The 57,671-nt window shown below is 69.5% G+C and carries 49 protein-coding genes (2 of these 49 running past the window's edge); 30 read left to right on the top strand and 19 right to left on the bottom strand.

What is annotated here, in order from left to right:
• The 14 genes from motA to AC57B8_RS34170 form a co-directional block, all read left to right on the top strand.
• Positions 1-10, top strand: the end of a protein-coding gene (gene motA / locus AC57B8_RS34235; RefSeq protein ID WP_070061563.1) for a flagellar motor stator protein MotA. It extends 851 nt beyond the left edge of the window; 10 of the gene's 861 nt are visible here — the last part of the coding sequence; the start codon falls outside the window, past its left edge; it ends in the stop codon at positions 8-10.
• 13 nt (positions 11-23) lie between these two features.
• Positions 24-932, top strand: a complete 909-nt coding sequence (motB, locus tag AC57B8_RS34230) for a flagellar motor protein MotB (RefSeq protein WP_062469377.1) — start codon at positions 24-26, stop codon at positions 930-932.
• 52 nt (positions 933-984) lie between these two features.
• A complete protein-coding gene (gene cheA / locus AC57B8_RS34225; protein WP_496482092.1) occupies positions 985-2,997 on the top strand; it encodes a chemotaxis protein CheA in 2,013 nt (670 codons plus the stop codon).
• 22 nt (positions 2,998-3,019) lie between these two features.
• Positions 3,020-4,306 (top strand): EAL and HDOD domain-containing protein, encoded by a 1,287-nt coding sequence (locus AC57B8_RS34220; protein ID WP_496482091.1) that lies wholly within the window; start codon positions 3,020-3,022, stop codon positions 4,304-4,306.
• A gap of 58 nt (positions 4,307-4,364) precedes the next feature.
• Positions 4,365-5,225 (top strand): CheR family methyltransferase, encoded by an 861-nt coding sequence (locus AC57B8_RS34215; protein ID WP_260685006.1) that lies wholly within the window; start codon positions 4,365-4,367, stop codon positions 5,223-5,225.
• The gene (cheD, locus tag AC57B8_RS34210) at positions 5,222-5,815 is read left to right on the top strand and encodes a chemoreceptor glutamine deamidase CheD (RefSeq protein WP_095946640.1); all 594 of its coding nucleotides are present in this window, start codon (positions 5,222-5,224) and stop codon (positions 5,813-5,815) included. The genes AC57B8_RS34215 and cheD overlap by 4 nt, the downstream gene beginning before the upstream one ends.
• Before the next feature lie 2 nt (positions 5,816-5,817).
• On the top strand, positions 5,818-6,909 hold the full coding sequence (locus tag AC57B8_RS34205) for a protein-glutamate methylesterase/protein-glutamine glutaminase (RefSeq protein WP_354343279.1): 1,092 nt from the start codon (positions 5,818-5,820) through the stop codon (positions 6,907-6,909).
• A 37-nt stretch (positions 6,910-6,946) separates the two neighbouring features.
• Positions 6,947-7,339 (top strand): chemotaxis response regulator CheY, encoded by a 393-nt coding sequence (cheY, locus tag AC57B8_RS34200; protein ID WP_056582361.1) that lies wholly within the window; start codon positions 6,947-6,949, stop codon positions 7,337-7,339.
• Entirely contained in the window at positions 7,336-7,980 is a 645-nt protein-coding gene (gene cheZ, locus AC57B8_RS34195) for a protein phosphatase CheZ (protein WP_095744087.1), read from the top strand. The genes cheY and cheZ overlap by 4 nt, the downstream gene beginning before the upstream one ends.
• Before the next feature lie 134 nt (positions 7,981-8,114).
• Complete coding sequence (gene flhB / locus AC57B8_RS34190; protein WP_159278069.1) at positions 8,115-9,257, top strand: flagellar biosynthesis protein FlhB; 1,143 nt, start codon at positions 8,115-8,117, stop codon at positions 9,255-9,257.
• Positions 9,254-11,362 carry a flagellar biosynthesis protein FlhA gene (flhA, locus tag AC57B8_RS34185; RefSeq protein WP_496482090.1) on the top strand — a complete coding sequence of 703 codons (2,109 nt, stop codon included), beginning with the start codon at positions 9,254-9,256 and terminating at the stop codon, positions 11,360-11,362. The genes flhB and flhA overlap by 4 nt, the downstream gene beginning before the upstream one ends.
• Entirely contained in the window at positions 11,359-13,683 is a 2,325-nt protein-coding gene (gene flhF / locus AC57B8_RS34180; protein WP_496482089.1) for a flagellar biosynthesis GTPase FlhF, read from the top strand. The genes flhA and flhF overlap by 4 nt, the downstream gene beginning before the upstream one ends.
• A 5-nt stretch (positions 13,684-13,688) precedes the next feature.
• Positions 13,689-14,492: a MinD/ParA family ATP-binding protein gene (locus AC57B8_RS34175; RefSeq protein WP_496482088.1), complete on the top strand. Its 804-nt coding sequence runs from the start codon at positions 13,689-13,691 to the stop codon at positions 14,490-14,492.
• Positions 14,493-14,517: 25 nt separating this feature from the next.
• Entirely contained in the window at positions 14,518-15,252 is a 735-nt protein-coding gene (locus AC57B8_RS34170) for an RNA polymerase sigma factor FliA (RefSeq protein ID WP_070061574.1), read from the top strand.
• A 6-nt stretch (positions 15,253-15,258) separates the two neighbouring features.
• On the opposite strand, the gene AC57B8_RS34165 is transcribed toward AC57B8_RS34170, so the two are convergent.
• The 5 genes from AC57B8_RS34165 to AC57B8_RS34145 are packed head-to-tail and all read right to left on the bottom strand — an operon-like array spanning position 15,259 to position 21,564.
• Entirely contained in the window at positions 15,259-16,122 is an 864-nt protein-coding gene (locus AC57B8_RS34165; protein WP_496482087.1) for an isocitrate lyase/PEP mutase family protein, read from the bottom strand.
• Between the two features lie 29 nt (positions 16,123-16,151).
• Complete coding sequence (gene prpF / locus AC57B8_RS34160) at positions 16,152-17,342, bottom strand: 2-methylaconitate cis-trans isomerase PrpF (protein ID WP_496482086.1); 1,191 nt, start codon at positions 17,340-17,342, stop codon at positions 16,152-16,154.
• 2 nt (positions 17,343-17,344) lie between these two features.
• Positions 17,345-19,939 (bottom strand): Fe/S-dependent 2-methylisocitrate dehydratase AcnD, encoded by a 2,595-nt coding sequence (gene acnD / locus AC57B8_RS34155; protein ID WP_496482085.1) that lies wholly within the window; start codon positions 19,937-19,939, stop codon positions 17,345-17,347.
• Positions 19,940-19,999: 60 nt separating this feature from the next.
• Positions 20,000-21,157: a bifunctional 2-methylcitrate synthase/citrate synthase gene (gene prpC / locus AC57B8_RS34150; RefSeq protein ID WP_496482084.1), complete on the bottom strand. Its 1,158-nt coding sequence runs from the start codon at positions 21,155-21,157 to the stop codon at positions 20,000-20,002.
• Complete coding sequence (locus tag AC57B8_RS34145; RefSeq protein WP_095744096.1) at positions 21,154-21,564, bottom strand: acyl-CoA thioesterase; 411 nt, start codon at positions 21,562-21,564, stop codon at positions 21,154-21,156. Before AC57B8_RS34145 ends, prpC begins: the two co-directional genes overlap by 4 nt.
• A gap of 120 nt (positions 21,565-21,684) precedes the next feature.
• Between AC57B8_RS34145 and AC57B8_RS34140 the strand changes: the two genes are divergently transcribed.
• Entirely contained in the window at positions 21,685-23,112 is a 1,428-nt protein-coding gene (locus tag AC57B8_RS34140; protein WP_495267312.1) for a short-chain fatty acyl-CoA regulator family protein, read from the top strand.
• A 12-nt stretch (positions 23,113-23,124) separates the two neighbouring features.
• Here AC57B8_RS34140 and AC57B8_RS34135 read toward each other — a convergent pair whose 3' ends face one another.
• From AC57B8_RS34135 to AC57B8_RS34120, 4 genes are all read right to left on the bottom strand, one after another.
• A complete protein-coding gene (locus AC57B8_RS34135) occupies positions 23,125-24,582 on the bottom strand; it encodes an efflux transporter outer membrane subunit (RefSeq protein WP_496482083.1) in 1,458 nt (485 codons plus the stop codon).
• Positions 24,582-27,746, bottom strand: coding sequence for an efflux RND transporter permease subunit (locus AC57B8_RS34130; protein WP_496482082.1), 3,165 nt, complete (start codon positions 27,744-27,746; stop codon positions 24,582-24,584). Before AC57B8_RS34130 ends, AC57B8_RS34135 begins: the two co-directional genes overlap by 1 nt.
• A 9-nt stretch (positions 27,747-27,755) precedes the next feature.
• Positions 27,756-28,982 (bottom strand): efflux RND transporter periplasmic adaptor subunit, encoded by a 1,227-nt coding sequence (locus AC57B8_RS34125; protein ID WP_496482081.1) that lies wholly within the window; start codon positions 28,980-28,982, stop codon positions 27,756-27,758.
• Positions 28,983-29,179: 197 nt separating this feature from the next.
• Positions 29,180-30,130, bottom strand: a complete 951-nt coding sequence (locus AC57B8_RS34120) for a LysR substrate-binding domain-containing protein (protein ID WP_496482080.1) — start codon at positions 30,128-30,130, stop codon at positions 29,180-29,182.
• A 182-nt stretch (positions 30,131-30,312) separates the two neighbouring features.
• Here AC57B8_RS34120 and AC57B8_RS34115 point away from each other — a divergent pair, with 182 nt between their 5' ends.
• Positions 30,313-31,683 (top strand): amidohydrolase, encoded by a 1,371-nt coding sequence (locus tag AC57B8_RS34115; RefSeq protein ID WP_496482079.1) that lies wholly within the window; start codon positions 30,313-30,315, stop codon positions 31,681-31,683.
• 28 nt (positions 31,684-31,711) lie between these two features.
• On the opposite strand, the gene AC57B8_RS34110 is transcribed toward AC57B8_RS34115, so the two are convergent.
• Entirely contained in the window at positions 31,712-32,113 is a 402-nt protein-coding gene (locus AC57B8_RS34110; RefSeq protein ID WP_496482078.1) for a phage holin family protein, read from the bottom strand.
• 198 nt (positions 32,114-32,311) lie between these two features.
• Here AC57B8_RS34110 and shkS point away from each other — a divergent pair, with 198 nt between their 5' ends.
• Positions 32,312-33,727, top strand: coding sequence for a surface-behavior sensor histidine kinase ShkS (shkS, locus tag AC57B8_RS34105; RefSeq protein ID WP_070061585.1), 1,416 nt, complete (start codon positions 32,312-32,314; stop codon positions 33,725-33,727).
• A 148-nt stretch (positions 33,728-33,875) separates the two neighbouring features.
• Here the strand turns inward: shkS and AC57B8_RS34100 are convergent, their stop codons facing one another.
• The 8 genes from AC57B8_RS34100 to AC57B8_RS34065 form a co-directional block, all read right to left on the bottom strand.
• The gene (locus AC57B8_RS34100; RefSeq protein ID WP_056578680.1) at positions 33,876-34,478 is read right to left on the bottom strand and encodes a LuxR C-terminal-related transcriptional regulator; all 603 of its coding nucleotides are present in this window, start codon (positions 34,476-34,478) and stop codon (positions 33,876-33,878) included.
• Between the two features lie 76 nt (positions 34,479-34,554).
• On the bottom strand, positions 34,555-35,886 hold the full coding sequence (locus tag AC57B8_RS34095; protein WP_062482122.1) for a tryptophan--tRNA ligase: 1,332 nt from the start codon (positions 35,884-35,886) through the stop codon (positions 34,555-34,557).
• A gap of 17 nt (positions 35,887-35,903) precedes the next feature.
• Positions 35,904-36,575: a site-2 protease family protein gene (locus AC57B8_RS34090; protein WP_062482125.1), complete on the bottom strand. Its 672-nt coding sequence runs from the start codon at positions 36,573-36,575 to the stop codon at positions 35,904-35,906.
• A 43-nt stretch (positions 36,576-36,618) separates the two neighbouring features.
• Positions 36,619-37,254: an L-threonylcarbamoyladenylate synthase gene (locus AC57B8_RS34085; protein ID WP_095744107.1), complete on the bottom strand. Its 636-nt coding sequence runs from the start codon at positions 37,252-37,254 to the stop codon at positions 36,619-36,621.
• Positions 37,255-37,270: 16 nt separating this feature from the next.
• Complete coding sequence (locus tag AC57B8_RS34080) at positions 37,271-38,248, bottom strand: DMT family transporter (protein WP_307694629.1); 978 nt, start codon at positions 38,246-38,248, stop codon at positions 37,271-37,273.
• Complete coding sequence (locus AC57B8_RS34075; protein WP_496482077.1) at positions 38,245-39,102, bottom strand: 3',5'-nucleoside bisphosphate phosphatase; 858 nt, start codon at positions 39,100-39,102, stop codon at positions 38,245-38,247. The genes AC57B8_RS34080 and AC57B8_RS34075 overlap by 4 nt, the downstream gene beginning before the upstream one ends.
• Positions 39,103-39,222: 120 nt before the next feature.
• Entirely contained in the window at positions 39,223-40,797 is a 1,575-nt protein-coding gene (locus AC57B8_RS34070) for a GMC family oxidoreductase (RefSeq protein ID WP_496482076.1), read from the bottom strand.
• A 7-nt stretch (positions 40,798-40,804) separates the two neighbouring features.
• Positions 40,805-41,791, bottom strand: a complete 987-nt coding sequence (locus tag AC57B8_RS34065; protein WP_496482075.1) for a Bug family tripartite tricarboxylate transporter substrate binding protein — start codon at positions 41,789-41,791, stop codon at positions 40,805-40,807.
• A gap of 107 nt (positions 41,792-41,898) precedes the next feature.
• Between AC57B8_RS34065 and AC57B8_RS34060 the strand changes: the two genes are divergently transcribed.
• Positions 41,899-42,840 carry a LysR family transcriptional regulator gene (locus AC57B8_RS34060; RefSeq protein ID WP_159278049.1) on the top strand — a complete coding sequence of 314 codons (942 nt, stop codon included), beginning with the start codon at positions 41,899-41,901 and terminating at the stop codon, positions 42,838-42,840.
• Between the two features lie 21 nt (positions 42,841-42,861).
• On the opposite strand, the gene AC57B8_RS34055 is transcribed toward AC57B8_RS34060, so the two are convergent.
• Complete coding sequence (locus AC57B8_RS34055; RefSeq protein ID WP_070061594.1) at positions 42,862-43,896, bottom strand: transporter; 1,035 nt, start codon at positions 43,894-43,896, stop codon at positions 42,862-42,864.
• A gap of 194 nt (positions 43,897-44,090) precedes the next feature.
• Here AC57B8_RS34055 and ppk2 point away from each other — a divergent pair, with 194 nt between their 5' ends.
• From ppk2 to AC57B8_RS33995, 12 genes are all read left to right on the top strand, one after another.
• Positions 44,091-45,017, top strand: a complete 927-nt coding sequence (ppk2, locus tag AC57B8_RS34050) for a polyphosphate kinase 2 (protein WP_496482262.1) — start codon at positions 44,091-44,093, stop codon at positions 45,015-45,017.
• A gap of 49 nt (positions 45,018-45,066) precedes the next feature.
• Positions 45,067-46,101, top strand: coding sequence for an extracellular catalytic domain type 1 short-chain-length polyhydroxyalkanoate depolymerase (locus AC57B8_RS34045; protein ID WP_496482074.1), 1,035 nt, complete (start codon positions 45,067-45,069; stop codon positions 46,099-46,101).
• Positions 46,102-46,173: 72 nt separating this feature from the next.
• A complete protein-coding gene (locus AC57B8_RS34040; RefSeq protein ID WP_496482073.1) occupies positions 46,174-47,610 on the top strand; it encodes an MFS transporter in 1,437 nt (478 codons plus the stop codon).
• Between the two features lie 45 nt (positions 47,611-47,655).
• Positions 47,656-47,979 (top strand): nucleotide pyrophosphohydrolase, encoded by a 324-nt coding sequence (locus AC57B8_RS34035; protein ID WP_496482072.1) that lies wholly within the window; start codon positions 47,656-47,658, stop codon positions 47,977-47,979.
• Positions 47,980-48,096: 117 nt separating this feature from the next.
• A complete protein-coding gene (gene urtA / locus AC57B8_RS34030; RefSeq protein WP_013543023.1) occupies positions 48,097-49,365 on the top strand; it encodes an urea ABC transporter substrate-binding protein in 1,269 nt (422 codons plus the stop codon).
• Positions 49,366-49,528: 163 nt separating this feature from the next.
• A complete protein-coding gene (gene urtB / locus AC57B8_RS34025) occupies positions 49,529-51,076 on the top strand; it encodes an urea ABC transporter permease subunit UrtB (RefSeq protein WP_496482261.1) in 1,548 nt (515 codons plus the stop codon).
• Positions 51,073-52,296: an urea ABC transporter permease subunit UrtC gene (gene urtC / locus AC57B8_RS34020; protein ID WP_496482071.1), complete on the top strand. Its 1,224-nt coding sequence runs from the start codon at positions 51,073-51,075 to the stop codon at positions 52,294-52,296. The genes urtB and urtC overlap by 4 nt, the downstream gene beginning before the upstream one ends.
• Positions 52,293-53,171: an urea ABC transporter ATP-binding protein UrtD gene (urtD, locus tag AC57B8_RS34015; RefSeq protein ID WP_062472201.1), complete on the top strand. Its 879-nt coding sequence runs from the start codon at positions 52,293-52,295 to the stop codon at positions 53,169-53,171. Before urtC ends, urtD begins: the two co-directional genes overlap by 4 nt.
• A 261-nt stretch (positions 53,172-53,432) precedes the next feature.
• Complete coding sequence (urtE, locus tag AC57B8_RS34010; RefSeq protein WP_496482070.1) at positions 53,433-54,125, top strand: urea ABC transporter ATP-binding subunit UrtE; 693 nt, start codon at positions 53,433-53,435, stop codon at positions 54,123-54,125.
• Between the two features lie 110 nt (positions 54,126-54,235).
• The gene (locus AC57B8_RS34005; protein WP_095744119.1) at positions 54,236-55,492 is read left to right on the top strand and encodes an MFS transporter; all 1,257 of its coding nucleotides are present in this window, start codon (positions 54,236-54,238) and stop codon (positions 55,490-55,492) included.
• Between the two features lie 88 nt (positions 55,493-55,580).
• Positions 55,581-56,243, top strand: a complete 663-nt coding sequence (locus tag AC57B8_RS34000; RefSeq protein WP_496482069.1) for a hypothetical protein — start codon at positions 55,581-55,583, stop codon at positions 56,241-56,243.
• A protein-coding gene (locus AC57B8_RS33995) for an alkaline phosphatase D family protein (RefSeq protein WP_496482068.1) crosses the window boundary here: on the top strand, positions 56,240-57,671 show its 5' portion. It continues 119 nt past the right edge of the window; 1,432 of the gene's 1,551 nt are visible here — the first part of the coding sequence; its start codon is at positions 56,240-56,242; its stop codon lies off the right edge, out of view. The genes AC57B8_RS34000 and AC57B8_RS33995 overlap by 4 nt, the downstream gene beginning before the upstream one ends.

Raw genomic sequence — 57,671 nt, 5'->3', positions numbered from 1 at the left:
GGCACGCTGACCCTCCCACGGCCATGAGCGACGCGAAGCCCCGCATCATCATCAAGCGCGCCCACGGCGGCGGGCACGGCGGCGGCCATGCGGGCGGCGGCTGGAAGATCGCCTACGCCGACTTCATGACGGCCATGATGGCCTTCTTCCTCGTGATGTGGCTGCTGTCGATCTCCAGCCCCAAGCAGCGCGAAGGCATTGCCGAGCACTTCCGCATGCCGCTGCGCGTGGCGCTGGCCGGCGGCGACAAGAGCAGCATGAGCACCAGCATGATTCCCGGCGGCGGCGCCGACGTGATGCACGCCGAGGGCGAGGTGCGGCACACCGAGGCCGACAGCGAGGACGCGGCCGACGCCAGCCGCCTGGCCGAGATGAAAAAGAAGCTCGACGAGCTGATCGAGAAGAGCCCGGTGTTCCAGCAGTTCCGCTCGCAGATCCTCATCGACATCACGACCGAAGGCCTGCGCCTGCAGATCGTGGACAGCGAGAACCGCCCCATGTTCGAGCTGGCCAGCGCCCGCGTGGTGCCGCACATGCGCGCCATTCTTCGCGAGCTGGCGCCGGTGCTCAACGGCCTGCCCAACAAGCTCACGCTGTCGGGCCACACCGACGCCATCGTCTACACCAACGACCGTTCGTACGGCAACTGGGAGCTCTCGGCCGACCGCGCCAACGCCTCGCGCCGCGAGCTGGTCACGGGCGGCATGACCGAGGACAAGGTGCTGCGCGTGATCGGCCTGGCCGACAGCATGCACCTGGACCGCGCCGACCCGCGCAACCCCATCAACCGCCGCATCAGCATCATCCTGCTGAACCACCGCACGCAGGAGCGCATCGAGCGCGAGAACAGCAACGACGCCGGCGCCACGCGCATCGGCCTGCCGCCACCGGCCGCGCAGGCGCGCACCGCGGCAGGACACACGGCGGGATAACAAGAACAAGGAAGCGGCTTCGCGCAAGAGTGCGGGCCCCGGAGCACCACAGATGGACCTCAGTCAATTCACCCAGGCCTTCTTCGTCGAAGCCATCGAGCTGCTGGCGGAGATGGAGCAGCTGTTGCTCGACCTCGACGTCGAGGCGCCCGACGGCGAGCAGCTCAACGCCATCTTCCGCGCGGCGCACTCCATCAAGGGCGGCGCGGCCACGTTCGGTTTCACCGCCTTGACCCACACCACGCACGTGCTCGAAACGCTGCTGGACAGGGCCCGCCACGGGCAGCTGCACCTGAGCGCTCCGATGATCGATGCCTTTCTGGAAACGAAGGACGCCTTGCAAGAACAACTCACCGCCTACCAGGCCGGCAAGGAGCCGGACGCCGAGAGGGTCGCCCACATCTGCGGCGTGCTGCAGCAGCTGGCGATGGAGAACAACGCCGCCGCCGCGCCCGTGCCGCCACCCGCGCCCGCACCGGCGCCTGTCGTTCAAGCCGCTGCGCCGGCCGAGGAAGGCGGCAGCAGCGACGGCGTGCTGGTCGTGCGCTTCGCGCGCCTGTCCGACAGCGAATGCGATCTGCTCGCCGGCGAGCTGGCCAACCTCGGCACCGTGCTGACGCGCACGCGCAGCAACGACCAGCTGACCGTGCGGCTGGCCACCACCTGCGACCCCGACGACATCGTGGCCGTGTGCTGCTTCGTCATCGACGAATCGCAGATCGACATCACGCGCGAGGTGGCCGACGTTGCCGAACCTGTGGTCGCAGTTGAAGCACCGGTCGTGCAGCCACCCGCCGCGCCTGCACCGGTCGCCGCCGCGCCCGTGCCCGCCAGCGCCAAGGAATCCAGCTCCATCCGCGTCGACGTCGAGAAGGTCGACCAGCTCATCAACCTCGTGGGCGAGCTCGTCATCACGCAGTCGATGCTCACGCAGGCCGCGACCGTGCTCGACCCCGTGGCCTACGAGCGCTTTTTGAGCGGTCTGGGCCACCTGGAGCGCAATGCGCGCGACCTGCAGGAATCGGTGATGTCCATCCGCATGATGCCGATGGACTACGTCTTCAGCCGCTTCCCGCGCGTGATCCGCGACGTGAGCGCCAAGCTCGGCAAGCAGGTGCGCCTGGACACCTACGGCAAGGAGACCGAGCTCGACAAGGGGCTCATCGAACGCATCGTCGATCCGCTCACGCACCTCGTGCGCAACAGCCTGGACCACGGCATCGAGGCCCCCGAGGTGCGCCTGGCCAAGGGCAAGGACGCCACCGGCCAGCTGCTGCTGTCGGCGCAGCACCACGGCGGCAACATCGTGATCGAGGTGAGCGACGACGGCGCGGGCCTGAACCGCGAGCGCATCCTCGACAAGGCGCGCCAGCAGGGCCTGCCGGTGAACGACGCCATGCCCGACGAAGAGGTGTGGCAGCTGATCTTCGCGCCCGGCTTCTCCACCGCCGAGCAGGTCACCGACATCTCGGGGCGCGGCGTGGGCATGGACGTGGTCAAGCGCAACATCCAGGAGATGGGCGGCCATGTGGAGATCCATTCGCGCGGCGGGCAGGGCACGTCCACGCGCATCGTGCTGCCGCTCACGCTGGCCATCCTCAACGGCATGTCGGTGCGGGTGGGCAGCGAGGCGTACATCCTGCCGCTGAGCTACGTCATCGAGTCGCTGCAGCCGCTGCCCGAGCACCTGCACTCCATCACCGCCGACGGCCACGTGATCCGCGTGCGCGGCGAGTACCTGCCGCTCATCGAGCTGCACCGCGTGTTCGACGTGGCCGGCGCGCAGACGCAGCCCACGCAGGGCATCCTGGTGATCGTGCAGGCCGACGACAGCCGCTTCGCGCTGCTGGTCGACGAACTGCTCGGCCAGCACCAGGTGGTGGTGAAGAACCTGGAGACCAACTACCGCAAGGTGCCGGGCATCTCGGCCGCCACCATCGTGGGCGACGGCAGCGTGGCCTTCATCGTCGACGTGGGCGCGATGCCGCGCATCCAGCGCGCGCAGGCCGCCAGCGCGGCGGCCCTGGCGGGCGCCGCGCGCCGCACCGACGCGCTGGCTTCCTGATCCCGACGCGAGGGACGGCCGCATGAGGTTCGATTTCTTCCGGCGCCCCGGCGTCGACGGCAACGGCGCGCAAGCCGACACGACGCCCGCCATCACGCCCGCCGTGGGTGCCGATGGTCACGTGGCCTACGCCATGCTGCTCGACGGCAAGCGCCGCGTGGTCGGCTACCGCATGGCCTGGCGCGCGGCCGGGCAGGGCACCGACGCGGGTGCCGCGGCCGGCGTCAAGGCGCTCATGGACACGCTGGGCCTGCACCTGAACCCGGGCGGCCACGGCTGGTTGCTGGGCGGGCAGATGGTGTTCGTCGACGTCACGGTCGATGCGCTGTTCCAGAGCGAGCTGCAGTCGCTGCCGCCGCGCAACGTCGTGCTGTGCATGAAGGCCGACGAGCTGATGGACGCCGACATGCGTTCCATCCTGCTGTTCCTGCGCGAGCAGGGCTTCGGCTTCATGCTGTGCGGCGGCGTCGCGCTGCCGGACGACGACGAGCTGCGCGCCATCGTCACGCACCGCGAGGTGCTGCCCTCCCACCTGGCGGACGTGTTGCCCACTGGCCCCGCGCCCATCGCCGCGCGCGTGGCGAACTGGGCCGAGTTCGAGGCCTGCGCCGCGCGCGGCGTGCAAGTGTTCGTCGACGGCGCCGTGCGCCTGCCGCCGGCGCGCGACAGCGCCGACGCGCTGCAGCCCGAGTCGCAGCTCATCGTGCACCTGATGCAGATGATCCTGCGCAACGAGGACGTGCGCGCCATCGAGGGCGCACTCAAGCACGATGCCGCGCTCACCTACCGGCTGCTGCGCTACATCAACTCGCCCTCGGTGGGGCTGGCGGTGGAGATCCACTCGCTGCGCCATGCGGTCGCCATGCTCGGCTACTCGCCGCTGTACCGCTGGCTGTCGCTGCTGCTGGCCACCAGCAACAAGGTCAGCTCGCCCTTCATGATGAAGAAGGCCATCCTGCGCGGGCGCTTCGTCGAGCTGATGGGGCAGGGCATGCTGCCGCCCAGCGAGGCCGACAACCTGTTCGTCGCGGGCATGTTCTCGCTGCTCGACCAGCTGCTGGGCGTGCCGATGGAAGGCGTGCTGCGCAAGGTGCAGCTCACCGAGGCCGTGCAGCAGGCGATTCTGTCGCGCAGCGGCGTCTACGGCCCCTTCGTGGCGCTGGCCGAAAGCTGCGAGACCGACGACGGCCGCGCCGCGCGCCTGTCGGAGGCGCTCTTCTTGAGCGCCGCGCAGGTCAATGCCGCGCAGCTGTCGGCGCTGGTGTGGGCGCTCGACGCCGGCCCGGCTGTGACCGCACCACCCGCCTGACCCCCGGAAATGCAAGGCTTTTGCGCGTCTGATCGGCCGATTGGAAACGGCGGTTTCCGTGACCATTGAAAGTCACGCTTCCAGGCTGGCTGTGACGACCGAGTTCCACTTTACCGACCACGACTTCTCCAGAATCCGGACCCTCATCCATCGCCGCGCCGGCATCGCCCTGGGCGAGCAGAAGCGGCAGATGGTGTACAGCCGGCTGTCGCGGCGCCTGCGCGAGCTGCAGCTGCCGGCGTTCGCGCCGTACCTGGACCAGCTCGAGGCGCGCCACGACGGCGACGAGTGGCAGCTGTTCATCAACGCGCTCACCACCAACCTGACCTCGTTCTTTCGCGAGGCGCACCACTTTCCCACGCTGGCCGACCATGTGCGCAAGCGGCCGGGCCCGGTCACCGTCTGGTGCGCCGCCGCCTCGACGGGCGAGGAGCCGTACTCGATCGCCATCACGCTGATGGAAGCGCTGGGCGAGCGCGCCGGCTCGGCCCGCGTCATCGCCAGCGACATCGACACGGCGGTGCTGGCCAAGGCCGCCACCGGCGTCTTCACCACCGAGCAGGTGCGGCGCCTGTCGCCCGAGCGGCTGCGGCGCTTCTTCAACAAGGGCACCGGCACCAACGCCGGCAAGGTGCGCGTGCGCCCCGAGGTGGCCACGCTGGTGAAGTTTTCGCGCGTCAACCTGCTGGACAGCGCCTGGTCGGTGAAGGAGCCGGTGGACGCGATCTTCTGCCGCAACGTGATGATCTATTTCGACAAGCCGACGCAGAAGAAGGTGCTCGACCGCTTCGCGCCGCTGCTCAAGCCGGGCGGCCTGCTGTTCGCCGGGCATTCCGAGAACGCCTCGCTCGTCAACCCGGCCTTCCGCCCGCTGGGGCAGACGGTGTACGAGCTGTCGCGCACGCCGGGCCTCGCATGAGCCTGGCGAGCCATCACTACTTCGACCGCGATGTCGGGCGCATGGCCGTCAAGCTGCTGCCTTCCGAGTACTACGTGACCACCGACCACACCGTGCTGAGCACCGTGCTCGGCTCCTGCGTGGCCGCCTGCCTGCACGACGCGCAGGCGGGCGTGGCCGGCATGAACCACTTCATGCTGCCCGACGACGGCGAGCCCGGCGGCGGCTCGATGCGCTACGGCGCCTACGCCATGGACGTGCTGGTGCGCGAGCTGGTGCGCGCGGGCGCGCGGCGCGAGCGGCTGCAGGCCAAGGTGTTCGGCGGCGGCGCGGTGCTGGCCGGCATGACCACGCTCAACATCGGCGACCGCAACGCCGACTTCGTGCTGCGCTACCTGGAGGCGGAACGCATCGAAGTGGCGGCGCAGGACCTGCGCGGACCGCACGCGCGCCGCGTGTGCTTCCTGCCCGAGAGCGGCAAGGCCGTGGTGCGCCGCCTGCGCGCACAGACCGAGGTGCTGCGGGTGCGCCGCGACGAAGGCGAGCTGCTGCGCCGGCTGTCGGTGCCCGCCGCGCCGCACGAGATCGACAGAACCAAAGGAAGCCGGTGAGCCTGCCAAGCAAGAAAAAGATCAAGGTGCTCTGCGTCGACGATTCGGCGCTGATCCGCAGCGTGATGACCGAGATCATCAACAGCCAGAGCGACATGACCGTGGTCGGCACCGCGGCCGACCCGCTGGTGGCGCGCGACCTCATCAAGGTGACGAACCCCGACGTGCTCACGCTCGACGTGGAAATGCCGCGCATGGACGGCCTGGAGTTTCTCGAGAAGCTCATGCGCCTGCGGCCGATGCCGGTGGTCATGGTGTCCTCGCTCACCGAGCGCGGCTCGGAGATCGCGCTGCGCGCGCTGGAGCTGGGCGCCATCGACTTCGTGACCAAGCCGCGCCTGGGCGTGCGCGACGGCCTGCTCAACTACACCGAACTCATCGCCGGCAAGATCCGCACGGCCGCCAGTGCGCGGCTGCTGCCCGCGCGCCCAGCGGCCACGGCGGCGCGCCCCGCGCACGAGGCGGCACCCGAGGCGCTGCTGCGCAGCCCGCTGCTGAGCACCGAGAAGCTGCTCATCATCGGCGCCTCCACCGGCGGCACCGAGGCCATCCGAGAGGTGCTGCAGCCGCTGCCGCCCGACGCGCCCGCGGTGCTCATCGCGCAGCACATGCCGGCCGGCTTCACGCGCTCCTTCGCGCAGCGTCTGGACGGCCTGTGCCGCATCCGCGTGAAGGAGGCGGAGCAGGGCGAGCGCGTGCTGCCGGGCCATGCCTACATCGCGCCGGGCGGCTTTCACCTGTCGCTGGCGCGCAGCGGCGCCAACTACGTGGCGCACCTGGACCAGGAGCCGCCCGTGAACCGCCACCGGCCGTCGATCGACGTGCTGTTCGATTCGGCCGCCAAGCACGCGGGCAAGAACGCCATCGGGATCATCCTCACCGGCATGGGCAAGGACGGCGCCGAGGGCCTGCTGCGCATGCGGCGCGCGGGCGCGCACACGCTGGCGCAGGACGAGGCCAGCTGCGTGGTCTTCGGCATGCCGCGCGAGGCGGTGGCGCTGGGCGCGGTGGACGAGGTGTCGCCGCTGAACGAGATCAGTCGCCGCGTGATGGCGCACCTTCGCACGTTCGGTGAACGTGCGAACCGGGTATGACGAGTTTGAACAACGACCTGTGGAGCTGGAAAAAATCGTGATCGACAAGAGCATCAAGATCCTGGTGGTGGATGACTTCCCGACCATGCGGCGCATCGTGCGCAACCTGTTGAAGGAGCTGGAGTTCCTCAACGTCGACGAGGCCGAGGACGGCGTGGCCGGCCTGGAGAAGCTGCGCGGCGGCAGCTTCGGCTTCGTGGTGTCCGACTGGAACATGCCGAACATGGACGGCCTGACCATGCTGCAGACCATCCGCGCCGACCCCGAGCTGAAGACGCTGCCGGTGCTGATGGTCACGGCCGAGGCCAAGAAGGAAAACATCGTCGCGGCCGCGCAGGCCGGCGCCAACGGCTACGTGGTGAAGCCCTTCACCGCGGCGACGCTGGAAGAGAAGATCACCAAGATCTTCGAGAAGCTGGCCAAGGCATGAGCCAGGACACCCCCGGCGCTGCAGACGCCACCAACAACACCACCGAGGAACTGCTGGGCCGCATCGGCCACCTGACGCGCCAATTGCGCGAAGGCCTGCGCGAGCTGGGCCTGGACAAGCAGGTGGCCAAGGCCGCGCAGGCCATTCCCGATGCGCGCGACCGCCTCAACTACGTGGCGGCCACCACCGAGCGCGCGGCGCACCGCGCACTCAACGCCATCGACGTGGCGCAGCCGCTGCAGGAGGCCCTGGCCACCGACGCCAAGGCCCTGACGCAGCGCTGGGACCAGTGGTTCGAGAACCCGATCGAGCTCGACCAGGCGCGCGAGCTCGTGCTGGACACGCGCGGCTACCTGAACGACGTGCCCCAGCGCGCCAGCGCCATCAACACGCAGCTCATGGAGATCCTGATGGCGCAGGACTTCCAGGACCTCACCGGCCAGGTCATCAAGAAGATGATGGAAGTCGTGAACGACGTCGAGACGCAGCTGCTGCAGGTGCTGATCGACAACTCGCCGCCCGAGAAGCGCCACGAGGCCGTGCAGAGCCTGCAGAACGGGCCGCAGGTGAAGCCCGGCAACCCCGATGCCGTGACCGACCAGGCGCAGGTCGACGACCTGCTCGAAAGCCTCGGTTTCTGAGCCGCTTGCAGCCTGCTTGATTGGCCGAATTGCAGGGCGATACCGGCCCTGATCGGCAGATTGTTCCGCACCACCGGAACCAATAATTTGGTTCTGGGCAAGGCGTACTTCGCCAGTGCTGGTTCGGAGCATGAATGGCTGAGGAAAGCGATCTCGAGAAAACGGAACCCGCCTCCGAGCGGCGCCTGGAGAAGGCGCGCGAGGAAGGCAACGTGGCCCGTTCGCGCGAGCTCACCACCTTCGTCATGCTCGCCACCGCGAGCGCCGGCCTGTGGCTGGCGGGCGAGTCGCTCGGCGCGAGCCTGAGCGGCGCGCTGCGCCGCGGCCTGCAGTTCGAACGCGCCAGCGCCTTCGATCCCGCGCACATGCTCTCGCAGAGCGGGCTCATGGTGCTGCATGCACTCATGGCCATCGGCCCGCTGTTCGCCATGATGGTCGTGGCCGCCGTGGCCGCGCCGCTGATGCTCGGCGGCTGGATGTTCTCCGGCAAGGCCGTTGCACCGAACTTCGGAAAACTCAATCCCCTGGCCGGCATCGGCCGCATGGTCTCGGCGCAGGCGCTGGCCGAACTCGTGAAGGCGCTGGCCAAGTCGGCGCTGATCGGCGGCGTGGCGTGGTGGGTCATCGTGGACGACATCGAGGCCGTGATGGCGCTCATGTCGCAGCCCGCGCACGAGGCGCTGCCGCATGCGCTGGTGCTGGTGGCCAAGCACTGCGCGCTCATCGCCGCCACGCTCTTTCTCGTCGCGCTCGTCGACGTGCCGTTTCAACTCTGGAACTACTACCGCAAGCTGCGCATGTCGCGCGAGGACGTGCGCCAGGAGCACAAGGAAAGCGAAGGCGATCCGCACATCAAGGCGCAGATCCGCCGGCAACAGCAGCAGATGGCGCGCCGCCGCATGATGGCCGAGGTGCCCAAGGCCGACATCGTGCTCACCAACCCGACGCACTTCGCCGTCGCGCTGCAGTACCTGGACAGCGACATGCGCGCGCCCCGCGTGGTCGCCAAGGGCACCGAGCTGGTGGCCGCGCGCATCCGCGAGATGGCCAGGGAGCACAAGGTCGCGATCCTGGAAGCGCCGCCGCTCACGCGCGCGCTCTACCGCCACACGAAGCTGGGCGAGGAAATTCCGGCCGGGCTGTACACGGCCGTGGCCGAGGTGCTGGCCTGGGTGTACCAGCTCAAGCGCTGGAACAGCGAGGGCGGCGAGGCGCCGCGCACGCCGACCGACCTGCCGGTGCCGGCCGACCTGCAGTACTCGCCGGCGGTGGCATGAACGGATTGAACGACCTGATGCGCCTGCCGGCGCGGATCTTCTCCGGCTCGCAGTTCAAGGGCCTGGCGGGCCCGATCCTCATCATCCTCATCCTGAGCATGATGGTGCTGCCGCTGCCGCCCTTCCTGCTCGACCTGCTGTTCACCTTCAACATCGCGCTGTCGGTGATGGTGCTGCTGGTGAGCATGTACACCATGAAGGCGCTGGACTTCGCGGCCTTTCCGGCGGTGCTGCTGTTCTCGACGCTGCTGCGCCTGTCGCTCAACGTGGCCTCCACGCGCGTGGTGCTCATGCACGGCCACACCGGGCCCGACGCGGCCGGCAAGGTGATCGAGGCCTTCGGCCACTTCCTGGTGGGCGGCAACTTCGCGGTGGGCGTGATGGTGTTCATCATCCTCGTGCTCATCAACTTCATGGTGATCACCAAGGGCGCGGGCCGCATCGCCGAGGTGGGGGCGCGCTTCATGCTCGACGCGATGCCGGGCAAGCAGATGGCGATCGACGCCGACCTCAACGCCGGCCTGATCGGCGAGGAGATCGCCCGCAAGCGCCGCGCCGAGGTGGCGCAGGAGGCCGACTTCTACGGCTCGATGGACGGCGCCAGCAAGTTCGTGCGCGGCGACGCGATCGCGGGCCTGCTGATCATGGTGATCAACATCATCGGCGGGCTGGTGGTCGGCATGCTGCAGCACGGGCTCGACTTCTCCACGGCCGGCAAGACCTACACGCTGCTGGCCATCGGTGACGGCCTGGTGGCGCAGATTCCGGCGCTGGTGATCTCCACCGCAGCCGGCGTGATCGTCTCGCGCGTGACCACCGACGAGGACGTGGGCAGCCAGCTCACGGGCCAGCTCTTTTCCAACCCGCAGGTGCTGTTCCTCACGGCCGGCATCGTCGGCCTGCTGGGCATGATCCCCGGCATGCCGAACCTGGCCTTCCTGCTGATCGCGGGCGGCCTGGTGTGGCTCGGCAAGCGGCTGCTGCAGCGCAAGCCGCAGGCGGCCGCGCAGCAGGCCGCCGCTGCCGCCGCCGCGCAGGGGGCAGGCGTGCCCGCCTCGGCCGAGCAGGCCGAAGCCACCTGGGACGACGTGGCCATGGTCGACCCGCTGGGCATGCAGGTCGGCTACCGGCTGATCCCGCTGGTGGACCAGTCGCAGCAGGGCGAGCTGCTGGGCCGCATCAAGAGCATTCGCAAGAAGATCGCGCAGGAGCTGGGCTTCCTGGTGCCGGTGGTCCACATCCGCGACAACCTGGAGATCAAGCCCAACGCCTACGTCATCAGCCTGAAGGACGTGGAGATCGGCCGCGGCGAGGCCTTCCCCAACCAGTGGATGGCGATCAACCCCGGCCAGGTGACGGGCACGCTGACCGGCACGCCCACGCGCGACCCGGCCTTCGGCCTGGAGGCCACCTGGATCGACGCCAGCCTGCGCCAGCAGGCGCAGGTGTACGGCTACACCGTGGTCGATGCCTGCACCGTGATGGCCACGCACCTGAACCACCTGATCCACACCCACGCGGCCGAACTGCTGGGCCGCCAGGAAGTGCAGCAGCTGCTCGACCAGATCGCCAAGACCGCGCCCAAGCTCACCGAAGACCTGGTGCCCAAGGTGCTGTCGCTGAGCACGCTGCACAAGGTGCTGCAGAACCTGCTCGACGAAGAGGTGCCGATCCGCGACATGCGCACCATCCTCGACGTGATGGCCGAGCACGCGCCCACGGTGAAAGACCCGACCGAGCTCACCACGCTCACGCGCCTGGCGCTGGGCCGCGCCATCACGCAGCAGCTGTTCCCGGGCGACGAGGAGATGCAGGTGATCGGCCTGGACGGCTCGCTCGACAGCGTGCTGCAGCAGGCCCTGAACAACAGCAGCGGCATCGAGCCGGGCATTGCCGACAACCTGCTCAAGCAGGCCCAGGCCGCCATCGTGCGCCAGGAGCAGATGGGGCTGGCGCCGGTGCTGGTCGTGCAGCACGCGCTGCGCGTGCTGCTGTCGCGCTTCCTGCGGCGCAGCCTGCCGCAGCTCAAGGTGCTCTCGCACGCCGAGATCCCTGACGCCCGGACCATCAAGATCACCGCCGCCATTGGAGGACGAGCCGTTTGAATCCACAGACCGACGTGCGCACCACCGCACGCAAATTCGTCGCCGCCACCGGCCGCGAGGCCCTGCGCCTGGTGCGCGAATCGCTCGGCGCCGAGGCCATCGTGCTCACGCACCGCGCCACCGCGCAGGGCGTCGAGATCGTCGCCATGGCCGAGGGCGATGTGCAGCAGACGGTGCAAACCGCGGTGCCTGCAGTCGCGCCTGCCACGGCCGCACCCGCCGACCCCACCGTGCTCAGCGAACTCCATTCGATGCGCGGCATGATCGAGGAACAGCTCGCCAGCGTGGTCTGGAACGACAGCCAGCGCCGCGACCCGGTGCGCAGTCGCCTGCTGCGCACGCTGCTCGGCGCCGGCTTCAGCGCGCGCCTGTCGAAGGCCATGCTCGAGAAGCTGCCCACGGGCCAGAGCTACGCCGACGGCATGGCCTTCGTGCGCTCCGAGCTCGTGCGCGCGGTGCCGGTGCATGAAGACGAGGACGCGCTGTTCGCGCAGGGCGGCGTCTATGCCTTGATGGGCCCGACCGGCGTCGGCAAGACCACCACCACCGCCAAGCTGGCCGCACGCTGCGTGATGCGCTTCGGCGCCGACAAGCTCGCGCTCGTCACCACCGACAGCTACCGCATCGGCGCCTACGAGCAGCTGCGCATCTACGGCCAGATCCTCAACGTGCCGGTGCATGCCGTGAAGGACGCGGCCGACCTGCAGCTGGTGCTGCACGACCTGCGCGACCGCCACATGGTGCTCATAGACACCGTCGGCATGAGCCAGCGCGACCGCGCCGTGCCCGAGCAGATCGCCATGCTCGGCAGCAGCCAGCGGCCGGTGAAGCGGCTGCTGCTGCTCAACGCCACCAGCCACGGCGACACGCTCAACGAGGTGGTGCACGCCTACCGCCAGGGCCATGCGCTGGCCGGCTGCATCTTCACCAAGGTCGACGAGGCCACGCACCCGGGCGCGCTGATCGACACCGTGATCCGCCACCGTCTGCCGGTGCACTACATCTCGGGCGGGCAGAAGGTGCCCGAGAACCTGCTGCGCGCCGACCGCGTGCAGCTGGTGGACAGCGTGTTCCAGCCGCGCCAGCACAGCCCGTTGTTCGTGCCGGCGGAAGCCGACCTGCCCGACGAGGTCGCGCCTTCGCCGCAGGCACAGGGCGAGACCGATCGCCTGCGCCTGCGCTACCAGAGCCTGATCCGTGCGATGGCGCACGACGCGCAGGAACTGGCGACCACGGCTGGCGCGCTGGCCGGTGCGCACATCGGCTTCGATGGTGCGCGCACGCTGTGGCGCCGGGCCGGTGACGAGGCCGTCGATGCCAAGGCCGTGCTGCACGACCTGTCGGTGTTCGCGCGCGGCGAGGTGGCTGCGGGATGCGACACCCATGTGCTCGCGCTGGCCGGGCAGGTGGGCCTGCGCGCGACCGACAGCGGTGATGCCTACGTGTGCCACGGCAGCCTGCTGCTGTCGGACCGCAGCGGGTTGCCGCTGGCGGCACCGAACCAGTGGCTTTCGACCGCTGCGGCGCGCCAGGCGGCCGCACCGGGCCAGCGTCAGTCGCAGTGGCTGCAGCAACAGGATTTCGGCAAGCGGCTCGTGCATGTGCTGGGCAAGCCGCCCGCGGTCGAACAGATGCTGGCGTGGCAGGCCGAAGGCTCGCAGTGGCTGGCGCGCGCGCCGGGCGGCACGGCCGTGACGGATGTGCACACCGGCGCCGCGACCACGCTCGCGCGCCTGGCCTTCGCGTTCGACGACACGACCGAGCGGCCCGTGAGCTATCGCGGCAAGGCCGCGCTGCAATGCGAGGCGCAGGTCGAGGTGTTGCCGCGCACCGCCATCGACCGCGACACCCTGCCCATGCTGCGCTGCGTGGCCGTGCGCGTGGTCGATGCGCGCAGCCGCAAGCTGCTGTCGCAGACCTGCGTGCTTACCAACCTGGGCGGCGAGGTCGACGCACCGCAGCTCGCGCAATGGCAGGGCTGGGCCGCCGACGCCGAGCCGTGCTTCCGCCTGCTGCGCGACGGCGTGCAACTGGTGGGCGGCATGGGCGAGCCCGGCGATCCGCACATGATGAAGCGCCTGCTCGTCGCCGGCCAGGTCACGACCACCGTGTGGCGCCTGCTGCAGGCCGAGGGCGAATGGGCCGATCGCACGCGCCTGCTGCTGGGCCAGCTCACGGGCCGCGCCCCGCGCGCCGGCCGCGCGATGACCGGCGGTGCGCTGTACGCGGGGGTGGGCAAGCTGTTCCTGCTGCTCGATGCGTTGGGCACCGAGTCGGCCGGGCCCGCGCAAGCGCCGCGCGCGCTGGAACGCCAGGGCTGAACGTCATGAGTGCACGCGTCACGGACCAGGCCGACGGGCTGCGGCGACTGCTGGGGCAGGCGCCGGTGCGCGTCGTCGCCGTGGCGGGCATGGGCCCTGGCGCAGGCGCGACCACGGCCGCGATGAGCCTGGGCGCGGCGCTGGCGCAGCAGGGCAAGGATGTGCTGCTGCTCGATGAACATCACCCGAAGGGGCGCTCGGTGTGTGATGTGTGGGCGCTCGGCCCACGCGGCACGCTGGCCGATGTGGCGGGGCGGCGGCTGCGCATCGACCAGGCCGCAGCGAGCGCGGTGTGCGGCGTGCAGGTGCTGCCCGCATCGCCCGGCGCGAGCATCGACCCGCGCACGCTGTGGCCGCGCGGCATCGTGCTGGTCGATGCGGCTTTCGACGACGAAGGCCGCCTGTCGCCGCTGGCGCAGGGCGCCGACGAACTGCTGCTGGTGCTGCAACCGCACCCGGCGGCCATCACCTCGGCCTATGCGGGCATCAAGCGCCTGCACCGCGCGCATGCGCTGAAGCAGCTGCGCTTCCTGCTCAACGGCGTGGCCGATGCAGGCACCGCGCAGCAGGTCATGCACAACCTCGCGCAAGCCGCCAGCCGCTACCTCGCGCTGTCGCTGCTGCCCGTGGGCTGGGTGCGCACCGATCCTTGGCTGGCTGATGCGGCGCGGCTGCGCCAGACCGTGGTCGAGGCCTTTGCGGCCAGCGCGGCGGCGGTCGATTTCCGCGCCATCGCCGACGACATGGGTCGCTGGACCTGGCGCACGCCCGCGCGGCCGGCCGTGTTCCCGCAGGCGCTCGCGGCCTGAGACACGACCACGAGGACGGACGGCCGTGTACACCGCACAGGGCACCATCGAGAAATCGCATCTGCTGGAACAGCACCAGCCGCTGGTGCGCCGCATCGCGCTGCAGATGATGGCGCGGCTGCCGGCCAGCGTGGAGCTGGACGACCTGATCCAGGCTGGCATGCTCGGCCTGCTCGATGCGTCGAGCCGCTACCAGGACCACCGCGGCGCGCAGTTCGAGACCTTCGTCAGCCAGCGCATCCGCGGTGCCATGCTCGACGAGCTGCGCGCCAGCGACTGGGGTTCGCGCGGGCTGCGCCAGTCGGCGCGCGGCATTGAAAAAGCGATCCAGGCGCTGGGCCACCGGCTGGGCCGCGCGCCCACCGAAGGCGAGATCGCGAAGGAGCTGAAGGTCGACCTGGACACCTACCAGTCGATGCTGCAGGACATCCAGGGCTGCCAGCTGCTGTACGTGGAAGACTTCGCCAAGGGCGACCCCGACAACCCCTTTCTCGACCTGCATGCGCAAGAGGCGCGCAAGGGGCGCGGCGACTTCGACGACCCGCTGGCGCGCCTGCTCGAAAGCGGCTTTCGCCACCAGCTGGTGGACGCCATTGGCGCGCTGCCCGAGCGCGACCAGCTGCTGCTCAAGCTCTACTACGAGGAAGAGCTGAACCTGCGCGAGATCGGCGCGGTGCTCGAGGTGAGCCAGTCGCGCGTGTGCCAGCTGCACGGCCAGGCGGTGAGCCGCTTGCGCGCGAAGCTGAAGGACTCTCTGTAGAGAAGCTCAGCTGGCGTAGCGCGCGTCGAGCGCATCGAGCTCGGGCTTGCGCACCAGCCGCTGCCGTTCGGCGAAGGGCGCGACCAGCGACGGGTCTTCGTCCATGCGCCGCGTGTCGCGCAGCACCGTGAGCGCCTTCTGCATGCCGGCCAGCGCGCCCTGCAGCGCGGCGTTGGCGTACAGCACGATGCCGTAGCCGAGGCCGCCGAGTTCCTCGGCGCCGAAGATCGGCGTCTTGCCGCCGATCACCATGTTCATGAGCTGGGGTTTTGCCAGCCGCTGCGGCAGTGCGCGGATCTCGTCGGCCGTGGTGACGGCTTCGACGAACAGGATGTCGGCGCCGGCCTCGCTGAACTTCTGCGCGCGCTCGATCGCGGCCTCGAAACCCAGCGTCGCCGCCGCGTCGGTGCGGGCCATGATGAGCAGGTCGGGGTCGGTGCGGGCATCGACGGCGGCCTTGATCTTGTTGACCGCCTCCTCGGCGGAGATCACGTCCTTGCCCGAGAAATGGCCGCAGCGCTTGGGCGCGACCTGGTCCTCGAACTGGATGCAGTCGGCGCCCGCGCGCTCCAGCACGCGCACCGTGTGGCGCACGTTCAGCGCGTTGCCGAAGCCGGTGTCGGCATCGACGATCAGCGGCAGGTTCACCGCGTCGCGGATGCGCGCCGTGTGGTCTGCGATCTCATGCAGGCCCATGAAGCCCTGGTCGGGCAGGCCGAACCACATGTTGGTGACGCCCGCGCCGGTGACGTAAATGGCCTCGAAGCCCAGGTCTTCGATGACACGCGCCGACAGCGCGTTGAAGGCGCCCGGCACGAGCACGCCACGGCGGGCCTCGGCCAGGGAACGGAGGGTCTTGCGAGTCGACATCGGGATTTCCTGTGAATGGATCTGAAAGCTCAAAGGGTGTCGCCGGGCACACGGACCCAGCCTTCCATCAAGACGCGGGCGCTGCGGCTCATGACGGCTTTGGTGACCTGCCACTCGCCATCGACCTGGCTGGCCTGCGCGCCCACGCGCAAGGTGCCCGAGGGGTGGCCGAAGCGCACGGCCTCGCGCGCGCCGCCGCCGGCCGCGAGGTTCACCAGCGTGCCGGGAATGGCGGCGGCCGTGCCGATGGCCACGGCCGCCGTGCCCATCATGGCGTGGTGCAGCTTGCCCATCGACAGCGCGCGCACGAGCAGGTCGATGTCGCCGGCCGCCACCGCCTTGCCGCTCGATGCGGTGTAGCCCACAGGCTTCGCCACGAAGGCGACCTTGGGCGTGTGCTGGCGGCTGGCGGCTTCGTCGAGCGTGCGGATCAGGCCCATGCGCAGCGCACCGTGCGCGCGGATGGCCTCGAAGCGGGCGAGCGCGGCGGCATCGCCGTTGATCGCGTCCTGCAGCTCGGTGCCGGTGTAGCCAAGCGCCTCGGCGTTCACGAAGACGGTGGGGATGCCGGCGTTGATCATCGTGGCCTGCAGCGTGCCGAGGCCGGGCACCTCGAGGTCGTCGACGAGGTTGCCGGTCGGGAACATCGCGCCGCCTGCGCCGTCTTCTTCGGCGGCGGGGTCCATGAATTCGAGCTGCACCTCGGCCGCGGGGAAGGTCACGCCGTCGAGTTCGAAGTCGCCGGTCTCCTGCACCGCGCCGCCGGCCATCGGCACGTGCGCGACGATGGTCTTGCCGATGTTGGCCTGCCAGATGCGCACGACGGCCACGCCGTCGCGCGGCACGCGTGCTGCGTCGATGAGGCCGTTGCTGATCGCGAACGGCCCGACGGCCGACGAGAGGTTGCCGCAGTTGCCGCTCCAGTCCACGAAAGGCCGGTCGATCGACACCTGGCCGAACAGATAGTCCACGTCGTGGCCGGGCCGCTCGCTCTTCGAGAGGATCACGGTCTTGCTGGTGCTCGAGGTCGCGGCGCCCATGCCGTCGATCTGCTTGCCGTAGGGGTCGGGGCTGCCGATCACGCGCAGCAGCAGCGCATCGCGCGCGGGGCCCGGCACCTGCGCGGCCTCGGGCAGGTCCTGCAGGCGGAAGAAAACGCCCTTGCTGGTGCCGCCGCGCATGTAGGTGGCGGGGATCTTGATCTGCGGAATGTGCGGCATCGTCAGTCGGCTTTCGTGGCGGCGAGGAAGTCCTGCGCGAAGCGCTGCAGCACCCCGCCGGCTTCGTAGATGGAGGCCTCTTCGGCGGTGTCGAGGCGGCAGGTCATGGGCACGTCGAGCCGCTCGCCATTGCGGCGGTGCACGACCAGCACGAGGTCGGCGCGCGGGGTGCGCGCGCCGGTCACATCGTAGGTCTCGGTGCCGTCCAGGCCGAGCGTGAGGCGGTTGGTGCCCGGCTTGAATTCGAGCGGCAGCACGCCCATGCCGATGAGGTTGGTGCGGTGGATGCGCTCGAAGCCTTCCGCCGCAATCGCTTCCACGCCGGCCAGCCGCACGCCCTTGGCGGCCCAGTCGCGCGACGAGCCCTGGCCGTAGTCGGCGCCGGCCACGATGATCAGCGGCTGCTTGCGCAGCATGTAGGTCTCGATGGCTTCCCACATGCGCATCACCTCGCCCTCGGGCTCCACGCGCGCGAGCGATCCGGCGCGCACCGTGCCGTCGGCCTTGCGCACCATCTCGTTCTTCAGCGTCGGGTTGGCGAAGGTGGCGCGCTGCGCCGTGAGGTGGTCGCCGCGGTGGGTGGCGTAGGAGTTGAAGTCGTCCTCGGGCAGGCCCATGCGGTGCAGGTACTGGCCGGCCGCGCTGTCCAGCAGGATCGCATTCGACGGCGACAGATGGTCGGTCGTGATGTTGTCCGGCAGGATGGCCAGCGGGCGCATGCCCTTCAGCGTGCGCTCGCCCGCCAGCGCGCCTTCCCAGTACGGCGGGCGGCGGATGTAGGTGGAGGCGGGGCGCCAGTCGTACAGCGGCGCGACCTGCTCGCCCGTGTCGGGCTGGATCGCGAACATCGGTTCGTACACCTGGCGGAAGTGCGCGGGCTTCACGCTGGCCTTCACGATGGCGTCGATCTCTTCGTCGCTGGGCCAGAGGTCTTTGAGGCGAATCTCCTTGCCATCGACCACGGTGAGCACGTCCTTCTCGATGTCGAAGCGCACCGTGCCCGCGATGGCGTAGGCCACCACCAGCGGCGGCGAGGCCAGGAAGGCCTGCTTCGCATACGGATGGATGCGGCCGTCGAAGTTGCGGTTGCCCGAGAGCACGGCCGTGGCGTACAGGTCGCGATCGACGATCTCCTGCTGGATGGCCGGGTCGAGCGCGCCCGACATGCCGTTGCACGAGGTGCAGGCATAGGCGACCACGCCGAAGCCGAGCTGTTCGAGCTCGCGCATCAGGCCCGCATCTTCCAGGTACAGCGTGACCGCTTTCGAGCCGGGCGCCAGCGAAGTCTTGACCCACGGCTTGCGCGCCAGCCCCACGCGGTTGGCGTTGCGCGCGAGCAGGCCCGCGGCGATCACGTTGCGCGGGTTGCTGGTGTTGGTGCAGCTGGTGATGGCCGCGATGATCACGGCGCCGTCGGGCATCTGGCCGGGCACCTCGTCCCACGGTGCGGCGATGCCGCGCGCCGCGAGGTCGGCGGTGGCCACGCGCGCATGCGGGTTCGACGGGCCGGCCATGTTGCGCACGACCGTCGACAGATCGAACTGCAGCACGCGCTCGTACACGACCTCGGCGAGCGTGTCGGCCCACAGGCCCGCCTGTTTCGCATAGACCTCGACCAGGCGCACCTGCTCGTCGGCGCGGCCCGTGAGGCGCAGGTAGTCGAGCGTCTGCGTGTCGATGGCGAACATCGCGGCGGTGGCGCCGTACTCGGGCGCCATGTTGGAGATGGTCGCGCGGTCGCCCAGCGTGAGGCTGGCCGCGCCTTCGCCGTGGAACTCCAGGTACGCGCCCACCACCTTCGCCGCGCGCAGGAACTCGGTGAGCGCCAGCACGACGTCGGTGGCCGTGATGCCCGGTTGCGGCCGGCCCGCCAGGCGCACGCCGACGATGTCGGGCAGCCGCATCCACGAGGCTCGGCCGAGCATCACGTTCTCGGCCTCGAGCCCGCCCACGCCGACGGCGACCACGCCCAGCGCATCGACGTGCGGCGTGTGGCTGTCGGTGCCCACCAGCGTGTCGGGGTAGGCCACGCCGTCCTGCGCATGCACGACGGGTGACATCCGCTCCAGGTTGATCTGGTGCATGATCCCGTTCCCCGGCGGGATCACCTCCATGTTGCGGAAGGCCCGCTTCGTCCATTCGATGAAGTGAAAGCGGTCTTCGTTGCGCCGGTCCTCGATGGCGCGGTTCTTCGCGAAGGCATCGGGGTCGAAGCCGCCGCACTCCACCGCCAGCGAGTGGTCGACGATGAGCTGCACCGGCACCACGGGGTTCACCTGCGACGGATCGCCGCCCTGTTCGGCGATGGCGTCGCGCAGGCCGGCCAGGTCGACCAGCGCGGTCTGGCCGAGGATGTCGTGGCAGACCACGCGCGCGGGAAACCACGGAAAGTCATGGTCGCGCCGGCGCTCGATGAGCTGCGTGAGGCTCTGCACGAGGATCGCCGGGTCGCAGCGGCGCACGAGGTTCTCGGCATGCACGCGCGCGGTGTAGGGCATCGGGGCCCAGGCGCCGGCCTGGATGGCCTCGACGGCTTCGCGCGCATCGAAGTAGTCCAGCGCGGTGCCGGGAAGGTTCTTGCGGTAGTCGGTGTTCATGGGGCGCTTGTCGCTCGGCACCCGCGCGCAGGCACGGGCGCTTTTCTTCTTCTCGTGTTTTTACTTCCGATCCTGGATCGGCGCGAACTTCAGGTCTTCGGGGCCCGTGTAGTTGGCGCTCGGCCGGATGATCTTGTTGTCGATGCGCTGCTCGATGATGTGCGCCGCCCAACCCGAGGTGCGCGCAATGACGAACAGCGGCGTGAACATGGCGGTGGGCACGCCCATCATGTGGTAGCTCACGGCGCTGAACCAGTCGAGGTTGGGGAACATCTGCTTCACGTCCCACATCACGGTCTCGAGCCGCTCGGCAATGTCGAACATCTTGGTCGAGCCGGCCTCCTGCGACAGCGTGCGCGCCACGCCCTTGATGACCACGTTGCGCGGGTCGCTCACGGTGTAGACGGGGTGGCCGAAGCCGATCACGACCTCCTTGGCGGCGACGCGGCGGCGGATGTCGGCCTCGGCCTCGTCGGGTGCGTCGTAGCGCTTCTGGATCTCGAAGGCCACCTCGTTCGCGCCGCCGTGCTTGGGGCCACGCAGCGCGCCGATGGCGCCGGTGATGGCCGAGTACACATCGGAGCCCGTGCCCGCGACCACGCGCGCCGTGAAGGTGGAGGCATTGAACTCGTGCTCGGCATAGAGGTTGAGCGAGGTGTGCATCGCGCGCTCCCACTGCGCGCTGGGCTTGCGCCCGTGCAGCAGGTGCAGGAAGTGCGCGCCGATGGAGTCGTCGTCGGTCTCGACCTCGATGCGCCGGCCCTGCGTCGACCAGTGGTACCAGTACAGCAGCATCGAGCCGAGCGAGGCCATGAGGCGGTCGGCGATGTCGCGCGCGCCGGGCAGGTTGTGGTCTTCCTTCTCGGGCAGCAGGCAGCCCAGCGACGAGACGCCGGTGCGCATCACGTCCATCGGGTGGGCGCTGGCGGGCAGCTGCTCCAGCGCCTCCTTCAGGCTCGCGGGCAGGCCGCGCATGGCCTTGAGCTTGGCCTTGTAAGCGCGCAGTTCGGCGGCCGTGGGCAGCTTGCCGTGCACCAGCAGGTGCGCGATTTCCTCGAACTCGCAGACCTCGGCGATGTCCAGGATGTCGTAGCCGCGGTAGTGCAGGTCGTTGCCCGTGCGGCCCACGGTGCACAGGGCGGTGTTGCCGGCGGTCACGCCCGACAGGGCGACGGATTTCTTGGGCTTGAAGCCGATGGGGGTGGCGGTGTCGTTCATGCGGGTTCCTTGTCTGTGGGCACGGGGTGCAGGTAGGTGTTGCGCAGGCGCGCCGGACGGCCGCGGCCGTCGACGGCCACCATCTCGAACAGGCCCTTCAGCGACGGGCGTGCTTCGCCGTCGGGCGGCTCGGCTGCGCCGGTGACGCAGACCGTGAGCGAACTGCGCCCGGCGCGCGTCACCCAGGCCCGCAGGCGCAGCACATGGCCGACCGGCACGGGCGCGAGGAACTGCGCGTCGCCCAGGCTGGCCATCACCACGTCGGACTTCGCGAAGGCGCGCGCGGCGAGGAACGCAGCCTTCGACATCAGCAGCAGTGCGTTGCCGCCGAACAGCGTGCCGTAGTGGTTGGCGTGCTCGGGGAACACGATGTCGGTCAGCTCGATGGCGGCGGATCGGTTTGTCATGCTTCGCAATTTACGCAATCGAACGCCCATAATGAAGGCCTGAATTGGCAAATCATTGCGAATGAAGACGACTGATTTTGCAAATATTGCGAATATCGCAAAGACCCACGAGGTGACCCGATGAGCAAGACCTTCATGGGCGTGCGCCTGCGCACGCTGCGCGCCGAACGCGGCCTCACGCAGGTGGCGCTGGCCCAGATGCTGGGCCTGTCGCCGAGCTACCTGAACCAGATCGAGCAGAACCAGCGCCCGCTCACCGTGGCGGTGCTGCTGCGCATCAGCAAGACGCTCGGTGTCGACGTGCAGCAGTTCTCCGAGGACGAAGAGGCGCGGCTCGTGGCCCGCATGCGCGAGGCGCTGGCGGACAACCCCGGCGGCGAGGCCGTGGCGCTGCCCGAGCTGCGCGAGGTGGCGTCGCAGATGCCCGCCGTGGCGCGTGCGCTGCTCGCCTTGCACCGCCGCCACCAGGAGGCGCAGGAGCGGCTGGAGCTCATGGCCGCCGAACTGGGCGACGGGCGCGGCGACATCTCGCGCAGCCGGCCGATGCCTTTCGAGGTGGTGCGCGATTTCTTCTTTGCCCACCAGAACCATTTCGACCCGCTCGACACGGCCGCCGAATCGCTCGCCGCCGAAGCTCGCGCGCACGGTGGACCGCTCGCCGAATGGCTCCAGCAGCGGCTTCTTTCGGCGCACGGCGTGCGCGTGGTGCCGGGCGACGAAGGGGAGGGCGCGCTCGACAGCCAGCGCCGCTACGACCCGGCCCGCCGCGTGCTGCGCCTGTCGGCCGGCCTGGAGCCGGGCCAGCAGGCCTTCCAGCTGGCCACGCAACTCGCGCTGCTGGAGCAGGCCGCGCTCATCGAGTCGCTGGTCGTGCAGGCCGATTTCGGCGACGCCCCGGCCCACGCGCTCGCGCGCATCGGGCTGGCCAACTACTTCGCGGCGGCCGTGCTGCTGCCCTACGGCCCGTTCCTGCAGGCGGCCGAAGCGCTGCGCTACGACATCGATCTGCTCGCGCGCCAGTTCGGCGTCGGCTTCGAAACCGTCTGCCACCGCCTGAGCAGCCTGCAGCGCCCGGGTGCGTCGGGCGTGCCCTTCTTCTTCATCCGCGTGGACCGGGCCGGCAACATCTCCAAGCGGCAATCGGCCACGCATTTCCACTTCTCGAAGACCGGCGGCACCTGCCCGCTGTGGAACGTGTACGAGGCCTTCGCGCAGCCCGGGCGCGTGCTGCCGCAGCTGGCGCGCATGCCCGACGGCCGCGCCTACCTGTGGATCGCGCGCACCGTGTCGCACGGCCAGCGCGGCTTCGGCTCACCGAGCAAGACCTTCTCGATCGGCCTGGGCTGCGACATCCGCCACGCCCCGCGCCTGGTCTACGCCAAGGGCCTGGACCTGAAGGACCCCGACGTGCCCACGCCCATCGGCATGGGCTGCAAGGTGTGCGAACGCGTAGCCTGCCCGCAGCGGGCGTTTCCGTTCATCGGGCGGCCGCTGGATGTGAACGAGAACGAAAGCAGGTTCACGCCCTACGCCGTGGCTGGTGCGTAGGGCGGCGGCGTATCAGTCGCCTTGCGCAGGCTGCTGCGTGCCGGACGCCTCGCTCCACCCACCCCCCAGCGCCTTGTAGATCGCCAGCCGGTTCGTCTGCTCCGTGAGCTGCAAACCGATCAGCGTCTGCTGCGCCGCATAGTCGCTGCGTTGCGCGTCCAGCACGTCGAGGTAGTTGGCGGCGCCGCTCTTGAAGAGCGACTGCGAGAGCTCGAAGCTGCGCGCGGTGGCGGCGCGCAGCGAGCGCTGTGCGTCGAGGCGCTCGGCCAGCGTGCGGCGTTCGGCCAGGGCGTCGGCCACTTCGCGGAAGGCGGTCTGCACGGCCTTCTCGTAGGTGGCGATCTGGATCTTCTGCTGCGCCTGCGCCACCTGCAGGTTGGCGCGGTTGGCGCCGCCGTCGAAGATCGGCACGCTGATCGACGGCGCGAAGCTCCAGGCCTTGCTGCCGCTCGCGAACAGGCCCGAGAGCGTGCTGCTCGCGGTGCCGGCCGAGGCGGTGAGCGCGATGCGCGGGAAGAAGGCTGCGCGCGCCGCGCCGATGTCGGCGTTGCTCGCGCGCAGCGCGTGCTCGGCGGCGCGCACGTCGGGCCGCTGCTGCAGCACGTTCGACGACAGGCCGGCCGGCGGCACGAGCAGCTGCGCGACGTCGGCGGTCGTGGCGGCGGTCGGCAGCAGCTCGGGCGGCGGCGTGGCGCCGACCAGCAGCGCGAGCGCATTGCGGTCCTGCTCGACCTGGCTGTCGAAGGCCGCGGCGTCGGCGCGCGCGGCATCGACGGTGCTCTGCGCCTGCGCCAGCGCCAGGCCCGACTGCGCGCCGAGCGCATGGCTGCGCTGCACCAGCTCGAAGGACTTGCGCTGGCTCTCGAGCGTGCCGCGCGCCAGCTGCAGGCGCTGCTCGTCGGCGGCCAGTTGCAGCCACGCCGTGGCGACGGAGGCCACGAGGCTGATCTGCGTGCTGCGCTGCGTCTCCTCGGTCTGGAAGTAGCCCTGCAGCGCCGATTCGCCGAGGTTGCGCACGCGCCCGAACAGGTCGAGCTCGTAGGCCGTCATGCCGAGGTTGGCGCTGTACTGCGAGGCGATGCGCGATTCGCCGCTGGTCGACAGGCTGCCCGGCGTGCGCGAGCGCGTGCCGGCCGCGCCTGCGTTGACAGTGGGGAACAGGTCGGCCCGCGCAATGCCGTACTGGGCGCGCGCACGCTCGATGTTGAGCGCCGCCACGCGCAGGTCGCGGTTGTTGGCGAGCGCGAGCTCGATCACGCCCTGCAGCTGCTTGTCGACGAAGAAGTCGCGCCAGCCGATGTCCAGCGGCGTGGCCGTGGCGACGCCGGCCGAGGGCAGGGCCGATGGCACGGGCGAGGCGGGCGTTTCGTAGGCAGGCGCGAGGTTGACGCAGCCCGCGAGCACGGCCGAGGCCAGGGCGGCGCAGGCCAGTGCGCGCAGGGGAAGGCGGGGCAGGGTGGTGCGCGTCATCACTGGGCTCCCTGCTCTGCGGGCAAGGCATCCGGCGGCGTGTCGACCGGCTTGCGGCGGCCTTCCAGCCAGCCGCGGATCATCGCGAAGAACAGCGGCACGAAGAAGATGCCCAGCGCCGTGCCGACCACCATGCCGCCCAGCACCGCGGTGCCGATCGACTGGCGCCCACCCGCACCTGCACCCGTGCCGATGGCCAGCGGCAGCACGCCGAAGCCGAAGGCCAGCGAGGTCATGAGGATGGGGCGCAGCCGCAGCCGCACGGCCTCCAGCGTCGCCTCGATCACGCCCTTGCCCTGCTCCTGCAGCTGCTTGGCGAACTCGACGATCAGGATCGCGTTCTTCGACGACAGCCCCACGGTGGTCAGCAGGCCGACCTGGAAGTACACGTCGTTGCTCAGGCCGCGCAGGCTGGTGAACAGCAGCGCGCCCACGATGCCCAGCGGCACCACCAGGATCACCGAGAACGGCACCGACCAGCTCTCGTACAGGGCCGCAAGGCACAGGAACACGAACAGGATCGAGATGGCATACAGCACGGGCGCCTGCGCGCCCGACAGGCGCTCCTGGAACGAGGCGCCGGTCCATTCGTAGCCGATGCCGGCGGGCATCTGCTTCATGACTTCGTCGACGGCGGCCATGGCGTCGCCCGAGCTCACGCCGGGTGCGGCATCGCCGACGAACTCGTAGCTGGGGCTGCCGTTGTAGCGCTGCAGCTGCGGCGAGCCATACGTCCAGCGCGAGCTGGAGAAGGCCGGGAACGGCACCATCTGGCCCAGGCTGTTGCGCACGCTCCAGCGGTCGATGTCGGTGGGCAGCATGCGAAAGGCCGTGTCGCCCTGCATGTACACGCGCTTGACGCGGCCGTTGTCCAGGAAGTCGTTGATGTAGGTGCCGCCCATGGCGCTCGACAGCGTGCTGTCGATGTCGGACGTGGCCAGGCTGGCCGCGCCGGCGCGCGCGTCGTCGATGTCCACCGCGAACTGCGGCGTGTCGTCCAGGTTGTTGCTGCGCACGTTCGCCACCTCGGGGCGCTTGGAGAGCAGGTCGATGAGCTGGTCGCGCGCCTTCACCAGCGCGTCGTGGCCCAGCCCGTTGATGTCCTTCAGGTGGAAGTTGAAGCCCGCGTTGGCGCCGAGCCCGCGCACCGCCGGCGGCAGCAGCACGAAGATGCGCGCGTCGCGGATGGTCGAGAGCTCCTTGTTGGCGCGCCGCGCGAGTTCGGCGGCCGACTGGCCGGCGCCTTCGCGCTCGGCCCAGTCCTTGAGCTTCACGAAGGCGCGCGCCGAACTCTGGTCGCCGTTCTGCCCGGTGATGACGTTCACGCTCACCACCTCGGGCTGCTTCGTGAAGTAGTCCTGCATCTGCGTGACCACCGGCTGCAGGCGCGCATCCGACGCGCCCGGTGGCAGCGTCACCTGCACTTGCAGGAAGGCCTGGTCTTCATCGGGCAGGAAGGAGGTGGGCAGGCGCATGAACAGCAGCGCCATCACGGCTGCGATCAGCAGGTACACCACGAGGCTGCGCTTGCCGCGCCGCACGATGCCGCCGACGATGCCCTGGTAGCGGTCGGCGCCTTGGTCGAAGCGGCGGTTGAAGCCCGCGAAGAAGCGGTCGACCGCGCCCAGCACGCCCTTGCGCGGGGCTGCGTGGCCGCCCTTGGCAACCGGCTTGAGCAGCGTGGCGCACAGCGCCGGCGTGAGCGTGAGCGCCACGAACACCGACAGCGCCATGGCCGAGACGATGGTGATCGAGAACTGGCGGTAGATCACGCCGGTCGAGCCGCCGAAGAAGGCCATCGGGATGAACACCGCCGACAGCACCAGCGCGATGCCCACGAGCGCGGGCGTGATCTCGGCCATCGACTTGCGCGTGGCCTCCTTGGGCGAGAGCCCTTCCTCGTGCATCACGCGCTCGACGTTCTCCACCACCACGATGGCGTCGTCCACCAAGAGGCCGATGGCCAGCACCATGCCGAACATGGTGAGCGTGTTGATCGAGTAGCCCGCCACCGAGAGCACGCCGAAGGTGCCCAGCAGCACCACCGGCACCGCAATGGCCGGGATGAGCGTGGCGCGGAAGTTCTGCAGAAAGATGTACATCACCAGCACGACCAGCACCATGGCCTCGGCCAGCGCCTTCACCACCTCGTCGATGGACGCGCTCACGAAGGGCGTGGTGTCGTAGCTCACGAAGGTCTGCATCTGGTTGGGAAAGAGCGGCTGCAGCTCGGCCACCTTGGCCTTCACGGCCTCGGCCACCTGCACCGCGTTGGCGCCGTCGGCCAGCACGATGCCCATGCCGGCGCCCGGACGACCGCCCAGCACCGAGCGCACCGTGAGGTTCTCGGCGCCCAGCTCCACGCGGGCCACGTCGCGCAGGCGCACCACGGCGCCGTCGGGCGTGGCGCGCAGCACCACGTTCTCGAACTCCTCGACCGTCTTCAGCTTGCTGCGCGCGGTGATGGTGGCGTTGAGCTGCTGCTGCGCACCGGCCGGCAGCGCGCCGAGCTGGCCGGCCGACACCTGCGCGTTCTGCGCGGTGATGGCGTTGCCCACGTCGGCGGGCATGAGCGCGTACTTGCGCAGCTTGTCGGGGTCCAGCCACAGGCGCATGGCGTAGCCGGTGCCCAGCGTCTGCACCTCGCCCACGCCGTCGACGCGGCTGATGACGTCGACCAGGTTGCTGCTGATGTAGTCGCCCACGTCCACCGCCGAGGCGCTGCCGTCGCCGGAGAACATCGAGACGATCAGCAGGAAGTCGTTGCCGCCCTTGGTGACGGTGACGCCGCGGCTTTGCACCTGCTGCGGCAGGCGCGACATGGCCTGCTGCAGCTTGTTCTGCACCTGCATCTGGGCCACGTCGATGTTGGTGCCCGCGTTGAAGGTGAGCGACAGGCGCGCCACGCCCGACGAGTTGCTGGTCGACTGCATGTACAGCAGGTTGTCCAGCCCCTTCATCTGCTGCTCGATGACCTGGGTGACGGAGTCTTCGACCGTCTTGGCCGAGGCGCCGGTGTAGGTGGCGTTGATGGACACACGCGGCGGCGCGATGTCGGGGTACTGCTCCAGCGGCAGCGTGCGGATGGCCATCAGGCCGGCGAGCATGACGACGATGGAAAGCACCCACGCGAAGATGGGGCGGTCGATGAAGAACTGGGCCATGGCGGGGCCTCAGCGCGCGAGGGTGGTGGAAGCAGCGTCGGGCGTGGCGCTCGCGACGGCAGCACCGGCCGGCTTCGCGCCCAGGTCGACCGTGCGCACCTTGTCGCCCACCTTCACGCGCTGCGAGCCTTCCATGAGCACGCGGTCGCCCGCGGCCAGTCCGTCGATCACCTGCCAGCGCGTGCCGATGGCGCGGCCGATGCGGATGGGCCGCTTCTGGACCTTGTCTTCGGCGTCGATCACCAGCGTGGAGGCGCTGCCGTCGGGCGCGCGCGTGACGGCCTGCTGCGGCACCAGCAGCGCGGCGTCGTTCACGCCTTCCTGCAGCACGGCGCGCACGTACATGCCGGGCATCAGCAGCTTGTCGGGGTTGGGCACCACGGCGCGCAGCGTGACGCTGCCGGTGCCGGCATCGACCGTCACGCCGCTGAAGGTGAGGCGCCCGGCGTGCGGGTAGGGGCTGCCGTCTTCCAGCAGCAGCTGGATGCGCGCCTCGGCCTCGCTGGCGCGCTGCAGCCGGCCGCTGGCCAGCTCGCGCTTCAGGCGCAGCAGCTCGCTGCTCGATTGCGTGACGTGCACGTGGATCGGGTCGAGCTGCTGCACGGTGGTCATGGCCGCCGCCTGGTTGGCTGTGACCAGCGCGCCCGGCGTGACGGTGGACAGCTCGGCCCAGCCGGTGATCGGCGAGGTGATGCGCGTGTAGCCCAGCTGGATGCGCGCGGTCTGCTCGGCGGCGCGGGCCACGCCGAGGTCGGCCTCGGCCTGCTGCTCGGCGGCCTGGGTCTCGTCGAACACCTGGCGGCTGATGGCATCGATCTTCACCAGCTCGGCATTGCGCTTGGCGACCGTGCGCGCCGTGGCCAGGGCCGACTCGGCCTTGCGCACGCTGGCCTGCGCGCTGGCGTGGGCCGCTTGCAGCGAGGCGGGGTCGAGCTGGTAGAGCACCTGGCCGGCCTTGACCTGCGAGCCTTCGGTGAAGAGCCGCTCCTTGAGGATGCCGCCGACCTGCGGGCGGATCTCGGCGATCACCGGGGCCGCGGTGCGACCTGGCAGTTCGGTGCTCAGGGCCAGCACCTCGGACTTGAGCGTGACGATGCCGACTTCCTTCGCCGAGGCGTTGGCCGCCTTGGCTGCGCCGGGAGCCTCCACATTGGTGCGCGAGCACCCCGCGAGGGCGGCGGCGATGCACAGGGCCGTGAGGAGCGGGGCGGAGCGGGAGGCGAAGTGGACGGGCATGGACAGGCAGAAGTAACGAAAGCCAAAGATGGAGCGGGCTCGCGCCGTCGAGTTCAATGCCGCGGCGCGAGGGCGGCGAACTTTACAGAGCGGAAACCGTGCCATGTCCGGAGGGGACTGGCGGGTGGCGTCGAGTGTGCGGCCCCACAGTTAAGCGGGTGTGAAGCGGGGCATTGCCCGCATGAAAAACCCGCCTGCTACGGTTTCTTCCTAGCCTGCGCGACGAGGAAATCGACCAGCAGCTGCAGCGGGCCGACCTCGTTGTCGGTGCGGTAGAGGATGCCCAGCGGCGCGATGGGCGCGTTCATGCGCAGCGGCAGCTCGGCCACGGCCGAGCGGTCGAGCTGGTCGAGCACGGTGCGCGGCACCGGCACCACCACGTCGGGCTGCGAGAGCAGGGCGCGCACCAGCTGCGGCGTGAGCACCTGGATGGCATGCGGCCGCGGCACGATCCGTTCGGCGGCCCAGGCCGCTTCCATCACCTGGCGCACCGCGAAGTGCGCGGGCGGCAGCACCCAGCGCGAATCGGCGAGGTCGCGCAGCCGCAGGCGCTTGCGCTGCACAGCCGGGTGGCCGATGCCGGCGATGACCACCACCTCGTCGCTGCGCAGCGGCACGAAGCGGTGGGCGTCGGGCACGCGCGCCGGCTGGCGCAGCAGCACGGCGTCGAAGGCGCCCGCGCGCAGGCCGATCGTGAGCCGCTCGATGTTGCCTTCCTCGATGAACAGGCGCAGCTTGGGGTGCTGGGCATGCAGCAGGTTCAGCGCGGGCTGCAGCACGCTGGCGATGGCCGCCTCGATGGCGCCGATGCGCAGCGCGCGCGTCTCCTGCGCGGCCAGCGCCGCGAGGCCGTCGCTGGCCACCTGCATGGCGTCGATCACCATGCGCGCGTGCAGCGCCAGCAGGCGCCCGGCCTCGGTGATGCGCATGCCGCGCGCGTGGCGCTCGAACAGCGGCGTGTCGAGCAGGCCCTCGACCTCCTGCAGCATCTGCGTGGCCGCCGGCTGGCTGATGTGGATCGCCTCGGCCGCGCGGCGCAGGTGCGAGTGCGCGGCCAGCGCGTCGATGAGCTTCAGGTGGCGCAGGCGCAGCCGCGCGAGCAGCCGCTCGTGCAGCACGGAAGAGGGTGTGGGCGTGTCGGCGGCCATCGATAGGCAATCATTATCAGTCGATGCAAAAGCGATTGGACGCCAATCGGTGGCCTTCCTACGCTCACGGGGTCGGGCGGCAGACAAGGGCGCATCGGCTGCCGGCCCGAGGGGGCCGTGCGGACGAAGGGCTCCCGCCCGGCGGGTCCTTCCCTTTCTTGCTTTTCTGACAACACATCACCATGTCCCACCGATTCCGTCCGGCCGCGCGCCTGTGCCTGCCCATCGTCCTTGCCGTCTCGTCCCTGTGCGCTTCGGCGCAGGAGGCGCCTGCTGCGGCTGCTGCCGCATCGCCCGCGCCGGCCGCCGCCGTGCCGCTGTACCCGCTGATCGCCGAGCGCTCCAAGGCCATCGAGCAGAAGGTGATCGACTGGCGCCGCGACATCCACCAGCACCCCGAGCTGGGCAACCAGGAAAAGCGCACCGCCGCGCTGGTCGCGGCCCACCTGAAGGCGCTGGGCTACGAGGTGCGCGAAGGCGTGGCCGTGACCGGCGTGGTCGCCACGCTGCGCGGCGGCAAGCCCGGCCCGGTGGTGGCGCTGCGCGCCGACATGGACGCGCTGCCCGTGAAGGAACAGGTCGACGTGCCCTTTGCTTCCAAGGCGCGCGCCCAGTGGGGCTTTGCCACGGTCGACGTCATGCACGCCTGCGGGCACGACGGCCACGTGGCGATCCTCATGGGCGTGGCCGAGGTGCTGGCCTCGATGAAGGCGCAGCTGCCGGGCACCGTGAAGCTGATCTTCCAGCCGGCCGAAGAAAAGCTGCCCAATGCCGAGATCGGCGGCGCGCGCCGCATGCTGGCCGAAGGCGCCTTCGACGCGCCCAAGCCCGACGCCGTGTTCGGCCTGCACCTGGTCTCGGCGCTGAACACCGGGCAGATCGGCTACAAGAGCGGCCCCATCACCGCGAGCTCGGACACCTTCAAGGTCAGCGTGAAGGGCCGCCAGACGCACGGCTCGCAGCCCTGGAGCGGGGTTGACCCGATCGTGCTGGGCTCGCAGATCGTGCTGGGCTTCCAGACCATCGCGAGCCGCCAGGTCAACGTGACCAAGGAGCCATCGGTGCTCAGCGTGGGCACCTTCAACGCGGGTACGCGCTACAACATCATTCCCGACAGTGTGGAGATGAGCGGCACGCTGCGCACCTACGACGACGAGATGCGCCAGTTCATCATCAAGCGCATGGGCGAGACCGCCTCGCACATCGCGCAAAGCGGCGGCGGCACGGCCGAGGTCCGCGTCGAGGCCGACGGCTACGCCCCGACCGTGAACGACCCGGCCCTGACCGCCAAGATGGTGCCCAGCCTGCAGCGCGTGCCCGGCGCCACGCCGATTGTGATCCCGAAGGGCACGGGCGGCGAAGACTTCTCGTTCTTCGCGCAGAAGGCGCCCGGCCTGTTCGTGATGATCGGCGCCACGCCGCCCGGCCGCGACGCGAACAAGGCCGAGCCCAACCACTCGCCGCGCTTCTTCGTCGACGAGGCCAGCCTGCTGGTGGGCGTGCGCACGTTGACGCAGCTGACGGTGGATTACATGGCGGGCGCGCAGCGCTAGGCGCTGCGCTCAGGCCGGCCCGAGCCCGTCAGAGCCAGTTGCCGCCCTGCGGCATCTGGATCTGCTCGGCCGGGTCGCCGCCCGTCACGAACGAGCCGATGACGATGCTCAGCAGCGAGACGAAGATGCTCGCGAACAGCGCGGTCCAGAAGCCCGACACCTTGAAGCCCTTCACCAGCGCCGCCACCAGCAGGATCATCAGCGCGTTGATGACCAGCAGGAACAGGCCGAAGGTCAGCAGCGTCAGCGGCAGCGTCAGGAAGATCAGCAGCGGCTTGACGACGGCGTTGGCCAGGCCGAGCAGCAGCGCCGACACGATCAGCGCCGCGGTGCTGTCGAACTTGAGGCCCTTGAAGAGGTGGCTGGCGACCCACAGCGAGATGCCGGTGATGGCCCAGTGGACGAGGAAAGGGGTGATGTTGTTCAGCATGGCGTGCGGTGTGTGTCGGCAGCCCGCATGGTAAACGGGGCGTCGCGGCGGACCGCTGCGCGGGGCGGGCGGATTTTCTGCGGTTACTTCCCGAAACCATGGCCGACAGGCCGTTAAGATCGCGAACTTCCGGCGCCTGCGCAGGCGCCTGTCTCCATCTTTCTCTGGTTTGGCCGAATCCACCACGGTCATGCATCCATGGCGAATGCGTCGATCGCAAGCGTGACACCCGCTCCGGCGTCGGCCGACGAGGCCGAGTCGTGGGTGCGCGGGGAACTCATCCGCAGCCTGATGCGCTCGGCGCGCGGCTCCTACCTCGTCTCGGCGGCGCTCATGCCCGCCATGGTCGGCCTGAGCTGGGGCCACGTGCCCCGCTGGGAGCTGCTGACCTGGCTGGCCGCCGGCATCATCGCCACCGCCTGCCGGGCCTGGGGCGCGCGCGTGTACGCCGTGCGCTATGCCGGGCGCAGCGCCGTCGCGCAGCAGCAGTTCACCGACCGCTACGGCTTCGTGTGGAGCACGAGCGCGGTGGTCTGGGGCTGCTCGGTGCTGCTGTTCTTCGAGCGCACGCCGCAGGTCAACCAGTTCATGAGCTGGCTCATCGTGGCCGGCGTGGGCACCTTCCCGCTCAACGGGCTGGCGCTGCACCCGCCGCTGCTCAAGCGCTACGTCAACACGCTGTTCATCACCATGCTGGGCGCGGTGCTGGTGCGCCTCGTGGCCGTCACCATGCAGCACCCGCATTTCCAGTACGGCTACCTCATGCCGCTGCTGCCGGCGCTGCACTGGTTCCTGTTGCTGCGCGCCGGCCGCAACATCCATGAGACCGCGCGCAACAGCCTGGAGCTGCTGTTCCACAACCACATTCTTATCAAGTCGCTCACGCAGCAGCGGCAGGCAGCGGTGTCGGCCGTGGCCATGAAGAACCGCTTCCTGGCCAGCGCCGCGCACGACATGCGCCAGCCCGTGCTGGCGCTGTCGCTGTACGCCGACTGGCTGCGCAACGAGCCCGAGCTGGTGCTGGAACTCGCGCCGAAGATCGTGCGCGCCACCCACGCGGTGAACGCGCTGTTCGACTCCATGTTCGACCTGGCGCGCATCGACGCGGGCCAGGTGCGCCTGCACATCGAGCGCGTCGACGTGGCCGAACTGCTGCACGACCTGGAGCTGCAGTACCGCCCCGTGGCCGAGAGCCGGGGCCTGGACTTCCGGGTGCACGTGACCGAGGGCTCGTTCCTCACCGACCCGATCCGCGTGCGCCGCATGATCGGCAACCTGCTCGCCAACGCCATCAAGTACACGACCGAAGGCGGCGTGCTGCTGGCCGCGCGCCAGACCCGCGAGGGCATGCGCGTGGAGGTGTGGGACACCGGCATCGGCATCGCGCCCGAGCACCTGCGCGACGTGTTCCTGGAGTTCTACAAGGTTGCCGACCACGCCGGCACCTCCGACGGCTTCGGCCTCGGCCTGGCCATCGTGGCGCGGCTGTCGCACGTGCTGGGCCACCCGGTCAGCGTGCGCTCGCGCCTGGGCAGCGGCAGCGTGTTCCGCGTGGCGCTGCACGATGCCGACGAAGCGGTGGCGCAGGCGCGGGTGAGTGCGTCGGGCGGCTGAGCGCAAGAGCGACGCGCCCATAAAAAAACCGCGCTGTTGCGCGGTTTTTTCCTTCCAGTAACACCGAGGAACCGGCTCTGCCGGGCCTCAGGTGTTGCCCCCTGCAAGGGGGGAGGAGAAGCGACACGAAGTGCGCGAAGCCTGAGGGTTAGCCAGAGAGCAATCCATTCGTCCGTGCATAGTGCAAGGCCTGCGTACGGCTCTTCACGCCCAGACGGCGGAACAGGCGCCACAGGTGCACCTTCACCGTGTGTTCGCTGATCTCCAGGTCGGTGGCGATGTCGCGGTTGCTCATGCCCTTGTCGAGCATGGCGATCAGCTGGGTCTGGCGCTTGGAGAGCTTGCCGCTGTTGGCGGCCGGCATCTCCTCGGTGTCGTCTTCCGATCCGGCCATCAGCAGGCCGCGCAGGGCGGCTGCCAGCTCGTTGGAGCTGGCCGACTTCTCGATGTAGGTATCAGCGCCAGCCTCGATGCAGGCGTCTTCCATGTCGGCGGCCGGGGCTGCCGAATACACGGCGATCGGTACGTTCGGATAGACCTGCTTGACCGCGATCACGCCCGAGACGCCATTGGTGTCCGGCAGCTTCAGGTCCAGGCAGAAAAGAGTGGGCGCGCCACGCTGCTGGACCGAACTGGCGAGCTTGTCGAGCCGCTCGAGCTCGACGATGTTCTCGGCGGGGCGCAGGCGACGCAGGACCATCACGATCGCGTCGCGCATCAGGGGGTGGTCGTCGATGACATAAATGCTCATGTTTTCTTCCTTTGTGATCGCACCGTCTTCTCTCTTGTCACACCCGCCGACGGATGGCCCGCGGGTTGTTGCCGGATCAATGTCCCTGGGTGGTGGACGTTGCCTCCGCCAGTGCCTCCAGCGCCTCGGTGGCGGCGCGAGCCTGTTGCGCGTCGACCGGTTCGAGCTGCGCGGCCAGTGCCGTGAGCGCCGCGCCGCGTTGCGCCTGCAAGTCGGCGATGGTACGGCCGGCTTCTTGCGGTGACGCGAATCCACGGCTTTGCAAAAGGGTTTCGCCGCGCGCATCGAGCAGCTTGAAATAGAACAGGCCGTCGGCCTTCTCGCGGTATTGCTTGAAGCTGGGCTTCGCCACCTTGGCGGCCTTGGTACCGGCGCCGTCGCGGCCCGCCGCGAGGTTGCGCAGGCCGACCGCATGGCGCAGCGAGGTCATGAAGGGGCGCGACAGCTTGCGCGCCTTCTCGGCGCCCAGCAGCAGGATGCGCTCGATCTCGGCCGGGTCGTTCATGAGCGCCTCGTAGCGCGCGCGCAGCGGCGCCACTTCGCGGTCGATGCGCTCGAACAGCACCTGCTTGGCGTCGCCCCAGGCGATGCCGTCGGCGTACGCCTTGCGCAGCGCTTCGGTTTCTTCGGCGCTGGCGAAGGCCTGGTAGATCTGGAACAGGGCCGAGCCCTCGGTGTCCTTGGGCTCGCCGGGCGCGCGCGAGTCGGTGACGATGCTGGCGATCTGCTTTTGCAGCTGCGCGCGCGGCGCGAACAGCGGGATCGTGTTGTTGTAGCTCTTGCTCATCTTGCGGCCATCGAGGCCGGGCAAGGTGGCGACCGCATCGTCGATCTCGGCGTCGGGCAGCGTGAAGTGCTCGCCGTACTGGTGGTTGAAGCGCTGCGCCATGTCGCGCGCCATCTCGATGTGCTGCACCTGGTCGCGGCCCACGGGCACCTTGTGGGCGTTGAACATCAGGATGTCAGCGCCCATCAGCACGGGGTACATGAACAGGCCCGCCGTCACGTCGGCGTCGGGCTCCTCGCCTTTGGCGATGTTCTTGTCGAGCTGGGCCTTGTAGGCATGCGCGCGGTTGAGCACGCCCTTGCCGGTGACGCAGGTCAGGAACCAGGTGAGCTCGGTGATCTCGGCGATGTCCGACTGGCGATAGAAAGTGACGCGTTCGGGGTCGAGGCCGCAGGCCAGCCAGCTGGCCGCAATTTCGAGCGTGGAGCGCTGGATGAGCGCCGGCTCCTGCACCTTGATGAGCGCGTGGTAGTCGGCCAGGAAGAAGTAGCTCTCGACGCCGGCCGCGACGCTCTGGCGCACCGAGTGGCGGATGGAGCCGACGTAGTTGCCGAGGTGGGGCGTGCCCGACGGCGTGATGCCGGTCAGGACGCGCAGGGGAGCTGGAGAAGACGAAGCCATGTGACGGAAGGAGAAACTTAGAGCAGCATTGCCTTGAGCGGCGTGATGAGCAGGTTGACCACGAAGTAGCCGGCATCCATCAGCGGGCGCAGCCAGTAGTTGCTGACGATGCCGGCGAGCACCAGCGCCATCACGATGAAGAAACCGTAGGGCTCGATGCGCGCCAGGAAATTCTGCGCCGGGCCGCTGGGCAGCAGGCCGGCCAGCACGCGGCCGCCGTCGAGCGGGGGCAGCGGGAACAGGTTGAAAGCCCACATCACGAGGTTGACCAGCACGCCACCCTGGCACATCTTGATGAAAAAGGTTTCACTGACGCCGGCCGCGACGATCACGATGAGCAGCACGGCCCACAGGATGGCCTGGATGAAATTGGAGGCCGGGCCCGCGAGCGCGACCCACACCATGTCGCGCTTGGGATGGCGCAGGCGGTTGAAGTTGACCGGCACCGGCTTGGCATAGCCGAACAGGAAGGCGCCCGAGGTCGCGAAGTACAGCATCAGCGGCATCAGGATGGTCCCGATGGGGTCGATGTGCTTCATGGGGTTGAGCGTCACGCGGCCCATCATGGCGGCGGTGTTGTCCCCGAAGTGGCGTGCCACGTAGCCATGCGCCGCTTCGTGCACGGTGATCGCGAAGATCACCGGCAGTGCGTAAATCAGAACCGTCTGTATCAGATTGGAAATATCCACTGCGCGATTGTGTCAGAGAGGAATGGGGCGGCCGAGCCGTTCGTCAGAGGCCAAGCACCGCGAGCGCACCGCGGCCCTGGCGCACCACGACCGGGTCGTCGCCCGTGCCCATGGGCGTGAGGTCGACCACGGTGGTCGGCTGCGACGGGCAGGCGCCGGCGTCGATGACGGCGCCGATCTGCTTTTCGAAGCGCTCGCGGATTTCCTGCGCGTCGTTCAGCGCTTCGGTCTCGCCGGGCGCGATGAGGGTGGTGGCCAGCAGTGGCGCGCCGTGCAGCTCCAGCAGCTCCAGCAGCACCTTGTGGTCGGGCACGCGCAGGCCGATGGTCTTGCGCTGCGGATGGCTCACGCGGCGCGGCACTTCCTTGGTGGCTTCGAGCAGGAAGGTGTAGGGGCCGGGCGTGGCGGCCTTGAGCAGGCGGTACTGCTTGTTGTCGACGCGCGCGTAGTTGGCCAGCTCGCTCAGGTCGCGGCACAGCAGCGTGAGGTGGTGCTTGTCGTCGACCTGGCGGATGCGGCGCAGCTGGTCGACCGCGTCCTTGTCGTCCAGGTGGCAGGCCAGCGCGTAGCTGGAGTCGGTGGGCACCGCCACGACTTCGCCGCGCGCGAGCAGCGCCACGGCCTGCTTCAAGAGGCGCTGCTGGGGGTTCTCGGGGTGAACTTCGAAGTACTGGGCCATGGTGAATTGCTCCTGATCAGGATTCCGCAGGCTCGATCGGCACACGCCGCTCGCGCACGGTGAGCCACGCGCCGGCGGCGCCGCACACGGCGATCATCGCCATGCCGATCAGCGAGAAGCGGTCGGGCACGTGGGAAAAGATGAGCCAGCCGCCCAGCATCGCGAAGGCGATCTGCGCGTACAGGTACGGGGTGAGGGTGGACGCCGGCGCGCGCTGGTAGGCCAGGATCAGCATGAAGTGGCCCACCGTGCCCATGAAACCCATGAGGCACAGCAGCGCCCACCATTCCCACGAGGGCAGGGCGGTCCAGGCGAAGGGCACGGCCACCGAGGCCAGCAGCGTGCCGACCCAGCCGGTGTAGAAGTGCATGGTCAGCGGGTTCTCGGTCTGCGCAAGCTTGCTCGTGAGCACCTGGAACCAGGCGTTGGTCAGCACCAGCCCCAGCGGCAGCAGCACGGCCCAGCTGAAGCTGCCGCCGCCCGGCCGCAGGATGACCAGCGTGCCGATGAAGCCGCCGGCCACCAGCGTCCAGCGCAGCGGCGACACCTGCTCCTTGAGCGTGGTGGCGGCCAGCAGCGTGATCACCAGCGGCGCGATCAGCACGATCGACGTGAACTCGGCCAGCGGCATGTAGCGCAGGCTCAAAAAGGCAAAGAGGCTCGAGCCCAGCAGCAGCGCCCCGCGCAGCGCCTGGTAGCGCGGGTGCTGCGTGCGCAGCAGGGCCGTGCCGCGCAGCGGCAGCAGCACCAGCGTGGTGGCCACGGCCTGGAAGGCGTAGCGGAACCACACGCCCATGAGGATCGGCACGGCCAGGGTCGAATACTTGGTGGCGGTGTCGAGCGTGGCGAAGCAGGCCACCGCCAGGATGACCAGCCCGATGCCCGCGAGGATGCGTTCGGATTCGGTGCGGCGGCGGGTTTGCGCTGCGGCGCGTGCCTGGGCGAGCGCGGCGGTGGCCGCGCTGTCGATGCCGGGCCCGGGGCTCTGGCTCACTGCTGGATGCGGTGGCCGAGCAGTTCCCACACCGGCGTGAGGCTGCCGGGCAACGGTGGCAGCTTGCCGAGATCGCAGTGGCTCTCGTCGGGGCTGTGGAAATCGCTGCCGCGCGAGGCGGCGAAATCGAACTCGAGCGCCTTGTCGGCGTACTCGACGAACTCGGCCGGCGTGTGGCTGCCCGTGACGACCTCGATCGCCTGGCCGCCGTGCGCCTTGAATTCGAGGAACAGCGCGTACTCCTCGTTGGCCGTGAACTTGTAGCGGCCCGGGTGCGCGATCACGGCCATGCCCTTGGCGGCGGTGATCCAGTGCACGGCATCCTTCAGCGAGGCCCAGCGGTGCGGCACATAGCCCGGCTTGCCTTCGGTGAGGAACTTGCGGAACACCTCGGGGGTGTCGCGGCAGTGGCCCTGCTCGACCAGGAAGCGCGCGAAGTGCGTGCGCGAAATGAGTTCGGGGTTGCCGACGAACTTGAGCGCGCCTTCGTAGGCACCGTGGATGCCGACCTTGGCCAGCCCCTCGGACATTTCCTGCGCGCGCTTGCCGCGGCCGCCGCGCGTGTCGTACAGGCCCTGAGATATGGCGGCGTCGTCGGGGTCGAAGCCCAGGCCGACGATGTGCACGGTTTCGTTCGCGAAGGTCACCGAGATCTCGGTGCCCGTGAGGTAGCGCATGCCGTTTTCGCGCGCGGCCGCGGCGGCGCGGTGCTGGCCGCCGACCTCGTCGTGGTCGGTGAGGGCCCAGAGCTCGACCCCGTTGGCGGCGGCGCGGGCGGCCAGCGCTTCGGGCGTCAATGTGCCGTCGGAGACCACGGAGTGGCAGTGAAGATCGGCATTGAGAGTAGAAGACACCGGCCGATTCTAGGCGCTCTCGCCCGCCGACACCGGCGTGTGGATGCTTCGCGGTGCTACTAGATAAATAGCATTAACCTCATCGCCCAAGCGGCTTGGCGCGCGCCGTCCCGTGGGCGCTCAGGCGCGCAGGTCGTTCCTGACGAGGTCGGCGGCACGCTCGGCAATCATGATGATCGGCGCGTTCGTGTTGCCCGACACCAGCCGCGGCATCACCGAGCCGTCCACCACGCGCAGCCCCTGCAGGCCGTGGACCCGCAGGCGGGCATCCACCACCGCGTCGCCGTCGTCGGCAGGGCCCATGGCGCAGGTGCCCACCGGATGGAAGATGCTGCCGCCGCGGCGGCGCACCCAGTCCAGCAGCTGCGCGTCGCTGGCCAGCGCGGGCCCGGGCTCGTGCTCCTGCGCCAGGTAGTGCGCCAGCGGCGGCGCGGCGGCGATCTCGCGCATCTTGCGCACCAGCCGCACGGCCAGCGCGCGGTCGGCTTCGTGCGACAGGTAGCGCGGCTGGATCGACGGCGGCGCCAGCGGATCGGCCGAGCGCAGCATGATCTCGCCGCGGCTGTGCGGGCGCAGCAGGCAGGCCGACAGCGTCACGCCCGGGAACGGATGCGGCGGCTGGTGCGGCCGTTCGAAGCTCACCAGCCCGAAGTGGATCTGCGCATCGGGCCACCCCGCGGCCTCGTCGCTCGCCGCAAAGAAGGCCCCGGCGCGGTAGACGCCGCCATTCAGCGCGCCGCCGCGCGTCAGCAGGTAGCGCATGAACTCGCGCGCGCTGCGCCAGCGGCTGTGGGCGATGTCGTTGAGCGTCTCGATGCCCTGGCAGCGGTAGCTGGGCCGCACCTGCAGGTGGTCCTGCAGGTTGCGACCCACGCCCTCGAGCGGCGCCACCACCGGCAGGCCCAGGCGGCCCAGCAGCCCGGCCGGCCCCACGCCCGAGAGCTGCAGCAGCTGCGGCGACTGGATGGCGCCGGCGCTGAGGATCACCTCGTGCCGCGCCGAGACGCGTTCGACCTTGCCGTCGCGCACGCACTCCACGCCGACGGCGCGCCGCCCCTCGAAGCACACGCGGGTCGCCTGCGCACCCGACAGCACGCGCAGGTTGGGCCGGCCCAGCGCCGGCGCCAGGAAGGCCCGCCCGGTGTCCATGCGCCGGCCGTGGCGCGTCGTCATCCGGAAGTAGCCGGCGCCGCTGTTGTCGCCGCCGTTGAAGTCGGCCGTGGGCGCGATGCCGGCATGCGCCGCCGCGGCGATGAAGGCATCGGACAGCGCATCGCGCGGCAGCTCGGACACCCACAGCGGCCCATCGGCCGCGGGCTGCGACCGGTCGAAGTAGGGGCGCACGCTGTCCCAGTCCCAGCCCGGGTTGCCCAGCGCGGCCCACTGGTCGTAGTCGGCGCGGTGGCCGCGCAGGTACAGCATGCCGTTGATGAGGCTGGAGCCGCCCGGCCCCCGGCCGCGCGGCCAGGGCAGGCGGCGCTGCGTCATTTCCGGCTCGGGGTCGGTTTCGAAGCGCCAGTCGTGCCGGGGGTGGCCCACCGTCTTGAAGTACCCGATGGGAATGCGCAGCCACGGGTTGCGCGAGGGCCGCCCCGCCTCGACCAGCACCACCTGCAGCGCGGGGTCTTCGCTCAGGCGGGCGGCCAGCACGCAGCCCGCCGAGCCGCCCCCGACGATCACGATGTCTGCCTGCATCGCGCGCTCAGTCGGCCTTGATGCCGGCGTTGCGGCCCAGGCGCAGCCACTTGTCCGACTCGGCCGCCAGCACGGTGCGAAAGCGCGCCGGCGTCATCGGCTCCGGCTCGAGCGCCAGCGTGGCCAGGCGCTCGCGCACCTCGGGCGCGGCCAGCGCCTTGGCGAGCGCGTCGCCGAGCCGCTCGACGATCTCGCGCGGCGTGCCGCTGCGCACCGTCATGCCGTCGAAGGAGCGCAGCTCGAAGCCCGCGTAGCCCTGCTCGATCATCGTGGGCACGGCGGGCAGGGCCGGCAGGCGGTGCGCGCCGGTCACCGCGAGCGCGCGCAGCTTGCCGGCCTGGATGTGGGGCAGCGCCGCCGACGCGGTCAGGAACATGGTGTCCAGGCGCCCGGCCAGCAGGTCGCCCACCGCCATCGGGAACTGGTTGTACGGCACGTGCGTGAGCTGGCTGCCGGTCTGCTGGGCGAACAGCGCGCCGGCCAGGTGCGCCGGCGTGCCGTTGCCGCCGGAGCCGAAGCTCAGCGTGCCCGGCCGGGCCTTGGCCGCGGCCTCCAGTTCGCGCGGCGAGCCCAGCGCCGAGGCGGCGGGCGCCACCAGCACGTTGTAGCTCCAAGCCGTCATGCCGACCGGCTCCAGGCTCTTGAGCAGGTCGAGCGACTGGCCCGGGAACAGCAGCGGCGCCACCAGCGAGGCCGACGACAGCATGTAGACCGTGTAGCCGTCGGCCGGCTGGCGCAGCACCTCGCCCAGGCCCACGGTGCCGGCCGCGCCCGGCCGGTTCTCGACGAACACGGTCTGGCCCAGCCCGCCCGCCATGCGCTCGGCCACCACGCGGCCTGCCACGTCCGCCGGCGTGCCGGGCGCCCACGGCACGATCAGGCGCACAGGCCTGGACGGGTACGCCTGGGCCGCGGCGCCGGCGGGCAGCAGGCCGGCCAGCAGGGCGGCAGCCATGAGGGCGGCGCAAAGGGATCGCTTCGTCGGTTCGGTCATCGCGGGTCTCCGGGGTGCCAGGGCGGTGGGCGGATTCTGGGCAGGCCGGGGGAGGGCGACAAATGAGAAATCCGAGCGTACTCATACCGTTGCCGATATAAATGGCCATGGCCTCCTTCCTGGAACGAAACCTCACGTTGCGCCAGCTGCGGCTGCTCAGCCAGCTGGGCCGCACGCTCAGCCTGAGCAAGTCGGCCGAGCTGCTCAACACCACCCAGCCCGCGCTGTCGCGCACGCTGGCCCAGCTCGAGGCCACGCTGCAGGTGCGGCTGTTCGAGCGCACCACCAAGCGCATCGCGCCCACGGCGGCGGGGCTGAGCATGGTCCGGCACGCCGACCGCGTGCTGGGCGAGCTGATGCTGGCCGAGGAGTCGCTGCGCGACCTGCGCGTGGGCGTGAGCGGCGAGCTGCGCCTGGGCGTGCTGCCGGTGTTCTCGGCGCAGCGGCTCGCGGCCGCGCTGCTGCAGGCCTCGCAGATGCTGCCCCACGTGCGCCCGATGGTGCAGACGCTGGAGATCGAGGACCTGCACGGCGCGCTGCAGGACGGGCGCATCGACCTCATGCTCGCGCACGCGGAGTGGACGGTCGACCTCAACCGCGTCGAGGTCACGCCGCTGTACGAGGAGTTCAGCAGCATCGTGGCGGCGCCGCGGCACCGGCTGGCGCTCAAGCGCGCGCCGACCTGGGCCGAGGCCGCCAACGAGCGCTGGGTGCTGCCGCCGCACCGCACGCCGCTGCGGCCCAAGCTGGACCGCATGCTGTCGGTGCACCGCCGCCCGGGCGGGCCGCATCCGGCCGACATCCAGGCCGACTCGGCCCCGCTCGCGCTGCACCTCGTGCGCAGCTCGGGCCTGCTGTGGGCCACTGCCAACCATTACGCCGAAGACTTCGAGCGGCGCGGGCTCGTGCGCCGCATCGCCATGCCGGGCGAACTGCTGCGCGGCCCCATGTGCGCCTTCCGCCTGCGCAGCGAGGCGATGAACACGCCCACGCGCGTCTTCCTGCAATGCATGCAGGACGCGGCCGCCGCACCGCTGCCGTCGGATTGACTGGGCGGACGCGGCCGCGCCTCAGCGCTTCTTGCGAAACGCCGTCCAGGCGGCCACGGCGGTGAAGGTGGCGACGATCGCCACCACGATCCAGAACCCGTGCCTGTGCTCCGCCAGCGGAATGCCGCCCACGTTCATGCCGAACAGGCCGGCCAGGATGTTGATCGGCAGCGCCAGCACCGTGACCACCGTCAGCACGAACAGGCTGCGGTTGTTGTCCTCGTTGACGTTGGCGGCGATTTCTTCCTGCAGCAGCTTGATGCGCTCCTGCAGCGCCTGCATGTCGCGCAGCACCACCGAGAACTCCTCGGTCGAGCCGCGCAGCTCCTGCACGTCGGGCTCGGCCATCCAGGCCGGCGGGCCCTGCAGCAGGCGGAACAGCGCGGCCGGCTCGGGCGCCAGCAGCCGCTGCAGCCGCACCAGCAGCCGGCGCAGCACACCCAGCCGCGCGCGCTTGTGGTCCAGGCGCCCGGCCAGCAGCTCGTCTTCGATGCGGTCGATGCGCGAGGTGACGCCGCGCACGATCTTCACCAGCACGTCGGCCTGCGCGCGCAGCAGGTGCTCGAGCAGCTCGGTGCTGGAGCGCGGCGCCTCGCCCGCCTTCACGGCCGTGCGCAGCGCGTCGACCGAGCGCAGCGGCTTGGTGCGCGCCGTGACCACCAGGCGCGGGCCGACACTGATCCACAGCGTCGAAATGTCCGAGGGCTCGAAGCTGAACTCGAAGTGCACGTCGTTGATGACCGCGATCAGCGAGTCGTCCGCGCGTTCGATGCGCGTGGAGGGCAGGCCTTCGTGCAGCGTCTCGTAGAAAGTGTCCGACAGGGCCGCATGCCGCACCAGCCAGCGTTCGGCGTGCGCATGGCTCAGGTTGAAGTGCAGCCACACGTAGGCGTTGCTGTCGCCGAGCTGGCCGGCATCCGCCAGCCACGCGGCGGCCTGCGCCGAATCGATGGCCCGCGCGGGCTCCGGCGCCGCGGCGTCGAACAGGTAGCCGCAGATCAGCCCGGCTTCGTCGCCGCCATAGGACTGCGCGGCGAGGTCATGAAATACCGACAAGGTGCGTGGTCAGAAAAGACATGTGAACAGGCAGACGCCCGTTTGGCGGGCTGCCAGCATGCCCCGGATGGTGTTCGTGCCATGTGACAACGGCGTGTCGGCTTACAGAAAACAGCCGCAAAACCGTCACGCCGCCGTCATGCGGCGGGTGCAGCATGCTTTTTGTCTACCCGCCACTCTTGCCCCTTTTCATCATGCTGACGAGCGCACTTCCCGACCGCGAAGACCTGATGCAACGCATCGCCCGCGACCTGATCGACAGCTACGACGAAGAGCTCGAGCTGGAGATCGAAGACCGCAACCTCGACGGGCTCGACCCCGGCTCGGCAGCGTCTTCCGTGTCCGACAAGGCGGCGCGCCAGGCCTACTTCAAGGAACTCTTTCGCCTGCAGGGCGAGCTGGTCAAGCTGCAGGACTGGGTGCAGCACAGCAAGCAGAAGGTGGTCATTCTTTTCGAAGGCCGCGACGCGGCGGGCAAGGGCGGTGTCATCAAGCGCATCACCCAGCGCCTGAACCCGCGCGTGGCGCGCGTGGCCGCGCTGCCCGCGCCCAACGACCGCGAACGCACGCAGTGGTACTTCCAGCGCTACGTGGCGCACCTGCCGGCCGCCGGCGAGATGGTGCTGTTCGACCGCAGCTGGTACAACCGCGCCGGCGTCGAGCGCGTGATGGGCTTTTGCAGCGACGACGAGTACGAGGAGTTCTTCCGCACCGTGCCCGAGTTCGAGAAGATGCTCGTGCGCTCGGGCATCAAGGTCATCAAGTACTGGTTCTCCATCACCGACGACGAGCAGCACATGCGCTTCCTGGGCCGCATCCACGACCCGCTCAAGCAGTGGAAGCTCAGCCCCATGGACCTCGAGAGCCGCCGCCGCTGGGAGGAGTACACCAAGGCCAAGGAGATCATGCTGGAGCGCACCCATATCCCCGAGGCGCCGTGGTGGGTGGTTCAGGCCGTCGACAAGAAGAAGGCGCGCCTGAACTGCATCAGCCACCTGCTGGGCCAGCTGCCCTACCAGGAAGTGGCGCACGCGCCGGTCGAGTTGCCGGCGCGCGAGCGGCATGACGACTATCTTCGCCAGCCCGTCCCTGCCAGCATGATCGTGCCGGAAATCTACTGAAGGCTTCGCGGCCGTTTGGCCGCCCGGCGCTTTGCCTGCACACTGCGCCATGGCCCGTCGCTCCACCGCTTCTTTCTTTGCCCGCGCCTATGAGCGCAACCTGAAGGCGCTCACCAAGCTCACGCTGAGCAACGGCAAGCGCGTGGCCGGCCAGGTGCAACGCGCGACCGCCAAGCGGCTCAAGCCGCCGCCCGGCAAGGGCGACTGGATCAGCGGCATGGCGATGGGCGCGGGTGGGGCGCGCGGCTATCACCTGTTCCGTCCGGCCGACCTGGTGCTGCAGCCCGGCGAGAAACTCCCGCTCATGGTCATGCTGCACGGCTGCGGCCAGAGCGGTCGCGACTTCGCGGCCAGCACGCGCATGAACGCGCTCGCGGTGCGCCAGCGTTTTCTGGTGCTCTACCCCGAGCAGGACCGCATCGCCCATCCGCAGGGCTGCTGGAACTGGTACGAGCGCCGCTCCGGCAAGGCCGACGCCGAGGCCGCCACGCTGATGGCCGCCGTCGACCAGGCCTGCATGCTGTACCCCGTCGACCGCGACCGCGTGGCCGTGGCCGGCCTGTCGGCGGGCGCGAGCATGGCGGCGCTGCTGGCCACGCGCTACCCGAACCGCTTTCGCGCGGTGGTCATGCACTCGGGCGTGGCGCCCGGCGCCGCGAAGTCGTCGGCCACCGCGCTCGGCGCCATGCGCGGACAGCACGTGCCGCCGATGCCTGTCACCGCGGTCGGCAAGGCCATGGGCGCGGCGGCCGTCTTCACGACGCTGCCGCCGATGCTGGTGCTGCACGGCGACGCCGACGCCGTGGTGGCGCCCAGCAACGCCATGAGCAGCGCGGCCGTCTGGGCCACCGCCGTGGGCGCGCACGCAGGCATGGCGCGCGACCTGCAACGCGGCCAGCGCCGCGCCATGCGCGTGACCGACTTCAAGCGCCAGGGCCGCACCCTGGTCACGCTGTGCGAGATCGCGGGGCTCGGCCACTCGTGGAGCGGCGGGTCGCGGGGGCAGCTGTTCAGCGACCCGCTCGGGCCCGACGCCACGCGCATGACGTGGGCCTTTGCGTCCGCGCAATTCGACAAGCGCTGAGCGCGCGGCGCCCTGCGCGCATGACCTCGCAGGTCATTGCCGCGATGCCGGCCGGTGCCGACAGTGGGGGCCATGACCTCGTCGAACCCTGCCGCTTCTTCTGCCCCATCGATCACGTCCGCCACACCGGGCCGGCTGGGCCTGTGGGTCATGCTCAGTGGCACCTTCCTGGTGGTGCTCGATTTCTTCATCGTCAACGTCGCGCTGCCATCGATGCAGCACGACCTGCAGGCCAGCGCGGGCACCCTGCAGCTGGTGGTGGCGGGCTACGGCCTGGCCACCGCCGCGGGGCTGGTCACGGGCGGGCGGCTTGGCGACCTGTTCGGTCGACGCCGCATGTTCATGCTCGGCCTGCTGCTGTTCACGCTCGCCTCGGCCGCCTGCGGCGTGGCGCCGAACGCCGGGCTGCTCGTGGCCGCGCGCCTGCTGCAGGGCCTGGCCGGCGCGCTGCTGCAGCCGCAGGTGCTCGCGATGATCGGCCTGGCCTACGCGGGCGAAGACCGGACGCGCGCCTTCGCGGCCTACGGCCTCACGCTGGGCCTGGCGGCCACGCTGGGGCAGCTGGTGGGCGGCGCGCTGATCCATGCCGACCTCGCGGGCCTCGGCTGGCGCAGCTGCTTTCTCATCAACGTGCCCATCGGCCTGCTGGCACTCGTGCTCGCGCCGCGCGTGGTGCCGCCGCTGGCGCAGGGCCGCGGCGACAGTCGGCTCGACCTCGCCGGCATGGCGCTGGTCGCGGCCGGGTCGGTGGCCGTGGTGCTGCCGCTGGTCGAAGGGCGCCAGCAGGGCTGGCCGCTGTGGAGCTGGCTGTGCCTGGCCGCCGCCGTGCCGCTGTGGGGCTTCTTCGCGGGGCAGCAGCGCCGCCTTGCGGCACGCGGCGGTGCGCCGCTGGTGGCGCCCGTGCTGCTCGCCAACCGCCGCTTCGTGACCGGGCTGCTCACCACGCTGGCCTTCTATGCGGGCAACGCCTCGTTCTATTTCGTGCTCGCGCTCTATCTGCAGCAGGGGATGGGGCTGGGCGCGCTTCACTCGGGCATCGTCTTCACGGCGCTGGCCGTCGGCTTCTTCGCGACCTCGATGGCCGGCGCCCGCATCGCCCGCCGCTTCGGCGGCACGCCACCGATCGCGCTCGGCGCCCTCGTGCTCGCGGCGGGGCATGCGCTGCAGTGCGCCAACGTGGCCGGCTGGCCGGGGCACACGCATGTCGTGGCGTGGATGGTGCCGCTGCTGTTCGTGCAGGGCGCGGGGCTCGGCATGGTGATGGCGCCCCTGGTGTCCACCGTGCTGGCCGGCCTGCCGCCGCAGCACGCGGGCGTGGCCTCGGGCGTGCTGTCGATGGTGCAGCAGGCGGGCAATGCGCTGGGGGTGGCGTTGGTCGGGATCCTGTTCTATGGGCAGTTGGGGGGCGAGGGGGACTACACAGCCGCGTTCGGTGTGGCGCTGGTTTATCTGATGGTGTCGGCGCTGCTGGTGGCGGTGCTGCATGGGCGGGGAGGTCGCATGGCGTAGCCGGGCGGCCATGCCAAACTCGCGGCAGACCCCCGCAGGATTGACATGGCCACCGAACTTCAAGCACTGACCCAGGCCTTGCGCGACTTCGCACAAGCCCGCGACTGGGAGCAATTCCACTTCCCCAAGAACCTCGCCGCCGCGCTGTCGGTCGAAGCGGCCGAGCTGCTCGAGCATTTCCAGTGGCTCACCGAAGCGCAAAGCCGGGCGCTGCCTGAAGACCAGCGCGCCGAGATCGGTACCGAGATCGCCGACGTTCTGCTCTATCTGCTGCAGCTGGCCGACAAGCTCGGCATCGACCCGGTCGAGGCGGCGAAGCACAAGATGCTCGCCAACGCGGTGAAGTACCCGGCCCCGCCACCCGCCTGAGTACCTCCGTGTACGCCACCCGGCGTATTTCCCCTTTGTGGTGCGTTCCGCAGACTCCTCTCCATCGCCAGCCCCGCGCTGTCGACAAGGTTCAACCCACCCGGAGCAGGAGTCCACATGCAACGTCGTTTCACACTCAAGGCGCTCACCGCCGCCGTCGCGCTGGCCAGCATTTCTGCTGCGCCTGCATTCGCCGCCGACACCATCAAGGTCGGCGTGCTGCACTCGCTGTCGGGCACGATGGCCATCTCGGAAACCGTGTTGAAGGACACGGTGCTGATGGCCATCGACGACATCAACAAGAAGGGCGGCGTGCTGGGCAAGCAGCTGGAGCCCGTGGTGGTCGACCCGGCCTCCAACTGGCCTCTCTTCGCTGAAAAGACCAAGCAGCTGCTCGGCCAGGACAAGGTCTCGGTGATCTTCGGCTGCTGGACCTCGGTGTCGCGCAAGTCGGTGCTGCCGGTGGTCGAGGAAATGAACGGCCTCTTGTTCTACCCCGTGCAGTACGAGGGTGAAGAGCTCTCCAAGAACGTGTTCTACACGGGCGCCGCGCCCAACCAGCAAGCCATTCCGGCCGTCGACTACCTGATGAGCAAGGAAGGCGGCGGCGCCAAGCGCTGGGTGCTGCTGGGCACCGACTACGTGTACCCCCGCACCACCAACAAGATCCTGCGTGCCTACCTCAAGAGCAAAGGCGTGGCCGACAAGGACATCGACGAGAAGTACACCCCCTTCGGCCACAGCGACTACCAGACCATCGTCGCCGACATCAAGAAGTTCTCGGCCGGTGGCAAGACGGCGGTGGTGTCGACCATCAACGGCGACTCCAACGTGCCCTTCTACAAGGAACTGGGCAACGCGGGCCTGAAGGCCAAGGACGTGCCGGTCGTCGCCTTCTCGGTGGGCGAAGAAGAACTGCGCGGCGTGGACACCAAGCCGCTCGTGGGCCACCTCGCGGCATGGAACTACTTCATGTCGATCAAGAACCCGACCAACACGGCGTTCATCAAGCAGTGGAGCGACTACGCCAAGGCCAAGAACATCGCCGGCCACAAGGACAAGCCGCTCACCAACGACCCGATGGAAGCCACCTGGATCGGCATCCACATGTGGAAGCAGGCGGTCGAGAAGGCCAAGAGCACCGACACCGACAAGGTGATCGCGGCGATGGCCGGCCAGACCTTCACGGCACCGTCGGGCATCGTTTCGAAGATGGACGAGAAGAACCATCACCTGCACAAGAGCGTGTTCATCGGCGAGATCAAGGCCGACGGGCAGTTCAGCGTGGTGTGGAAGACGCCGGGCCCGGTCAAGGCCAAGCCGTGGAGCCCGTACATCGAAGGCAACGACAAGAAGCCGGATTACCCCGCTGGCAAGTCGATGTAACTGGGGCTCGCCCCCAGGCTGCGCGCACTTCGTGTCGCTTCGCCAACCCCCTACCCGGGGGCAACACCTGAGGGCCGGCAAAGCCGGTTCCTCGGTGTTCCCGAATGAGAGAAACGCTGTGCATCCATTACTGCGCTCAATTTTTTCCTGCACGACGGCGCTGTTGCTGCTGGCAGCAGCGCCCGTCCATGCGTTGACCGCCGACGAAGCCAAGGCCATCGCCTCCGGCGAATCCGAAGCCCGCATCGCCGCACTCAACAAGGCCGTCCTCACTGCCGACGACAAGACCGCCGCGTTCATCCAGGCGATGTCCGACGACGCCGTGAAGTACACCGAAGACAAGGTCTTCGTGATGAAGGACGACAAGGGCTTCGACCCCGTCACCGGCTCCGAGCTGAAGGTGCCCGACACCGCCGAGGACGTCGTCAACAACAACCTCATGCGCGGCGCACTCGATGCCGCACAGGCCGCACTCAAGCTCACGAGCACCGACGACGCGGTGCGCGCCGAAGCCGCGCAGGCGCTCTTCAAGGAGCCCGACGAATCGCGCATTCCGATGGTCGAGAAGGCGCTGGCCGCCGAGACGAATCCGAAGATCAAGGCGCAGCTCGAACTCGTGCGTGCCGCCAGCATGCTCACCAGCGCCGACAAGGCCAAGCGCTTGGCCGCGGCCAAGGAGCTGGGCAACAACCGCAGCCCCGACACCAAGCTGCTGCTGAACCAGCGCCTGGCCGACGAGACCGAAGCCGACGTGAAGGCGGCCATCACCGCATCGATCGCCAACATCGACGGCGCGCTGGTCTGGGGCGACCGCATCAACGCCGTGTTCAGCGGCATCAGCCTGGGCTCGGTGCTGCTGCTCGCCGCGCTCGGCCTGGCCATCACCTACGGGCTGATGGGCGTCATCAACATGGCGCACGGCGAGCTGATGATGATCGGCGCCTACGCCACCTACGTGATGCAAGGCATCTTCCAGAAGTACATGCCCGAGGCGGCCTTCGGCTGGTACCTGGTGGCCGCCATTCCCGTGTCCTTCCTCGCCTCGGCGCTCGTGGGCGCGGTGCTCGAGCGTGGCGTGATCCGCTTCCTCTACGGCCGTCCGCTCGAGACGCTGCTCGCCACCTGGGGCATCAGCCTGATGCTGCAGCAGCTGGTGCGCTCGCTGTTCGGCGCGCAGAACGTCGGTGTGGAGAACCCCGGCTGGATGAGCGGCGGCTTCACCATGCTGAGCAACGTCACGCTGCCGTGGAACCGCATCTGCATCATCGTCTTTGCCGCTCTGGTGTTGCTTGCGATGGGCTGGCTCATCGGCAAGACGCGCCTGGGCCTGTTCGTGCGCGGCGTCACGCAGAACCGCCCGATCGCCTCGTGCATGGGCGTGAACACGGCGCGCATCGACACCTATGCCTTCGCGCTCGGTTCGGGCATCGCGGGCCTGGCGGGCTGCGCGCTGAGCCAGATCGGCAACGTCGGCCCCGACCTCGGCCAGAGCTACATCGTCGACAGCTTCATGGTGGTCGTGATGGGCGGCGTCGGCCAGCTCGCGGGCACCGTGTATGCGGCGCTGGGGCTGGGCATTCTCAACAAGTTCATCGAAGGCTGGGCGGGCGCGGTGCTCGCGAAGATCGCGGTGCTTGTCTTCATCATCATCTTCATTCAAAAGAGACCTCAGGGCATCTTCGCCATGAAGGGCCGGAGCGCAGAAGCATGAGCAAGGTCACATTGCCAACCAAGGGGCCGCTGCTGAGCGGCAAAGGCTGGACGGCCTTCTTCGTCGCGCTCATCGTGGTGTGCGCCGTGGCACCCGTGCTCAACATGTGGGTGCCGGTCGACAGCCCGCTGCACATGAGCGACTACGCGGTGGCGCTGGTCGGCAAGATCATGTGCTACGCCATCTGCGCGCTGGCCATGGACCTGATCTGGGGCTACACCGGCATCCTGTCGCTCGGCCACGGCCTGTTCTTCGCGCTCGGCGGCTACATGATGGGGATGTACCTCATGCGCCAGATCGGCCGCGACGGCAACTACAAGAGCGACCTGCCCGACTTCATGGTGTTCCTCGACTGGAAGGAACTGCCCTGGCACTGGACTTTCAGCGGCAGCTTCGGCATGACGCTGCTGCTCATCGTGGCGGTGCCCGGCCTCATCGCCTTCGTGTTCGGCTTCTTCGCCTTCCGCTCGCGCATCAAGGGCGTGTATTTCTCGATCATCACGCAGGCCATGACCTTCGCGGCCATGCTGCTGTTCTTCCGCAACGAGACGGGCTTCGGCGGCAACAACGGCTTCACCGACTTCAAGCGCATCCTGAACATTCCCATCGCCACGCAGGAGATGCGCATGACGCTCTTCGCACTCACCGGCCTCACGCTGCTGGGCTTCTTCCTGTTCGCCAAGTGGCTCATCGGCAGCAAGTTCGGCCGCGTGCTGCAGGCCATTCGCGATGCTGAAACGCGCGTGATGTTCTCGGGCTACAACCCGCTGCCGTACAAGCTCACGATCTGGGTCATCTCCGCCGTGATGTGCGGCGTGGCCGGCGCGCTGTACGTGCCGCAGGTCGGCATCATCAACCCGGGCGAGATGAGCGCGGCCAACTCCATCGAGATCGCGGTGTGGGCCGCAGTCGGTGGGCGCGCCACGCTGATCGGTCCGATCATCGGCGCCTTCATCGTCAACGGCGCCAAGAGCTGGCTCACCGTGGCCTACCCCGAGTACTGGCTGTACTTCCTGGGTGCCTTGTTCATTGCTGTCACGCTGTTCCTGCCGAACGGCATCGTGGGGTTGGTGCGCAAGTGGTTGTCGCGCGAGAAGACGCAGAAGGCCGCGGCGCCGGCCGCGAAGGAAGCGCGGCGCGAGCCCGTCGCCTCGCATGCCGAGCCCGAAGCGACGGTGCAGGCGCCCCTGGTCGCCGATGTGAAGGGAGCCCGCGCATGACGCCCGACCTGATGGAAGCCGGCGCCGAGCGCGCCGCACGCGCAGCCGGCCTGCACGCGGCCACGGGCCAGACCGAATCGGGTGGCCGCACCGCCGACTTCGGTCGCCATGTCACGCCGGGCGAGGTCGACATCACCCACGGCCGCATCCTGTACCTCGAAGACGTGAGCGTGAGCTTCGACGGCTTCAAGGCCATCAACAAGCTCTCGCTGGACATCGCGCCGGGCGAGTTGCGCTGCATCATCGGCCCCAACGGCGCGGGCAAGACCACGATGATGGACATCATCACCGGCAAGACCCGGCCCGATTCGGGCACCGTGTTCTTTGGCAGCACCATCGACCTCCTGCGCCATCGCGAGGCCGACATCGCGCAGCTGGGCATCGGCCGCAAGTTCCAGAAGCCGACGGTGTTCGAGCACCTCACCGTGTTCGAGAACCTCGAGCTCGCACTGAAGACCGACAAGGGCGTGCGCGCCTCGATGCTGTTCAAGCTCGACTCGGCGCAGAGCGATCGCCTGGCCGAAGTGCTGGAAACCATCCACCTCGCCGACAGCGTGTCGCGCCTGGCCGGCAACCTGAGCCATGGCCAGAAGCAGTGGCTCGAAATCGGCATGCTGCTCATGCAGGACCCGAAGCTGCTGCTGCTCGACGAGCCCGTGGCCGGCATGACCGACGAGGAAACCGCGCGCACCGCTGAGCTGTTCCTCACGCTCAAGGGCAAGCATTCGCTGATGGTGGTGGAGCACGACATGAGCTTCATCCGCACCATCTCCGAGATCGTGACCGTGCTGTGCGACGGCTCGGTGCTGGCCCAAGGCACGCTCGACGAGGTGCAGGCCGACGAGCGCGTCATCGAGGTCTACCTTGGCCGCTGAAATCACTCGACGCCGAAGCGGCCGACGCTCAACCCACGACAAGTGCCCGGCGGGCGGTACGGTGTGGGCGGCCCCTCTGTGCCGCCGAGGAGCACAGCGTTTCGCGGATCAGGGCTCGCAGCTGTCTGAGCGAAGCGAGTTCTGCGAGACCCCGCGAAACGCGAGCACCGCAGGGCAGCCCGAAGGGCCGGCACAGTGGGGCCGACCGCGCCGTGCCGCCTGCCGGGTACCTCTTGCCAATGCTATGGAAGGCGCAAGCCAATGCTGACAGTCAAGAACATCCACCAGTACTACGGCGGCTCCCACATCCTGCGGGACGTGAGTTTCGAGGCGCACCTGGGCAAGGTCACCGTGCTGCTCGGCCGCAACGGCGTCGGCAAGACCACGCTGCTGAAGTCGCTCATGGGCCTGGTGCCCATCAAGAGCGGCAGCATCGAACTCGAAGGCAAGCCGATCCACAAGGCCACGCCCTACGACAGGGCCAGGGCCGGCATCGGCTTCGTGCCGCAGGGCCGCGAGATCTTCGCGCGGCTCACGGTCGAGGAGAACCTGCGCATGGGCCTGGCTTACAAGAGCGGCGGCACGCCGATTCCTGCGGAGCTGTTCGAACTGTTCCCCGTGCTCAAGCAGATGATCAACAGAAGAGGCGGGGACCTGTCAGGCGGGCAACAGCAGCAACTGGCCATCGCCCGCGCCCTCGCGCCCAAGCCCAAGCTGCTGATCCTCGACGAGCCCACCGAAGGCATCCAGCCCAGCATCATCAAGGACATCGGCCGTGTCATCCGCATGCTCGCCGACCGCGGCGACATGGCCATCGTGCTGTGCGAGCAGTACTACGACTTCGCGCAGGAGCTGGCCGACGACTACCTCGTGATGGAGCGCGGCGAAGTCATTGCGCGCGGCCTGGGCAAGGACATGGAAGCGCAGGGCGTGCGGCAGTTGGTTGCGATCTGAATTGCAAGACGGTACCGACGCGCCGCACGAGAGCATCTTCACAATTTAAGGGTTTACCCTAGAATCGGGCCTTGCCCGCGTCCGCCGGGCACCCCCCCAGGAGCCCGGCCTTGAACGCCTCACCGTCCGCCCGCGAAGGCGCGGAAACCACCGCCATTGCACCGTCCGTCTCGTCCGCCCAGTTCCTGCGCGCGGTGCTCGCATTGGGCGTCGGCGGCTTTGCCATCGGCACCGGCGAGTTCGTCATCATGGGCCTGCTGCCCGAGGTCGCGAAGGATATCGCCGTCACCATCCCGCAGGCCGGCCACGTCATCAGCGCCTACGCGCTGGGCGTGGTCATCGGCGCGCCCGTGCTCGCGGTGCTGGCCGCCGGCTGGGGCCGACGCGCACTGCTGATCGCGCTGATGGCCGTGTTCGCGGCCGGCAACTTCGCCAGCGCGATGGCGCCCGGCTACCTGTCGCTCAACCTGCTGCGCTTTGCCACCGGCCTGCCGCACGGCACCTACTTCGGCGTGGCCGCGCTCGTGGCCGCCACGCTCGCGCCACCGGGGCGGCGCGCACGCGCCGTCGGCCTCGTGATGCTGGGGCTCACCGGCGCCACGCTGGTCGGCGTGCCCATTGCGGCGTGGCTGGGCCAGCTGTTCGGCTGGCGCGCGGCCTTCGTGTTCGTGGGCGTCATCGCGCTCGTTGCCGTGGTGCTGCTGCGCCGCGACGTGCCCGATATCGCACCCGCCGCCGGCGCCAGCCCCTGGCGCGAACTCGGCGCGCTCAAGCGCAAGCAGGTGTGGTTCACGCTGGGCATCGGCGCCATCGGCTTCGGTGGCATGTTCGCCGTGTTCAGCTACATCAAGCCCACGCTGATCGAGGTGGCCGGCCTGCCGCTGGGCGGCGTGCCTTTTGTGCTCGCGCTGTTCGGCCTGGGCATGGTCACCGGCAACCTCGTGGGCTCGCGGCTGGCCGACAAGTCGCTCATGCGCACCATCGGCGGCGTGCTGGTCTACGCGGCGCTCGTGCTCGCCAGCTTCACCTTCGCGGCGCACCACGTCGTGACGGCGGCCTTCACCGTGTTCCTCATCGGCACCACCGTCGCCATCGGCCCGGCCCTGCAGATCCGCCTGATGGACGTGGCCGGCGACGCGCAAACGCTCGCCGCCGCGCTCAACCACTCGGCCTTCAACATGGCCAACGCCCTCGGCGCCTGGCTCGGCGGCGTCGCCATTGCGGCCGGCCTGGGCTGGACCTCGACCGGCTGGGTCGGCGCGCTGCTGGCACTGGCGGGCGTGGGCATCTTTGCCTGGGCCGTGGCGAGCGCGCGCGCGGATGCGCGGCGGCCGGTGGCTGTGGTTTGTGAAGGGTCGGCGGGCTGAGACACCGGTCTGCGGCAGCGGTGCTGTAAGAGAAGGGCGCCAGAATCAGGCACGTTCCTGACGGCTGGAGTCCATGCAGATCCTTCGAGTGTTTGTGGCGGTGTGCCTCGCGGCGATGGGCGTCGCCATGCTGTGTGTCGCGCTGCTGTCGGCGCTTGATGCCGCGGTCATTCTTTTTTCTTACGACAAGGTCGAGGGTGTCGTCACCGGCGCCGGCAACACAGAGGTCCGGGTCGACTACGTCCGGCCCGACGGCCGACGGGCTGTCTTGTACGCACGCAGCGGCGGCAAGTTCGATCCACGCCCCGTGGGCAAGAAGGTCGCGGTCCTGCTGCCCCCGAAAGATCGGTTGGACGGCTCGCTCAAGCCGATCCTCAAGGACGACCTGAACCCCGTCGCCATGGAATTCATGTTCGCGGTGCTCTTTCTCGTAGGCGCATTGGTGATCTGGGAGGGACGCTCCGGTGGTGCTTCTTCGCAGTCGAGCGAAGACCTGCGCACGAGTGGCGTCGACACCCATCCGAAAGAGCCCGAGCGGCCAGTGCGCCCGCAGGCGTCGATCGACTTCGAGCACGCGAGCGCCAACACCCGCGAGATGGATCTCACGCAGCTGGCGCGCCTGCAGGCGTTGATCGACCGCGAGTACACGAGCGTCGACACCCGGCAGAGGGAGCTCGACCGGCAAGCGCGCCTGCAGGCATCGATCGACCTCGAGATCGCCGAGCGACGCGCCAAGAAGGACGCCCGATGACCACTCCGTTTTTCACCCGCCGACGCCTCCTGCACACCGGCCTCGCTGCCGCCGCGCTCGGCCATCCCTTCCTGCACCTGCACGCCCAGTCCTCGGCCACGCGCGACCCGTTCACGCTGGGCGTCGCCTCGGGCGCGCCGCGGCCGGACGGCATGGTGCTGTGGACGCGGCTCGCGCCCGAGCCGGTGCAGGGCGGCGGCATGGGCGATGCGCCTGTGGCGGTGCAATGGGAGGTGGCCGAGGACGAGCGCTTTCGCCGCATCGTGACCAAGGGCATCGCCAGCGCCGAGGCCGACCTCGCGCACTCGGTGCACGTCGAAGTACAGGGCCTGCGCCCCGGCCGCCCTTACTGGTACCGCTTCACCGCCGCCGGCGTGCGCAGCCCCGTCGGCCGCACGCGCACCGCGCCGGCCGACGATGACGCCGCCGTGCAGCCGCTGCGCTTCGCCTTCGCCTCGTGCCAGCAGTACGAGGAGGGCTACTACGCCGCCTACCGCGACATGGCCGCGCAGCCGCTCGACTTCGTCGTGCACCTGGGCGACTACATCTACGAAAGCTCGCGCGGCTCGCACAACGTGCGCCGGCACGAGGGCGGCATTCCCACCGACCTGGCGGGCTTTCGCAACCGTTACGCGCTCTACAAGACCGACCCGCACCTGCAGGCCGCGCACGCCGCCTTTCCCTGGCTCGTGACCTGGGACGACCACGAGGTCGCCAACGACTACACCGACGACGTCTCGCCGCGCACGCCCGACCCGGCGCAGTTCCTGGCGATCCGCGCCGCCGCCTACCAGGCCTGGTACGAGCACATGCCCGTGCCCGCCCACATGCGCCCGCGCGGCGCGGGCGCGACCATCTACGGCCGTCACCGCTTCGGCCGCATGCTCGATGTGATGCTGCTCGACGGCCGCCAGTACCGTTCGCACCACGCCTGCCTCCCGGGCCGCAGCACCAAGCCGCTGGCCGACTGCGCCGACCGGCTGGCCCCGGAGCGCAGCCTGCTCGGCATGCAGCAGGAAGCCTGGCTCGCGAACGAACTCGCCACGCCGCCGGCGCGCTGGACCGTCATCGCCCAACCCACCTTGCTCGCCGAAACCGACCGCCAGCGCGGCCCCGGCCACGGCTACTGGATGGACGGCTGGGACGGCTACGCCGCCGCGCGCACGCGCCTGCTCGACGCGCTGGCCGCCAACCCGTCGCGCGGCGGCGATGCGCTGGTGCTCGGCGGCGATGTGCACGCCTTCTGGGCCGCCGACCTGCGCCGCGAGCCGCAGGGGCCCGTCGTCGCGACCGAGTTCGTCGGCGGCGCCATCACCTCCGAAGGGCCGAGCGCCGCCAGCGTGGCCCACATGCGCGCGAAGAACGAACACCTGCGCTACGGCCGCGCCGACAAGCGCGGCTACGGCCTCATGACGCTCGACGCGCGCG

The organism is Variovorax sp. BGA-UO-ETr-C22, from assembly GCF_059567965.1.
This window is presented reverse-complemented; position numbering and strand designations above follow the sequence as displayed.

Excerpts from the sequence above, each read along its gene's own strand:
- motB (WP_062469377.1), top strand. The coding sequence starts at position 24 with ATGAGCGACGCGAAGCCCCGCATCATCATCAAGCGCGCCCACGGCGGC.
- cheA (WP_496482092.1), top strand. The coding sequence starts at position 985 with ATGGACCTCAGTCAATTCACCCAGGCCTTCTTCGTCGAAGCCATCGAG.
- AC57B8_RS34220 (WP_496482091.1), top strand. The coding sequence starts at position 3,020 with ATGAGGTTCGATTTCTTCCGGCGCCCCGGCGTCGACGGCAACGGCGCG.
- cheD (WP_095946640.1), top strand. The coding sequence starts at position 5,222 with ATGAGCCTGGCGAGCCATCACTACTTCGACCGCGATGTCGGGCGCATG.
- cheZ (WP_095744087.1), top strand. The coding sequence starts at position 7,336 with ATGAGCCAGGACACCCCCGGCGCTGCAGACGCCACCAACAACACCACC.
- flhB (WP_159278069.1), top strand. The coding sequence starts at position 8,115 with ATGGCTGAGGAAAGCGATCTCGAGAAAACGGAACCCGCCTCCGAGCGG.
- flhA (WP_496482090.1), top strand. The coding sequence starts at position 9,254 with ATGAACGGATTGAACGACCTGATGCGCCTGCCGGCGCGGATCTTCTCC.
- AC57B8_RS34175 (WP_496482088.1), top strand. The coding sequence starts at position 13,689 with ATGAGTGCACGCGTCACGGACCAGGCCGACGGGCTGCGGCGACTGCTG.
- AC57B8_RS34165 (WP_496482087.1), bottom strand. The coding sequence starts at position 16,122 with ATGTCGACTCGCAAGACCCTCCGTTCCCTGGCCGAGGCCCGCCGTGGC.
- prpF (WP_496482086.1), bottom strand. The coding sequence starts at position 17,342 with ATGCCGCACATTCCGCAGATCAAGATCCCCGCCACCTACATGCGCGGC.
- acnD (WP_496482085.1), bottom strand. The coding sequence starts at position 19,939 with ATGAACACCGACTACCGCAAGAACCTTCCCGGCACCGCGCTGGACTAC.
- prpC (WP_496482084.1), bottom strand. The coding sequence starts at position 21,157 with ATGAACGACACCGCCACCCCCATCGGCTTCAAGCCCAAGAAATCCGTC.
- AC57B8_RS34145 (WP_095744096.1), bottom strand. The coding sequence starts at position 21,564 with ATGACAAACCGATCCGCCGCCATCGAGCTGACCGACATCGTGTTCCCC.
- AC57B8_RS34140 (WP_495267312.1), top strand. The coding sequence starts at position 21,685 with ATGAGCAAGACCTTCATGGGCGTGCGCCTGCGCACGCTGCGCGCCGAA.
- AC57B8_RS34135 (WP_496482083.1), bottom strand. The coding sequence starts at position 24,582 with ATGACGCGCACCACCCTGCCCCGCCTTCCCCTGCGCGCACTGGCCTGC.
- AC57B8_RS34130 (WP_496482082.1), bottom strand. The coding sequence starts at position 27,746 with ATGGCCCAGTTCTTCATCGACCGCCCCATCTTCGCGTGGGTGCTTTCC.
- AC57B8_RS34125 (WP_496482081.1), bottom strand. The coding sequence starts at position 28,982 with ATGCCCGTCCACTTCGCCTCCCGCTCCGCCCCGCTCCTCACGGCCCTG.
- AC57B8_RS34120 (WP_496482080.1), bottom strand. The coding sequence starts at position 30,130 with ATGGCCGCCGACACGCCCACACCCTCTTCCGTGCTGCACGAGCGGCTG.
- AC57B8_RS34115 (WP_496482079.1), top strand. The coding sequence starts at position 30,313 with ATGTCCCACCGATTCCGTCCGGCCGCGCGCCTGTGCCTGCCCATCGTC.
- AC57B8_RS34110 (WP_496482078.1), bottom strand. The coding sequence starts at position 32,113 with ATGCTGAACAACATCACCCCTTTCCTCGTCCACTGGGCCATCACCGGC.
- shkS (WP_070061585.1), top strand. The coding sequence starts at position 32,312 with ATGGCGAATGCGTCGATCGCAAGCGTGACACCCGCTCCGGCGTCGGCC.
- AC57B8_RS34100 (WP_056578680.1), bottom strand. The coding sequence starts at position 34,478 with ATGAGCATTTATGTCATCGACGACCACCCCCTGATGCGCGACGCGATC.
- AC57B8_RS34095 (WP_062482122.1), bottom strand. The coding sequence starts at position 35,886 with ATGGCTTCGTCTTCTCCAGCTCCCCTGCGCGTCCTGACCGGCATCACG.
- AC57B8_RS34085 (WP_095744107.1), bottom strand. The coding sequence starts at position 37,254 with ATGGCCCAGTACTTCGAAGTTCACCCCGAGAACCCCCAGCAGCGCCTC.
- AC57B8_RS34070 (WP_496482076.1), bottom strand. The coding sequence starts at position 40,797 with ATGCAGGCAGACATCGTGATCGTCGGGGGCGGCTCGGCGGGCTGCGTG.
- AC57B8_RS34065 (WP_496482075.1), bottom strand. The coding sequence starts at position 41,791 with ATGACCGAACCGACGAAGCGATCCCTTTGCGCCGCCCTCATGGCTGCC.
- AC57B8_RS34060 (WP_159278049.1), top strand. The coding sequence starts at position 41,899 with ATGGCCTCCTTCCTGGAACGAAACCTCACGTTGCGCCAGCTGCGGCTG.
- ppk2 (WP_496482262.1), top strand. The coding sequence starts at position 44,091 with ATGCTGACGAGCGCACTTCCCGACCGCGAAGACCTGATGCAACGCATC.
- AC57B8_RS34045 (WP_496482074.1), top strand. The coding sequence starts at position 45,067 with ATGGCCCGTCGCTCCACCGCTTCTTTCTTTGCCCGCGCCTATGAGCGC.
- AC57B8_RS34040 (WP_496482073.1), top strand. The coding sequence starts at position 46,174 with ATGACCTCGTCGAACCCTGCCGCTTCTTCTGCCCCATCGATCACGTCC.
- AC57B8_RS34035 (WP_496482072.1), top strand. The coding sequence starts at position 47,656 with ATGGCCACCGAACTTCAAGCACTGACCCAGGCCTTGCGCGACTTCGCA.
- urtA (WP_013543023.1), top strand. The coding sequence starts at position 48,097 with ATGCAACGTCGTTTCACACTCAAGGCGCTCACCGCCGCCGTCGCGCTG.
- urtC (WP_496482071.1), top strand. The coding sequence starts at position 51,073 with ATGAGCAAGGTCACATTGCCAACCAAGGGGCCGCTGCTGAGCGGCAAA.
- urtD (WP_062472201.1), top strand. The coding sequence starts at position 52,293 with ATGACGCCCGACCTGATGGAAGCCGGCGCCGAGCGCGCCGCACGCGCA.
- urtE (WP_496482070.1), top strand. The coding sequence starts at position 53,433 with ATGCTGACAGTCAAGAACATCCACCAGTACTACGGCGGCTCCCACATC.